The organism is Massilibacteroides sp. (assembly GCF_028705895.1).
Lineage (GTDB): Bacteria > Bacteroidota > Bacteroidia > Bacteroidales > Tannerellaceae > Massilibacteroides.
Genome location: NZ_JAQWCQ010000017.1, coordinates 1 through 57,671, shown reverse-complemented (window position 1 = coordinate 57,671; position 57,671 = coordinate 1). Strand labels below are relative to the sequence as shown.

50 protein-coding genes and 2 tRNA genes (1 of these 52 running past the window's edge) are annotated in these 57,671 nt (G+C 39.6%); 29 read left to right on the top strand and 23 right to left on the bottom strand.

Annotated features, from left to right (window positions below):
- The 3 genes from PHT93_RS06345 to PHT93_RS06335 all read left to right on the top strand — a co-directional run.
- Window positions 1-253: the end of a HAMP domain-containing sensor histidine kinase gene (locus tag PHT93_RS06345; RefSeq protein ID WP_300240810.1), read on the top strand. 722 nt of this gene lie to the left of the window's left edge; 253 of the gene's 975 nt are visible here — the last part of the coding sequence; its start codon lies off the left edge, out of view; its stop codon occupies window positions 251-253.
- A gap of 234 nt (window positions 254-487) precedes the next feature.
- Window positions 488-6,028, top strand: a complete 5,541-nt coding sequence (locus tag PHT93_RS06340; RefSeq protein WP_300240807.1) for an MG2 domain-containing protein — start codon at window positions 488-490, stop codon at window positions 6,026-6,028.
- A gap of 66 nt (window positions 6,029-6,094) precedes the next feature.
- Entirely contained in the window at window positions 6,095-6,529 is a 435-nt protein-coding gene (locus PHT93_RS06335) for a thioesterase family protein (protein WP_300240805.1), read from the top strand.
- Window positions 6,530-6,657: 128 nt separating this feature from the next.
- On the opposite strand, the gene sucD is transcribed toward PHT93_RS06335, so the two are convergent.
- Window positions 6,658-7,512: a succinate--CoA ligase subunit alpha gene (gene sucD, locus PHT93_RS06330; protein WP_300240803.1), complete on the bottom strand. Its 855-nt coding sequence runs from the start codon at window positions 7,510-7,512 to the stop codon at window positions 6,658-6,660.
- Window positions 7,513-7,517: 5 nt separating this feature from the next.
- Window positions 7,518-8,666, bottom strand: coding sequence for an ADP-forming succinate--CoA ligase subunit beta (sucC, locus tag PHT93_RS06325; RefSeq protein WP_300240801.1), 1,149 nt, complete (start codon window positions 8,664-8,666; stop codon window positions 7,518-7,520).
- 747 nt (window positions 8,667-9,413) lie between these two features.
- Here sucC and PHT93_RS06320 point away from each other — a divergent pair.
- Entirely contained in the window at window positions 9,414-9,617 is a 204-nt protein-coding gene (locus PHT93_RS06320; RefSeq protein WP_300240799.1) for a hypothetical protein, read from the top strand.
- Between the two features lie 813 nt (window positions 9,618-10,430).
- Here PHT93_RS06320 and PHT93_RS06315 read toward each other — a convergent pair.
- Window positions 10,431-10,507 (bottom strand) — tRNA-Asp (locus tag PHT93_RS06315).
- A gap of 109 nt (window positions 10,508-10,616) precedes the next feature.
- A complete protein-coding gene (locus PHT93_RS06310) occupies window positions 10,617-11,507 on the bottom strand; it encodes an aldo/keto reductase (RefSeq protein ID WP_300240797.1) in 891 nt (296 codons plus the stop codon).
- An 871-nt stretch (window positions 11,508-12,378) separates the two neighbouring features.
- On the opposite strand from PHT93_RS06310, the gene PHT93_RS06305 reads away from it, so the two are divergent.
- Genes PHT93_RS06305 through PHT93_RS06295 form a run of 3 tightly spaced genes read left to right on the top strand, consistent with a single transcriptional unit; the run spans window position 12,379 to window position 17,849 of the window.
- Window positions 12,379-13,479, top strand: coding sequence for an efflux RND transporter periplasmic adaptor subunit (locus tag PHT93_RS06305; RefSeq protein ID WP_300240795.1), 1,101 nt, complete (start codon window positions 12,379-12,381; stop codon window positions 13,477-13,479).
- A 4-nt stretch (window positions 13,480-13,483) separates the two neighbouring features.
- Complete coding sequence (locus PHT93_RS06300; protein WP_300240792.1) at window positions 13,484-16,558, top strand: CusA/CzcA family heavy metal efflux RND transporter; 3,075 nt, start codon at window positions 13,484-13,486, stop codon at window positions 16,556-16,558.
- A gap of 4 nt (window positions 16,559-16,562) precedes the next feature.
- Window positions 16,563-17,849, top strand: a complete 1,287-nt coding sequence (locus PHT93_RS06295; RefSeq protein WP_300240790.1) for a TolC family protein — start codon at window positions 16,563-16,565, stop codon at window positions 17,847-17,849.
- A 76-nt stretch (window positions 17,850-17,925) separates the two neighbouring features.
- Here the strand turns inward: PHT93_RS06295 and galE are convergent, their stop codons facing one another.
- The 9 genes from galE to PHT93_RS06250 form a co-directional block, all read right to left on the bottom strand.
- Complete coding sequence (galE, locus tag PHT93_RS06290; RefSeq protein ID WP_300240787.1) at window positions 17,926-18,960, bottom strand: UDP-glucose 4-epimerase GalE; 1,035 nt, start codon at window positions 18,958-18,960, stop codon at window positions 17,926-17,928.
- Window positions 18,961-18,981: 21 nt separating this feature from the next.
- Window positions 18,982-19,554 carry an electron transport complex subunit RsxA gene (gene rsxA / locus PHT93_RS06285; protein ID WP_300240785.1) on the bottom strand — a complete coding sequence of 191 codons (573 nt, stop codon included), beginning with the start codon at window positions 19,552-19,554 and terminating at the stop codon, window positions 18,982-18,984.
- Between the two features lie 36 nt (window positions 19,555-19,590).
- Window positions 19,591-20,214, bottom strand: coding sequence for an RnfABCDGE type electron transport complex subunit G (locus PHT93_RS06280; RefSeq protein ID WP_300240783.1), 624 nt, complete (start codon window positions 20,212-20,214; stop codon window positions 19,591-19,593).
- Window position 20,215: 1 nt separating this feature from the next.
- Window positions 20,216-21,175, bottom strand: coding sequence for an RnfABCDGE type electron transport complex subunit D (locus PHT93_RS06275; protein WP_300240781.1), 960 nt, complete (start codon window positions 21,173-21,175; stop codon window positions 20,216-20,218).
- Between the two features lie 13 nt (window positions 21,176-21,188).
- Entirely contained in the window at window positions 21,189-22,520 is a 1,332-nt protein-coding gene (gene rsxC, locus PHT93_RS06270; RefSeq protein WP_300240778.1) for an electron transport complex subunit RsxC, read from the bottom strand.
- A gap of 28 nt (window positions 22,521-22,548) precedes the next feature.
- Window positions 22,549-23,445, bottom strand: coding sequence for a Fe-S cluster domain-containing protein (locus PHT93_RS06265; RefSeq protein WP_300240776.1), 897 nt, complete (start codon window positions 23,443-23,445; stop codon window positions 22,549-22,551).
- 7 nt (window positions 23,446-23,452) lie between these two features.
- On the bottom strand, window positions 23,453-23,869 hold the full coding sequence (locus tag PHT93_RS06260; protein WP_300240774.1) for a SoxR reducing system RseC family protein: 417 nt from the start codon (window positions 23,867-23,869) through the stop codon (window positions 23,453-23,455).
- A gap of 98 nt (window positions 23,870-23,967) precedes the next feature.
- The gene (locus PHT93_RS06255) at window positions 23,968-25,524 is read right to left on the bottom strand and encodes a DUF3078 domain-containing protein (RefSeq protein WP_300240772.1); all 1,557 of its coding nucleotides are present in this window, start codon (window positions 25,522-25,524) and stop codon (window positions 23,968-23,970) included.
- Between the two features lie 388 nt (window positions 25,525-25,912).
- On the bottom strand, window positions 25,913-26,422 hold the full coding sequence (locus PHT93_RS06250; protein WP_300240769.1) for an RNA polymerase sigma factor: 510 nt from the start codon (window positions 26,420-26,422) through the stop codon (window positions 25,913-25,915).
- A gap of 268 nt (window positions 26,423-26,690) precedes the next feature.
- On the opposite strand from PHT93_RS06250, the gene PHT93_RS06245 reads away from it, so the two are divergent.
- Complete coding sequence (locus PHT93_RS06245) at window positions 26,691-28,067, top strand: NfeD family protein (RefSeq protein ID WP_300240821.1); 1,377 nt, start codon at window positions 26,691-26,693, stop codon at window positions 28,065-28,067.
- On the opposite strand, the gene PHT93_RS06240 is transcribed toward PHT93_RS06245, so the two are convergent.
- The gene (locus PHT93_RS06240) at window positions 28,049-28,681 is read right to left on the bottom strand and encodes an ATP-binding protein (RefSeq protein ID WP_300240768.1); all 633 of its coding nucleotides are present in this window, start codon (window positions 28,679-28,681) and stop codon (window positions 28,049-28,051) included. The two genes, PHT93_RS06245 and PHT93_RS06240, sit on opposite strands and share 19 nt — an antisense overlap.
- 91 nt (window positions 28,682-28,772) lie before the next feature.
- Between PHT93_RS06240 and kdsB the strand changes: the two genes are divergently transcribed.
- On the top strand, window positions 28,773-29,528 hold the full coding sequence (gene kdsB / locus PHT93_RS06235) for a 3-deoxy-manno-octulosonate cytidylyltransferase (protein ID WP_300240819.1): 756 nt from the start codon (window positions 28,773-28,775) through the stop codon (window positions 29,526-29,528).
- 20 nt (window positions 29,529-29,548) lie between these two features.
- Window positions 29,549-30,814, top strand: a complete 1,266-nt coding sequence (locus PHT93_RS06230) for an acetylxylan esterase (RefSeq protein WP_300240767.1) — start codon at window positions 29,549-29,551, stop codon at window positions 30,812-30,814.
- A gap of 854 nt (window positions 30,815-31,668) precedes the next feature.
- Here the strand turns inward: PHT93_RS06230 and PHT93_RS06225 are convergent.
- Window positions 31,669-31,854, bottom strand: coding sequence for a hypothetical protein (locus PHT93_RS06225; RefSeq protein WP_300239239.1), 186 nt, complete (start codon window positions 31,852-31,854; stop codon window positions 31,669-31,671).
- Between the two features lie 312 nt (window positions 31,855-32,166).
- On the opposite strand from PHT93_RS06225, the gene ftsY reads away from it, so the two are divergent.
- From ftsY to PHT93_RS06150, 15 genes are all read left to right on the top strand, one after another.
- Entirely contained in the window at window positions 32,167-33,120 is a 954-nt protein-coding gene (gene ftsY / locus PHT93_RS06220; protein WP_300240766.1) for a signal recognition particle-docking protein FtsY, read from the top strand.
- 9 nt (window positions 33,121-33,129) lie between these two features.
- Window positions 33,130-34,425: a 30S ribosomal protein S12 methylthiotransferase RimO gene (gene rimO, locus PHT93_RS06215; protein WP_300240765.1), complete on the top strand. Its 1,296-nt coding sequence runs from the start codon at window positions 33,130-33,132 to the stop codon at window positions 34,423-34,425.
- Between the two features lie 79 nt (window positions 34,426-34,504).
- On the top strand, window positions 34,505-34,792 hold the full coding sequence (locus PHT93_RS06210) for an HU family DNA-binding protein (protein ID WP_300240764.1): 288 nt from the start codon (window positions 34,505-34,507) through the stop codon (window positions 34,790-34,792).
- A complete protein-coding gene (locus PHT93_RS06205) occupies window positions 34,789-35,847 on the top strand; it encodes an HU family DNA-binding protein (RefSeq protein WP_300240763.1) in 1,059 nt (352 codons plus the stop codon). Before PHT93_RS06210 ends, PHT93_RS06205 begins: the two co-directional genes overlap by 4 nt.
- Window positions 35,848-36,025: 178 nt before the next feature.
- Complete coding sequence (locus PHT93_RS06200) at window positions 36,026-37,021, top strand: MoxR family ATPase (RefSeq protein ID WP_300240762.1); 996 nt, start codon at window positions 36,026-36,028, stop codon at window positions 37,019-37,021.
- A gap of 52 nt (window positions 37,022-37,073) precedes the next feature.
- Window positions 37,074-37,943: a DUF58 domain-containing protein gene (locus PHT93_RS06195; RefSeq protein ID WP_300240761.1), complete on the top strand. Its 870-nt coding sequence runs from the start codon at window positions 37,074-37,076 to the stop codon at window positions 37,941-37,943.
- Between the two features lie 2 nt (window positions 37,944-37,945).
- The gene (locus PHT93_RS06190; protein WP_300240760.1) at window positions 37,946-38,947 is read left to right on the top strand and encodes a hypothetical protein; all 1,002 of its coding nucleotides are present in this window, start codon (window positions 37,946-37,948) and stop codon (window positions 38,945-38,947) included.
- Window positions 38,944-39,930 (top strand): VWA domain-containing protein, encoded by a 987-nt coding sequence (locus PHT93_RS06185; protein WP_300240759.1) that lies wholly within the window; start codon window positions 38,944-38,946, stop codon window positions 39,928-39,930. Before PHT93_RS06190 ends, PHT93_RS06185 begins: the two co-directional genes overlap by 4 nt.
- A 13-nt stretch (window positions 39,931-39,943) precedes the next feature.
- Window positions 39,944-40,963 carry a VWA domain-containing protein gene (locus tag PHT93_RS06180; RefSeq protein ID WP_300240758.1) on the top strand — a complete coding sequence of 340 codons (1,020 nt, stop codon included), beginning with the start codon at window positions 39,944-39,946 and terminating at the stop codon, window positions 40,961-40,963.
- A gap of 11 nt (window positions 40,964-40,974) precedes the next feature.
- Complete coding sequence (locus PHT93_RS06175; protein ID WP_300240756.1) at window positions 40,975-41,721, top strand: tetratricopeptide repeat protein; 747 nt, start codon at window positions 40,975-40,977, stop codon at window positions 41,719-41,721.
- Between the two features lie 31 nt (window positions 41,722-41,752).
- A complete protein-coding gene (locus tag PHT93_RS06170; RefSeq protein WP_300240754.1) occupies window positions 41,753-43,561 on the top strand; it encodes a BatD family protein in 1,809 nt (602 codons plus the stop codon).
- A gap of 16 nt (window positions 43,562-43,577) precedes the next feature.
- A complete protein-coding gene (locus tag PHT93_RS06165; RefSeq protein ID WP_300240752.1) occupies window positions 43,578-44,327 on the top strand; it encodes a tetratricopeptide repeat protein in 750 nt (249 codons plus the stop codon).
- A 1-nt stretch (window position 44,328) separates the two neighbouring features.
- Window positions 44,329-45,027: a phosphatase PAP2 family protein gene (locus PHT93_RS06160; protein ID WP_300240750.1), complete on the top strand. Its 699-nt coding sequence runs from the start codon at window positions 44,329-44,331 to the stop codon at window positions 45,025-45,027.
- Window positions 45,028-45,160: 133 nt separating this feature from the next.
- Window positions 45,161-45,433: a DNA-binding protein gene (locus PHT93_RS06155; RefSeq protein WP_300240748.1), complete on the top strand. Its 273-nt coding sequence runs from the start codon at window positions 45,161-45,163 to the stop codon at window positions 45,431-45,433.
- A gap of 84 nt (window positions 45,434-45,517) precedes the next feature.
- Window positions 45,518-46,630 (top strand): universal stress protein, encoded by a 1,113-nt coding sequence (locus PHT93_RS06150; RefSeq protein WP_300240746.1) that lies wholly within the window; start codon window positions 45,518-45,520, stop codon window positions 46,628-46,630.
- A gap of 224 nt (window positions 46,631-46,854) precedes the next feature.
- On the opposite strand, the gene PHT93_RS06145 is transcribed toward PHT93_RS06150, so the two are convergent.
- From PHT93_RS06145 to PHT93_RS06135, 3 genes are read right to left on the bottom strand one after another with little or no spacing between them, the layout of a single operon-like run.
- Entirely contained in the window at window positions 46,855-47,436 is a 582-nt protein-coding gene (locus tag PHT93_RS06145; protein ID WP_300240744.1) for a Maf-like protein, read from the bottom strand.
- Window positions 47,437-47,448: 12 nt separating this feature from the next.
- A complete protein-coding gene (locus PHT93_RS06140; RefSeq protein WP_300240742.1) occupies window positions 47,449-47,970 on the bottom strand; it encodes an HAD-IIIA family hydrolase in 522 nt (173 codons plus the stop codon).
- Complete coding sequence (locus PHT93_RS06135) at window positions 47,967-48,731, bottom strand: Rossmann-like and DUF2520 domain-containing protein (protein WP_300240740.1); 765 nt, start codon at window positions 48,729-48,731, stop codon at window positions 47,967-47,969. The genes PHT93_RS06140 and PHT93_RS06135 overlap by 4 nt, the downstream gene beginning before the upstream one ends.
- A 100-nt stretch (window positions 48,732-48,831) precedes the next feature.
- Here PHT93_RS06135 and PHT93_RS06130 point away from each other — a divergent pair, with 100 nt between their 5' ends.
- Window positions 48,832-49,647, top strand: coding sequence for an alpha/beta hydrolase (locus PHT93_RS06130; RefSeq protein WP_300240739.1), 816 nt, complete (start codon window positions 48,832-48,834; stop codon window positions 49,645-49,647).
- 1 nt (window position 49,648) lies between these two features.
- The gene (locus PHT93_RS06125) at window positions 49,649-50,122 is read left to right on the top strand and encodes a cytidine deaminase (protein ID WP_300240737.1); all 474 of its coding nucleotides are present in this window, start codon (window positions 49,649-49,651) and stop codon (window positions 50,120-50,122) included.
- 261 nt (window positions 50,123-50,383) lie between these two features.
- On the opposite strand, the gene PHT93_RS06120 is transcribed toward PHT93_RS06125, so the two are convergent.
- From PHT93_RS06120 to mltG, 5 genes are all read right to left on the bottom strand, one after another.
- The gene (locus PHT93_RS06120; protein ID WP_300240735.1) at window positions 50,384-51,286 is read right to left on the bottom strand and encodes a nucleotidyltransferase; all 903 of its coding nucleotides are present in this window, start codon (window positions 51,284-51,286) and stop codon (window positions 50,384-50,386) included.
- A gap of 78 nt (window positions 51,287-51,364) precedes the next feature.
- Complete coding sequence (locus tag PHT93_RS06115) at window positions 51,365-53,764, bottom strand: alpha-L-rhamnosidase C-terminal domain-containing protein (RefSeq protein WP_300240733.1); 2,400 nt, start codon at window positions 53,762-53,764, stop codon at window positions 51,365-51,367.
- Between the two features lie 32 nt (window positions 53,765-53,796).
- Window positions 53,797-54,384 carry an indolepyruvate oxidoreductase subunit beta gene (locus tag PHT93_RS06110; protein WP_300240731.1) on the bottom strand — a complete coding sequence of 196 codons (588 nt, stop codon included), beginning with the start codon at window positions 54,382-54,384 and terminating at the stop codon, window positions 53,797-53,799.
- Window positions 54,381-55,979, bottom strand: coding sequence for a thiamine pyrophosphate-dependent enzyme (locus tag PHT93_RS06105; RefSeq protein WP_300240729.1), 1,599 nt, complete (start codon window positions 55,977-55,979; stop codon window positions 54,381-54,383). The genes PHT93_RS06110 and PHT93_RS06105 overlap by 4 nt, the downstream gene beginning before the upstream one ends.
- Before the next feature lie 83 nt (window positions 55,980-56,062).
- Window positions 56,063-57,091, bottom strand: coding sequence for an endolytic transglycosylase MltG (gene mltG / locus PHT93_RS06100; protein WP_300240727.1), 1,029 nt, complete (start codon window positions 57,089-57,091; stop codon window positions 56,063-56,065).
- Window positions 57,092-57,228: 137 nt separating this feature from the next.
- On the opposite strand from mltG, the gene PHT93_RS06095 reads away from it, so the two are divergent.
- Together PHT93_RS06095 and PHT93_RS06090 are read left to right on the top strand one after the other, a co-directional pair.
- Window positions 57,229-57,315 (top strand) — tRNA-Ser (locus PHT93_RS06095).
- 98 nt (window positions 57,316-57,413) lie between these two features.
- Window positions 57,414-57,566, top strand: a complete 153-nt coding sequence (locus PHT93_RS06090; RefSeq protein ID WP_300240725.1) for a hypothetical protein — start codon at window positions 57,414-57,416, stop codon at window positions 57,564-57,566.
- Window positions 57,567-57,671: the final 105 nt, after the last annotated feature.

Genomic DNA, 57,671 nt, shown 5'->3' with positions numbered 1-57,671 from the left:
CATAGATAATGGCGTGGTGACAGTAAGAATAACAAATGATAAACCTTATAGTGTTGATATAGAAGATAATGGAAAAGGTATTCCGGAAAACCTACAGTCTTCTGTTTTTAGCCCGTTCTTTTCTACAAAAAATACAGGAAGCGGCATTGGCTTAAGTATAGCACACCGCATCATGCAATTACATGGCGGAAAACTAGTTTTTACTTCCCTGCCCGGGAAAACAATATTTACTTTTCAGTTTAGATATTCCTGAAAATAGCCGTTTGTAAAATTTCGAAACGTTCCGTATTTAGATAACCTTTCTTCATAGTAGGGGTGTGGTATAATAGTGACATAATATGATTTTTTGATTGAAAGAGGTCACGGGGAAATTTCCCTGTGGCTTTTTTCTTTGGAGAAAACTCCTTTTTACCAATTGTATTTCCCTTTTTATTATTACTTTGCATATTCTTTAAAGAAGCTAAGTTTTAAATAAAAAGATTTGGATATGAATAGTTTGAGGTGTTTATTCTCGATGTTATCGATTTGTCTGTTGTTTGCTTGCGGTTCAAAAAAAGAAACGGATAAGTCTATCCCTTATAATTCAAATATTGGAGCTTTTACTACAGGGAAAGTGTCTCGTTTTTCTCCTGTTTACTTAGTTTTTAATAAAGATGTGGACTCTGCACGGATGACGACGGATGTGTTGAAGAAACATTTTAAACTGATACCGGAAACGGAAGGAGCATTTACTTTTGAGAATAGTCGTACTGTGGTTTTTCGTCCTGCCAAAGAATTTAAACGGGATACGGAGTATCAGGTTCGGGCGGATTTGTCCGGCTTGTTTGATGTATATCCCGAAGAAAAAGAATTTCATTTCTCGTTCACAACGCATCGATTAGCCCTTTGGGGTAATTTGAAGACTTTGGATGTGAACAAAGAGAATGAGAACGGATACGATCTTTCTATCACTATTTTTACTTCAGATGTTGAAGAACGGACTACTATTGAGTCTTTATTGCATTTTTCTGAAAAAGTAACGACTGTGTGGCAGTCAAGTTCAGATGAGAGAAGACATGAGTTACTTATTTCTAATGTTCCGCTTGGAACGGAGACGGGACGGAATCTTGTTGTCTCTGTGGGGAAAAATAAATATGGAATAGAAGAGAAAGACTTGTTATCTGTGCCTATTCCGGGCATGAATGATTTTTCTGTTTATGATGTGAATTTAATTACAGACCCGGAACGCTATATAGAGGTGGTTTTTACAGAATTATTGGACGAAAATCAGGCGATGGAAGGTTTGGCTTATATTGAAGGGAATAATTCGGAACTTGTACACGTTTCGGGTAATAAAATACGTCTTTATCCCGATGCTAATTTAAAAGGGAATGTGAATGTTCATCTGAGTACGGGTATTCGTTCGAAAAAAGGACTTCTCTTGAAACAACCTGTGGTCAGACAAATCTCTCTTCTAAAAGCTAAACCGAGTGTTCGCTTTATCGGAGAAGGGGTGATCATTCCGCAATCTACAGAATTAACTGTGCCGTTTGAAGCTGTTTATCTGCGTGGAGTGGTAGCCCGTATAATCCGCATTAATGAACAGAATATCGGACAATTCCTTCAGACAAACGATTTGTCCGGTTCGTCTGAATTAGTGCGTGTAGGGCGTATCGTAGCGCGTAAAACAATTTTCTTGGATGAAGACGGAATTGATATTACTCAATGGAATACGTTTGCTATTGATCTGAAAGAATTTATTGAACCTGAACCGGGTGCTATTTATCGCGTGGAACTTTCCTTTGATCGTAATCTGTCTGCTTACCCTTGTGATGATGATCAGGTAAAATTATCTAAAGAGGAATTGCTTGCCAAAGATGAAATTGAGTTCAGGGAAGAATCGAGCCGTTTTGATCAGGGATGGTATAGTTACTACAATGAAAATTTCAATTGGTATGATTACGATTATGATCAAACAGATAATCCTTGTTCCAATTCATTCTATTACAATAAACGTGTAGGAAAGAATGTGCTTGTTTCTAATCTTGGCGTGATTGCTAAGGGGGGTGAGGGTAATGAAATGCTTGTTCTGGTAAATAATCTGCTTAATGCGATGCCTCAAAAAGGAGTTGATGTCGCGGTTTATAATTATCAACACCAGCTTATTACAAAAGGGGGTACGGATGAGAAAGGTCTGGTTCGTCTTATGCTTGAACATAGGAAACCGCATTATCTGGTCGCTTCTCAAGGTAATCAACGCTCTTATTTGCGTATTGATGCTGGACAAGCCTTGTCTTTGAGTACATTTGATATTGACGGTGAAGTGGTTCAGAAAGGCATTAAAGGTTTTATTTATGGTGAACGTGGCGTGTGGCGTCCGGGGGATACGCTTCATCTGGGCTTTATGCTGAATGATCGTGAAAAGAATCTGCCGGAGCAACACCCGGTAGTGATGGAACTGCGAAATCCATTAGGGCAAATATATTTGCGTAAGACGCAAACACATGGTGAACTGGGACTTTATGCGTTTAATCTGCCTACGGATCCAGATGTACCTACAGGAGCATGGACGGCTACGGTACATGTTGGCGGTTTAACTTTTGATAAACGTATTCGTATCGAAGCGATTAAACCAAATCGTCTGAAGATTAACCTGCCTGTTCCAGAGAAACCTTTGTTGATCGGTGAAGATTTTAATGTGGATATGCACGTGGAATGGTTGCAAGGGGCAACAGCTCGCAATCTGAAATACGATATTAAGGGTACGTTTATTTCTACGGCAACCGCATTTAAAGGTTATAAAGACTATATATTCGATGATCCGGCTAAGAAATTCAATAGCGAAGAAAGTAATCTGATTTCGGGTAGTACGAATGAAAAAGGAGACGCGGTAGTAAAGCTCCGCTTTGATCTGGGCAGTTCGGCTCCGGGTATGTTATTGGCTAATTTAGTGACTCGTGTTTTTGAAGAATCCGGTGATTTCAGTATTGACGGAGCGCGTTTGTTTTATTCACCTTATAAACGTTATGTAGGGCTTCGTTCTCCGCAATCGGGCAGGGAACAGTTAAATACGGGAACAAACTATTCTTACGATGTGGCGACAGTTAATTACGATGGTACTGTTGCTGCCAATCAGGATGTGGACGTAACTGTTTACAAGGTATATTGGTATTGGTGGTGGAGCTCGGATAATAATCGGTTAGCAAATTATGTGTCTGATTCTTATAATAAACCGATAAAAGAATTTTCTGTTCGAACGGATGGTAATGGGAAAGTGAAGTTTAATCTTTCTTTCTCGGATGAGGAATGGGGTACCTATTTTATTCGGGTGACTGATCGTTCGGGGAAACATTCTACGGGAGTGATGAGTTATTTTGACTGGCCGTACTATGAAGGTAAACGGGATGCTTCGGGTGGTCAATCCCCTTATGCGCTTACTTTTAAAACAGATAAAGAGAGTTATACCGTTGGCGAAGAGATGGTGATTACATTCCCGTCAACGCAATCCAATCGTGCTATTCTTACCGTTGAGAACGGAACAAAGGTGTTGTCTGTCAGTCATTATGAATGTAAGGACAAGGAAACTACGGTGAAGGTTAAGGTAACAGAAGATATGCAGCCGAATTCATATGTTTATATAACCTTGTTGCAACCTCATGGTGAAACACAGAATGATTTACCAATTCGTTTGTATGGTGTTGTGCCTGTTTCTGTAGTGTCGTCTGATAGTTATTTACATCCGGAAATTCGAATGAAGGACGAATTGAAGCCTGAAAAGTCATACGATGTGATTGTGTCCGAAAAAAACGGTCGTGAGATGGCTTATACATTGGCTATTGTAGATGAAGGATTGTTAGACCTGACTCGCTTTGCTACTCCTGATCCATGGAAGGTGTTTAATGCGCGCGAAGCGTTAGGCGTGAGTACATGGGACTTGTATAACTTTGTAGTTGGTGCTTATGGCGGACGTATAGAGAAATTATTTAGTATAGGTGGTGATGATGCGCTCAATAAAGGACCGAAAGCAATCGTTAACAGGTTTAAACCGGTAGTCCAATTTGAAGGGCCGTTTGTTTTGAAAAAAGGAGAAAAGAAACAGCATACTTATACGATGCCGAATTATAACGGACGTGTTCGTGTAATGGTAATTTCGGGAGATGGAAAAGCATACGGACATACGGATAAGAGTGTCCTTGTTCGTAAACCGGTGATGCTTCTCGGAACGCTTCCGCGTGTAATTGGTGTAGGAGAGGAGATGGTTGTTCCAGCTACGGTGTTTGCTACGGAAAAAGGTGTCGGACAGGTGAAGGTTAGTATCCAGTGTTCAGACAATATGGAGGTGATCGGTAATACAGCGAATGATCTTCACTTTGATGAACCGGGGGATAAACAGGCGACTTTCCGTATTCGTGTGAAAGAAAAACCCGGAGCCGGACATGTTAAATTGATAGCGTCCGGTAAAGGAGAACAGTCAACGTATGAAACAGATATTGAGATTCGCTCAGTAAGACGTCCGCAAACCCAAGTAGTTTCCGCTACACTTGAACGCGGAAAAAGTTGGAAAGAAACAATCAGGATGCCGGGAGCCGATGGTACAAATAAATTAGCGTTGGAAGTTTCGGATATTCCGCCTCTTAATCTGTCTAAACACATTAAATATTTATTGGGTTATCCGCATGGTTGTCTGGAACAGATTACATCAAAAGCATTCCCGCAACTTTATCTCAAAGAATTGGCTTCACTAACCGAGTCACAATCTACTTCTGCGGATGTGGCGGTTAAGTCTGTCATTTCACGTGTTCGTTCTTATCAAACGGCTGAAGGGGCTTTTGCTTATTGGCCGGGAGGAACATCCACGAATAGTTGGGGAACTGTTTATGTAGCTCATTTCCTTCTTGAAGCAGAATCGAAAGGCTACTTAGTGCCTTCTTCCTTAAAGCAAACAGTGATGAATAATCTGCGATTGGTGGCTCGTAAATGGCAACCGAACACCACCTATTCTTATTATTCAACATCCGAAGAATTGACACAGGCATATAGACTGTATGTGCTTGCTTTGGGAAATGCTGCAGAGATTGGGGCAATGAACCGCCTGAAAGAGCAAAAAAGAAATAATGGTATATCTACATCTTTATTAGCCTCCGCGTATGCATTGGCCGGTCGAAAAGACGTGGCAACTGAATTGCTCACTAAGACAACTGAGATGAAGACCAAGTACGACGAATATGACCTGACTTTCGGAAGTGATCTGCGTGATCAGGCTATTCGTTTGCAGACTTATTGTCTGTTAGATAAAACGCAGGATGCAGCCACATTGGCTAAACTTATTTCTACAAAATTGAGTACGGCTGATTGGTTAAGTACGCAGGAAACAGCTAATGCCTTAATGGGTATGTCTGCCTATCTGAAAAAGTACCATACCGATGAAAGTATGGATTTTTCATATTCCGTTGCCGGAAAATCGGACAAAGTTAAAACAACAAAAAATATATGGACGGCTGATTTATTAGATCAGGCTACTGCAACAACTTCCGCTGAAGTAACGAACAACGGTAAATCTACGTTGTTTATTCGGGCTATCTCGGAAGGTATTCCGTTACAAGGTGAAGAGGTTGCTTATAGTAGTGGATTGACGCTTGCCGTATCCTATACCGATGCCACAGGAAAGTCTGTTAATGTGGATCAATTAGAACAAGGAACTAATTTTGCGGCAGTTGTAACAGTCCGTAATCCTTCATCGCAAGGGATACGTAATGTTGTTCTGACGGAAATTTTCCCGGCAGGGTGGGAGATATTGAATACCCGCTTCCTGCATCAGGATTCACCGGGCGCCAATGAACCTCCAAGCAGTATCAGTTATCAGGATATCCGTGACGATCGTGTATATACGCATATAGATTACTTACCGTCAGGCCGTCAGGTAACCGTACGGATTAACCTTTGTGCCGTATATCCCGGAAAATTCTACCTGCCTCCGGTTTACAGCGAAGCGATGTACGATAATTTAACCCGTGCGAATACAGAAGGAAGAATGGTTGAAGTAGAATAGAAAGATAGCGAAGGGATAAACAAATAGCAGGTTGTATTGTTTTACTTTTGATAAATATTGAAAACAATGACAGAAGTAGCATTCAAACACACTATACCCCTTCAATTACGATTTAATGACGTAGATAAATTCGGACATATTAATAACGCAGTTTATCTCACGTATTATGATCTGGGAAAGACAAATTATTTTGAATCGGTATGTCCCAATGTAAATTGGGATACCGATGCAATAGTGGTAGTCCATATTGATGTGGATTTTATGGTACAAATATTTAGCACCGACCACGTTTCCGTTCAAACGTCTGTTACAAAAATAGGCACGAAAAGTTTCGAGTTGACGCAACGCATCGTCGATTCAAAAACGGCAGAAGTAAAATGTCTTTGCCGTTCGGTTATGGTTACTTACGATTTAGTAAAACACCAAACTATACCAATGCGCAAAGAATGGATAGATGCCATTTGTGCTTATGAAGGACGGGATTTGAGAACGCAGAAGTGATTGTTACTGTTGAACCTTTCCCACTTTCATCCCTGATTAATGTTCCTATATTGTCTAATCTATCGCTCATTCTTATACTTATCTTTTTTATAAAGAAAAATAAAAGTTTCCCATTTGGGAAACTTTTATTATAATAACCTTGGTATTTCCCCCGGTTCTTTGGCTACTTTTACGCCGGCAGCTTCTAAGGCTGCTATTTTTTCTGCTGCTGTGCCTGAGCCGCTTGAGATGATTGCGCCGGCATGTCCCATTTGTTTTCCCGGAGGAGCAGATTGTCCAGCGATGAATGCAACAACCGATTTGGTGACATGCTGACGAATATATTCAGCTGCCAGTTCTTCTGCATTACCACCGATTTCTCCAATCATAACAATGGCATGTGTGTCGGGGTCTTTTTCAAAACGTTCTAATATATCACGAAAATAGAGTCCGACAACCGGATCACCTCCCATCCCTACTGCGGTAGATTGTCCCATGCCTGCGGCTGTGAGATGATAGACCACTTCATAGGTTAATGTACCGCTTCTACTCAGTACACCTACATGACCTTTCTTAAAGATATGTCCGGGCAAAATTCCGACGAGGCTTTCATCGGGGGTTACCAATCCGGGACAATTAGGTCCGATAAGAGTGGCTCCGCGTTCTTTTACAAAACGATGTGCTTTGACGACATCTACGGTTGGGATACCTTCCGTGATACAGATTATCTGCTGAATGCCTGCGTCTGCTGCTTCCATGATTGAATCCGCTGCAAAGCGAGCGGGAACGAAAATGACAGACGTGTTGGCGCGGGTTGTCTCTACTGCTTCATAAACCGTATTAAAAACCGGAAGACCGTGTACTGTCGTACCTCCTTTGCCCGGAGATGTACCGCCTACAACGTTTGTTCCGTATGCTTTCATTTTTTCTGTGTGAAAACCACCGTCTCGTCCGGTGATTCCCTGTACAATAAGTCGGGTGTCTTTATTGATTAATATGCTCATGATTATTACACTTTAAGGGGTTGTTGGGTAATTTTTACAGCTAATTGTGTGGCTTCGCTCATTGTTTCAGCCGAAAGGAGTAGGGTTCCTTTTAACATCTCACGACCTTCTTTCTCGTTAGTTCCCGTTAGTCTTACAACTACAGGTACTGTCGTGTTCAGTTCTTCAAAAGCGGTGATCAATCCTTTTGCAACGTCATCACAACGTGTGATACCCCCGAAAATATTGATAAGAACTACTTTTACTTGCTTGTCATTGAGCAATAATTTCATGGCATTGATTACCTTTTGGGGATTGGAACTTCCCCCGATATCTAAGAAATTAGCCGGACTACCACCATAGAGTTTAATCATGTCCATTGTTGCCATAGCCAATCCGGCACCGTTAACCATACAGCCTATTTCACCACCCAGATGAACATAACTAAACCCCTTTTCCTTTGCTTCCGTTTCAACCTTTTCTTCGGCCGTCGGTTCAAATAATGCAACGACATCCGGATGCCTGAAAAGAGCATTATCATCAAACGTCATTTTTGCATCAATAGCAATCAGATTTCCTTCGGTAGTCCGAACCAACGGGTTAATCTCTGTGAGTGAAGCATCTTTCTCAATGAAAAGACGATATAAGTTCTGTAAAATAGCAGCGAATTGATTGACCTGTCCGATTTCAGAAAACATGGAGAAAGCATATTTACGCGCTAAATAATCAGGTAGCCCAATCAACGGATCAATACTGAATTTATAAATCCTGTCCGGCGTATACTTGGCTACCGCCTCAATATCCATACCACCATCCGGACTCATCATCAACAAAACAGATTTAGTATTACGATCAATTACAAAACTGACGTAATACTCCGATTCAATATTAACGGCTTCGCTGACGATTACCTTTTCTACCGTGTAACCTTTGATATCCATTCCCAGAATAGACTGAGCGTAAGCTTTCACTTCAGCTTCGCTTTTCGCTAATTTAACTCCACCAGCCTTTCCACGACCACCCGTTAGCACCTGCGCTTTCACGACTACTTTTTCTTTCTGGAACTCATTCCAGGCATTTACGGCCTCAGAAGAACTCATGCAGAGTTTGTACTTTTCTACCGGTATTCCGAAATCAGAAAAGAATTTCTTTGCTTGATACTCGTGTATTTTCATTTGAAATAAACTTATGTAAGAATTAAGGGTTGTTCATAAAACAACACGTGATTTCAATAAAAACACTTCTACTCTGTCAGATGTTTTTGTTCAAACTATGTTATTCAACCATATTTCTGAAATTTTAGCCGCAGTTACTGGTAGGTCTAAATTTTGAGGTAGGTCTAAATTCATTTAGAGGTAGGTTAAAATCAATTTAGAGGTAGGTGGAAAATCCATTGTTCGTTGACCCCTTACGCCAAAACAAAATTGACCCCAGAAAATTATTTAATTTTGCCTCCCGAGTATCCTGACAAGTGGGGTCATTTTTATTTTAGGAAACCATCATCAAGCGATAAACCATTATTTTTTCTTTTTTAATTGATATACATTTCATTCATGGAAACGATAGATAAGCCAACACTTTCTAGAAATTTACTCTTTCGCTGGCGAAAGGAAGAAATTTCTAGAAACCGCTTGCGGCTTGGTGTTGGCGTTCTATCGTTGGAATGTACCTTTGTATATCTCTTAAAAAAGAACTTTGACTACCCTTTATCTAGTTCATTCAGTTTTATTTTCCTTTCCTACAAGCTGTACTTTCTTGAAAGTATAAAATCTATGTTGGTTTACATTTCAATGGGGTCATTTTTATTTTGGATAGAGGGGGCAACCTTATTTTAGAGCAAGGGGGCAATTTCATTTGGTTTACGGGGTCAATCTGGACTGGATTTTCCATCGGATGCCGACAACGTTTCACGTGAGGAACTTTTGAGAGAGCTTTCCATCAGTTTTCGAAGCGTAACCGAACCGAAACTAAAGTCTGAAATAGGTCTGAAAATAGCTGAATTACAGAGATTTAAGCAACAGACTGATAGCGAAGCAAAGGTACAGGTTTACAGGCAATTAGAATGTTCGGAATGTCCTCTGTATTTAGAGAAACAGAAACAATTAGCCGAAAGCAAGGCGGAATAAGAACGTTTAAGCCACTTTCTTTATTTGATGGACAGATTATCCGCTTTGATAACGTAATTCCGTTATGATATGCAGAATCTTGCGTGTTTAAGCAGGTGGAATCTGTCTTATTTTGCATAGGTAGAAATCCGCCTATGTAAACAAGGGGAATTCCCCCTATTTATAATATCGGATATTCCGACATTATCAAAGGTGATTTGCGGTCACTATTAAAACCCCCATTTTCGTGTGTATTTGAAGCAAAGGGCGTGATAATCCCTTTGGTTGAAGTGCGAAAATAACACTACTGGGAAATATCGTCAAAAACGACATTATAAATCCCCAGAATTATGGGTATTTGCAAAGGTAGGAGTTTCGTACGTTATGAATTGGGGAATTGTGGGTAAATAGGGGGGGGTAGAAACCCGTCCGAGCCGACAAACACAAATATTCTGCTTTATCCTTAACCCGACACGCTTCTTTTAAAATTAACTCACGGTATTAACTTTCGATATTAACTTTCGACCTTGATTCAGACCTCTATTTTTTGACCTGTTTTCTCATAACACGATTCTTACAGATTTACAGTCAACCTTAACTCAGTTCAAAGTGCTATTTTCGAACTTTGCCCGGTTTGTTTTAGAAGTGGGCTAAAACCACTTTTAGGAGAAAGGTATGACGGTTATGACGAGAATGACGACGAAATAATAACTTTATTTTACTTTTGATGAGGGTATAAACAGGGTGTTTTACAGCAAGTGGGGACAAATGTGGGGACATCGTTGTAAAAGAAAAACGCTAACAGCTTTATTTATAGGCTATTAGCGTTATTGGTGGCGGTATGGACGGGACTCGAACCCGCGACCCCCTGCGTGACAGGCAGGTATTCTAACCAGCTGAACTACCACACCTTTTAGATAATGCTCCGATTGGGGAGCAGCATTTTCTCTCAAATGCGATGCAAAGATAGGGGGTTTATTTTAAATTTGCAATATGTGTTGAGAGATTTTTTGTTTTTTCTCAGGCTTGATTTATCCGTGTTACGCGACTTACAAGGTCATCTATCTGATCTTCAGATTCAAGGCCAATTGTCATGCAGTGAATGTTTGCTTCTTTTAGGGAGTAATTTAGTGAGTGTTCTCTTTCTTCTTCTGTTACTTTTTTGCCTTCTCCGAAGATTTTCATGCCAATTATGCCTTTGCCGTTCTGTTTGGCTTTGCCTAAAAGTTCGTTTACGGCTTCTGGGGTTCCGTCCATATTTGCCTGGAATGGGTTGATGCGTGCTAAGATGACATCTACCCAGGGGCTGTCAACGGCCTCTGCCATAGCATCCCAGTTGTGGCAGGAAACTCCGACTGTTTTGATAATACCTTCTTGTTTTGCTTTGGAGAGTGCTTCCATATAATATGAACGGGATTCTGTCCAATTGGGTTCCATAAGACAGTGCATCAGAACAATGTCGAGATAGTCTGTGTTTATTTCTTTTCTGAAACGGTTTATTGTTTCTTCTACTGCAACAATTTTGTCTGAACCGTTTGGGTGTGTCCATATCTTACTGCATAGTTGTACTTTTTCTCTATCCATGTGTTTAAGCGCATTGGCTATATATGAATGGGATCCGTACGAATCGGCCAAATCAAAGTATGTTAATCCTCTATCATATGCGTGTTGTGCCAGCCTGAGAAAATTATCCATACCAAGTCGGGTTTGGTTGGAGGACTTATCATAAGCTACCGTACCTGTACCAAGTCCGACCTGAGAAATCTCCAAGCCTGTATTTCCTAATAAAACACTTGATATCTTATTTTTGACAGTTGTTTTTGACAAGGCTGAAAGTGCGTCCTGACCTGATATTGCCAACCCGGCAAATCCTATGGCACTCGTTTTGATGAATTTTCTTCTATTAATCATATGCATTAAAAGATTTAAGGTGTTGTAAGATAGAGACTTTATTTTAATTAAAGCAGAAAAATACGTTTTTATGTTGGATATAAGAAAATTTTAAGGCGCCTGGAAACGAATGTTGAGGCGCTTCAACTTTCGTTTCCAGGCGCCTCAGCAAACAAGTTGAAGAGCCTCAAAATTTTCAGAACTACTATTTGCTGAATATCGCTTTTGAAGTTCTCGACTTTTTATAGTGGACTCATCCTTTATATTTCCGATATATTTCCGAAAATATCCTACCTGTTTGTTTTATATGTTTGAATCTAACTTTTTGTCGGTTGTTTTTTTGTAAATGGGGTGAGATGATTTTAAACATTAAGAAGATGTTGAATAATAGAAGAATGGTGATGTCTTTTCGATAAAAAAGCGTAATATTGCAAATAAAATAATATTACGGATGTGTTTGAGATCTAAACAGATAGTAGGATGGTTGTTAATTGTCATTTTTGCATTATTCTATGCAAATATCTGTTTTTCGTTTCATGGACATGTCATTAATGGAGTCACTATCGTTCATTCTCACTTTCATGATAAGTCGCATACGGATACGTATAAACATAGTCCAAATGAACTGACTCTAATTTTTACATTATCTTTATTTCACTCTCTTCAAGCAAATTTTGGCTTTTCTGAACTGGTATTGTTTCTTATTTTACAGACAATAATCTTGTCTGGATTGCTTTTAAACGTTTGTTGTAATTACTCTTCTTTTATTTCCCTGCGAGGACCTCCTGCTTGTCCATTTTCTTATTGAAATTTCATTCTTTAATAAAGACGCCAATAGTGTATATCTACGTGAGCAGGTGTCAATACTAATATTTAAAATAATAATTTACCAATGAAGAGTTTTTTCATGTTGGCAAGTTTGTGTCTGTTGGTGAGTGCCTGTGGGCAAAAAGAATCAACACAAGAGGGATCTCGTATTCAACATAATGGTGACACAATCACCGTACCCGATAATTCTTCTGTATTAGGACAGATTGTTGTTCAAAAAACTCAATTACGTGAGTTTTCGTCCGAATTCAGAACTGTAGGAACTGTTCGTCCGGTCTCCGGAAAATTAGCAGAAATAGTACCTCCTTTTGCCGGACGTATTGTTAAGTCTTTTGTCCGGTTAGGACAGAAAATCAATGCGGGAACGCCTGTTTTTGAACTGGGTTCATCGGAGTTTTATGAAGCAACTAAAAGTTATTTTTCTGCTCAATCGGCAAACGGTATTGCTCAGATAAATTATAACCGCCAGAAAGAGTTGGCTGCTAATGGGGTAGCATCTCAAAAAGAATTAGAACAGGCTAAGAACGAAGCGTTAATTGCTAATCAGGAATTTGAACAGGCGCAGGCAACGCTGAATATCTTTAATATCGACGTTTCATCGCTTCAGATGGGACAACCCTTAAAAGTGATTTCTCCTATCTCAGGTGAAGTAGTGCAAAACAATATCACGATAGGAAGTTACGTGAAAGAAGATTCAGAAGCTTTGGCGGTAGTTGCTGATTTATCTGAGGTTTGGGTTGTGGCACGTGTCAAGGAAAAGTATTTCGGAGCTATCAAACAAGGTGATCAGGTGGAGGTTTTTGTAGATGCTCAACCGAATAAAACGATTTGGGGAACCATCTACTATATAGGAGAGATGTTAGATGAAGAAACGCGTTCCTTAGATGTGATAGTCAGATGTAATAATACAGACAAGGACCTGAAACTGGGTATGTTCTGCGTAGTTCATTTTCTAAGTTCACCGAAGGAGTCGATTATTTTACCGTCAACCGTTATTATGAAGGAAGAAGACAGAGATTATGTTTTGATTGAATTATCTAAAGGGAAATATCTACGTAGATACATTGAATCTGAGTCTGTTAATGTTGAAGAAACACGTATTCTGAGTGGTCTTCGTGAAGGCGAGACGGTTGTTGTTAAAGGTGGAATTTACCTAAACCTGTAAGTCGATGGAGAAATTAATGACCACCTTGATCCGGCGTCGTTGGTTGATGTTGACCATATTTGTGTTACTCTCAGGTATTGGTATTTATGCTTGGAAGCAACTTGCTATAGATGCTTATCCGGATATTGCCGACGTAACGGTTGGTGTTGCAACACAGGTTCCGGGACTTGCTGTTGCCGAAATTGAACAACAGATCACGATTCCCCTTGAACGGGAGCTGAATGGCATTCCGGGCTTGAAGATTATGCGAAGTAAAAACTTCTTCGGTATCTCAAAAATTACACTGGTTTTTGAAGATGGCGTTGATGATTATTGGGCGAGACAGCGCGTATTGGAGCGGATAAATGATGTAGAACTTCCTTTTGATGCTAAGCCCGGATTGGATCCGTTGACATCTCCTACGGGTGAAATATTCCGTTATATTATTACCGGTAGTAAAAATCTTCGTGAATTGACAGACCTTAACCATTGGGTGATTATTCCACGATTGAGGCAGATTCATGGAATTGCCGACGTGTCGAATTTCGGAGGTATTACAACTCAATTTCAGATAGAAATAGACCCCAATAAACTGTCAAAGTATAATATTTCACTACAAGAAGTAACAGAATCCATAGAGAATAACAACTCGAATGCAGGTGGTAGTACGATTATCCGCGGCGATCTGAGTTATGTAGTGCGTGGACTCGGGCTTGTGCGTGATTTGCAGGATTTGGGCAATATCGTGGTCAAGACAGTTGGTGGAGCTCCTGTTTATATAAAGGATTTGGGCGAGTTGAAGTATGGAAATCTGGAACGGAAAGGTATATTTGGTTATGTAGATGATGAGGTGGATTATACCGATGGGGTAGAAGGGATGGTACAGTTGTTACGTTATGAAAATCCCTCCCGGGTTCTTGAAGAGATAAATAAAACGATTGCTGAATTAAACGAAAACGGTCTTCCGGAAGGAGTAAAAATACATTCTTTTTATGACAGAACCGAATTGGTCGATGCCACGTTAAATACGATTTCGCATACCCTCTCATTTGGTATCTTATTAGTTGTCGGAGTGCTGATTATCTTCCTCGGCAGCCCAAGAGGGGCTTTGCTGGCTACGATTACTATTCCTGTGTCTTTATTGATTGCCTTTATTCTGATGTGGTTGACTGATATTCCTGCCAACCTGCTATCTCTCGGCGCAATAGATTTCGGGATCATAGTTGACGGCACCATCGTTATGATGGAAACGATTTTGAAGAAGCGTGAGAATGATCCTGATGCTCCGCTGGATGAGTCAAATATTGCCAAACGGGCAGCAGAGGTTGCAAAACCGGTCTTTTTTGCAACGTTAATCATCATCATTGCATATATGCCTTTGTTTGCCTTTGACAGAGTAGAACAGAAACTGTTTACTCCGATGGCATTTACTTTGAGTTTTGCGTTGCTGGGTGCTTTAGCTTCCGCTTTGATTCTGATTCCAGGTCTGGCATTTGTTATTTACCGCAAACCACAAAAGGTTTACCATAATCGCTGGCTGGAACGTTTGACCGATATGTATAAAAGACAGACGGAAAAGTTGATTGCCGCGCCCAAAAAGATTATTGCTCCGATTGTTGCGGTTCTGGTGGCAGTTGTCGTACTTTCTGCTTATGTGGGGAAAGATTTTCTACCTCCGCTTGACGAAGGAAGCGTTTGGTTGCAAGTACAATTTCCTCCGGGAATCTCACTTGAAAAATCGTCCGAGATGGCAACCGTATTAAGGGATAAACTTATGAATTTTGATGAGGTCACCTATGTAATGACGCAAACTGGGCGTGACGATGAAGGCGGATGTCCTTTCTCTTTCTCGCATACAGAAGTTATGATAGGTCTGAAACCCTATAATACATGGAAAGACGGACGCAGAAAAGAAGACTTAGTTGCAGATATGGCAAAACTGATAGCTACCATGCCGGGTTATAATGTTGGTTTTTCTCAGCCTATCATTGATATGGTTATGGATCAGATTGCAGGAGCACATAGTGATTTAGCGATAAAAATATACGGCGAAGATCTGACAGAGAGCCGCCGCATTGCTGAAGAAGTGGTGACGGTTGTAGAGAATGTAGAAGGGTCTGCAGATGTAAGTATTGCAGAAGAACCTTTTCTTCCTCAGTTACAGATTGTGGCTGATCGTGACAAAATTGCTCAATATGGTCTGAATGTTGCAGATGTTGCAGAATTGATAGAGGTAGCGATCGGAGGTAAAGCAGTCTCTCAGGTGTTCATCGACAGTCGTGTTTATGATGTAATCTGTCGTTACAATGATCTGTCGCGCGATACTCCGGAAAAGATAGGAGCTTTATTGCTAACATCCGGCTCGGGGGCGATGATTCCCCTTTCAGCCGTAGCCCAAGTAAAGATGACAACAGGAGCGAGTATGATTTCGCGTGAGAAAAATCAGCGCTTTAGTACCGTTCAGTTGAATTTGCGTGGAAGGGATTTAACATCGTTTGTAAGCGAAGCTCGTTCAAAAATTGAAAAACAGGTAGAATACGATCATTCTAAATTCCAGTTTCATTGGGCCGGACAGTTGGAGAATCAACACCGGGCTTTTGGGCGACTCGCTGTGGTTGTTCCTATAACGTTGGCGGTTATGTTTCTCTTGTTGTTTTTTAGTTTTGGCAAATTCCGTCAGGCCGGATTACTTATTGGAATGCTGCCATTGGCTGTTTTCGGAGGAATGCTTGCGTTAGTTTTACGAGGGATGACCTTCAACGTATCGTCTGCAGTCGGGTTTATCGCTCTTTTTGGCGTTTTCATACAGAATGGTGTTATCATGATTTCGCATATCAATAATTTGCGTGCACGTGGTTTGAATCTGAAAGAAGCCGTCCTTTCCGGAGCATCACATCGTTTGCGTCCTGTAATGATGACTGCTACGGTGGCTGTATTAGGATTGTTGCCCGCTTCCATATCTACCGGAATCGGATCCGACATACAACGTCCGTTGGCTACGGTTATCGTTTACGGACTCTTGTGCGGAACTATCCTGACGCTTTATGTACTGCCAACTCTCTACTATATGTTGGAAAGAAGAAATCTGAAAAATGAATAATCCGATGAAATATATAAAAGAAATACTGATCTGTTTTTTCTGTGTTATAATTACTACAGGTCATGCGCAGGAAAAACGAGTGTTGACATTTAACGACTATCTGAATAACGTTAAGCAGTCTAATATCGACTATTTGGTTGAAAAATATAATGTTGATATTGCTGAAGCAAATGTGAAAGCCGCGAAGGTATTTCCTGACCCTGAATTATCCGTGAGTTATGCTAATAATCAGAACTGGGATTTACAAATGGGATACGGCGTTGATGCGGAATTAAACTATACGTTGGAATTAGGAGGTAAGCGTAAAGCCAGAATAAATGTGGCAAAAAGTGAGAAAGAAATGACCGATGCTTTGTTGGAAGATTATTTTCGAAACTTACGGGCTGATGCTACGATTGCCTATTTGGCCGCGGTAAAACAAAACCGGCTTTATGAAATACAAAAAGAATCCTATCGGCAAATGTTTATGTTAGCACAAGCAGACAGTGTACGTCTGAGTGTAGGCGAGATAAAAGAAATTGATGCCCGTCAATCAAAGTTGGAAGCTGCTACTATGCTGAACGATGTTTATACGAGTGAAAACGATCTTAAAGAAGTTCTTCTTCAATTAGCTTTATTTCAGGGAGATAAAAACATCGAATTGTCGGATTCTATTGCGGGAGATTTGAATGATTATAAAAGAGTGTTCGATTTAGCCTCTCTGATAACCGCCGCACAAAATAACCGCGCAGATTTGCAGGTGGCACTAAAATCAAGAGAGTTATCACATAATAATTTACGATTGGCTAAAGCAAACAGGGCTATTGATGTTGGGATTAGTCTTGGGGGAACTTATTCCTCCATTGTCAAGAATGAAATAGCACCTGCACCTGCGTTTAAAGGCTTTTCTGTCGGATTTAGTATTCCGTTGAAGCTGTCGAATACAAACAAAGGCGAGTTGCGTGCTGCTGAATTTGCTGCCGCTCAAAGTAAAAGTCAGTACGAAGGGGTAGAGTTACAGATTACTTCCGAAGTAATGCAGGCGTATAATAAATACACTACCGCATGCCGTAAGATGGAACAGTTCAACTCAGGGCTCTTACATGAAGCGGAAACGATTTTTCATAAACAGGTGTACAGCTATGAACGTGGTGAGAGCAGCATACTTGAAGTGCTGAATGCACAAAGAACTTATAATGAGATATTAGTCAGCTATAATGAAACTCTTTTCGACTGTGCTACTACCTTGGTTGAGTTGGAACGTGCCTCCGGTATATGGGATATACGTATTGACTCCACAGAAGAAAATTGATAGTAAGAACAAAAAAAATATCCGTGGACTCTTTGATAAGTAAAGAGCACACGGATATTTTTTATTATACGCTTAATTATTGAATTCCGCGTTCACGAAGACGTTTTTGCCAGTTCCAGGCAGTAACAAGCGTGTCTTCAACGCTTTCTTTAGCTGTCCAACCCAGCACCTTGTTGGCATGTTCCGGATTTGCCCATACCTTTTCGATATCTCCTTCGCGGCGTCCTACAATTTTGTGAGGAACTTTTACGCCTGTTCCTTTTTCAAATTCAGAGATAAGCTCGAGTACACTCACTCCACGACCTGTTCCTAAGTTAAAGATTTCGAGTTTTTCGTCTGATTTATTTTCCAACATACGATCCATTGCAATAACATGAGCTTTGGCAAGATCAACAACATTGATATAGTCTCGTATGCAAGAGCCGTCAGGCGTATCGTAATCATCTCCGAATACACTCAGTTCTTTACGAATGCCCATGGCTGTTTGTGTCAGGTACGGGATAAGATTCTGAGGAACTCCGTTTGGCAATTCTCCGATCTCTGCACTGGGATGTGCACCAATCGGGTTGAAATAACGAAGAATAATACTCTTGAAAGGAACACCCGCATATATCGTATCACGGATAATTTCTTCATTGATCTGTTTCGTGTTTCCATAAGGAGACAAAGCCGGTTTGATCGGGGCATCTTCTGTAACAGGAAGTATGTCCGGTTGTCCATATACCGTACAAGATGAAGAGAATACTATTCCTTCGATACCTGCTTCAGGCATCAACTCCAGCAAATTGATCAGGGTTACAATATTGTTTCTGTAATAGAGTAGGGGTTTGTGAACAGATTCACCTACAGCTTTGCTTGCGGCAAAGTGAATAATCCCCTTGATTCCGGAATGTTCCTTGATTAGCGCTTTAAGTCCTTCTTTGTCATTACAATCCAACTCCTTAAAGTAAGGACGGATACCGGATATTTTTTCAATCCCGTCAAGCACTTCTACATTAGAATTGGAGAGATTATCAATGATCACGACATCGTAACCTGCATTTTGTAACTCTACTACCGTGTGCGAACCGATATATCCTGTTCCTCCGGTAACTAATATTTTCTTCTTCATCTTAATTAGATTTTAGTGTTTTTATACGATACCAGAAAAACCCATGAAAGCCATAGCTAATAAACCTGCAGTTATAAGGGCAATAGGGGTGCCTTTCATTCCATCCGGAATACGCGTCATGGCTAATTGTTCCCTGATGCCTGCAAAGATAACTAAAGCTAAGGCAAATCCTATCGCTGTAGAGATTGCATATACAATAGATTGTAATAAATTAAATTCTTTCTGAATAACCAATATGGCTACTCCAAGGATACAGCAGTTGGTCGTTATCAAAGGAAGAAATACTCCTAAAGCCTGATATAAAGCCGGAGAGACCTTTTTCAAGATAATTTCTACAAGTTGCACTAAGGAAGCTATAACTAAAATATAGCTTACTGTTTGCATAAAGCCTAACCCTAAGGGATTCAGCAGGTAGTTCTGCATTAAAAAAGTAAACAACGTTGATACTGTAAGGACAAAAACAACTGCAAGTCCCATTCCAATTGCGGTGTCAATCTTTTTGGATACTCCTAAAAACGGACAAATACCTAAAAATTGAGTCAATACTACGTTGTTGACAAACACTGCCGCTATAAACATTAATACGTATTCCATAAATTCTCGTTATTAATTGTTGTACATTGGTTTCTATTAATTCTTATCCTCATCACTCTGAGAAGTAGCGCCTGTTGCTGCATCCAGACCAATATAAGCATTGTAGGCTCTGTTCACAGCTTCAAGAAAAGCACGACTCGTAATAGTTGACGCGGTAATCGCATCAACATCTCCTCCGTCTTTGCTTACCGAAAGGCTTCCTTTTGAAAGAGATCGGCCTATAATACATTGGTTATTCTTTTCAGTTCTGAACCATTCGTTCATTTTAGCTCCAAGTCCTGGCGTTTCCGCATGTTGTAAAACCGAATAATTAAGGATTTTTCCTTCGTTGTCAAAACCTACAATAATCCTGATTAAACCACTGAATCCGTTTTTAGAACTACTTTCAACCGCAGCTCCCACCATTTTACCGTCTTTCTGAGCTGGATAGATCAGAAGCTCATACCCATCGGGAGTTTCTACTTTAAATGATTCGGAAACCGGATTGTTATCAAATTCAGGAGAAACATCTTTGATTGCTGTCTCTAAAGCTTTCGCTTCAGTTTCGGCTATAGGTCCTGCTGTGTATTTATAAGTTGTTGCTAATAGCCCACTGGTTATGATACAAATCAGGGTCAATGACAAAAACATATTTGGTAGTGTTGATTTTAACTTTGCCATATTATTTTCCTCCGAAATGTTTAGGTTTGAAATATAGGTTGATTAACGGAGTTAGTGCATTCATAATAAGTATTGCGAACGACATTCCTTCGGGATAAGCGCCAAACAAACGAATTAACGAGGTTAAGAGGCCTATTCCTATACCGAAAACAAGCATACCGCTTTTACTCATTGGTGAAGTAACATAATCTGTTGCCATGAAGATTGCACCTAAAAGCAAACCTCCGGAAAGAATATGAATTATCGGGTGAGCATATTCTGCGGGATTGACTAAATGCATAATGCCTGTAAATATAAAAGAGGTCAGAATAATAGAAATTGGTATATGCCAGGTAATTATTTTGCGTACAAGCAAAAATATTAATCCGAGCACTAAAGCGATAGCACTCACTTCACCAAGACTTCCTCCCATATTCCCTAATAACATGTCTGTGTAAGTTGGCAACTGTGTTACCCCTTCATTCATTAATGAAAGAACTGTTGCACCCGTTTGTCCATCCATATAAGACATCGGAAATGTTCCCGGAACCGGCCAGGTTGTCATCTGCGCCGGAAACGAAATCAGTAAAAATACGCGTCCCACTAATGCCGGATTGAAGATGTTGTTTCCTAATCCTCCAAAAGACATTTTGCCAATACCTATAGCGGCTAACGCACCAATCAGAATAATCCAGACCGGCAGGTTAGAGGGTAAATTAAACGCGAGTAATAGGCCTGTTAATATTGCCGAACCATCTGTAATTGTAGCTGGTTGTTTGAAGAAAAACTTCTGAATCAAGTATTCGAACAGTACACAAGCAGCAACAGAAACAAGTGTTACAATCAATGAACCTAATCCGAAATAATATAACGATACCAATAGAGCCGGCATAAGGGCTATCAGTACGCCATACATATTCTTACTGACACTATCGCCACTGTGAATATGCGGCGAAGGAGATATAATTATTTTATTTTCCATAACAAATCCTTAATTACGCCTTTCTGGCACGAATGATACCCATTACTTTTCCTTTTCCCAAACGTATATAATCCAGCAACGGACGATTAGCGGGACAGGTATAACTACATGAACCGCACTCAATACAGTCCACAATATAGTTTGCTTCAGCCATATCCCAGTTTGTGAATTCCGTAGCATTCATTAATAGGGTTGGGTTTAACCCCATTGGACATACATTCACACATTTGGCACAACGGATACAATTCTGCATCGGTTTGCGGACAGATTCTTCTTTTGTGAGGAGCAAGATTCCCGAACTTCCTTTAGTGACCGGAACGTCAGGGCTAACTAATGCTTTCCCCATCATCGGGCCTCCTCCGATTATCTTTCCTGTATTTTCAGGTACTCCGCCGGCTTCTTCGATCAAGGCATTAATAGGAGTTCCTATACGAGTTAATAAATTAGTGGGGTTGGTAAGTTTCTTTCCGGTTACGGTTACCACACGCTCAATCAGCGGTTTGTTTTTTTGCACAGCCTCATATACAGCAAAAGATGTTCCTACGTTTTGTACAACTGCACCCGCAGAGATAGGCAATGCACCACTTTTTACCTGCTTGCGAATTACGGCGTCAATCAGTTGCTTTTCGCCTCCCTGAGGATACTGAACCTTTAGCGGCATAATTTCAATGCCAGGATATGCAGAGGCTAAATTCGTAAGATGCTTAATAGCGTCCGGTTTATTGTTCTCAATCCCTATAACCGCTCTCTTTACATCAATAGCTTTCATTAATAAGGTGACACCAATTAAAACTTCTTCTCCCTTTTCCATCATTAAAATGTGATCGGAAGTCAGATACGGTTCACACTCTACGGCGTTTATGATTAGTATTTCTGCTTTATTTCCCGGAGGAGGGGTTAATTTAATCTGAGTAGGGAAAGTTGCTCCCCCTAAACCAACAATTCCTGCAGCAGCTATTTTGTCTATAATTTCTTTACCGGATAATTTACAGTCTTTGATCAGGTTGTCACTTCTGTCAATTGCGTCCTCCCATTCATCTCCATCAACATCAATAAATATGGCGGTTCGTTTATATCCGCTTGCATCAATGGCAGAGTCTATCTTGTTTATTTTACCCGAAACGGAAGAGTGTATATTGGCTGATACAAAACCTCCGGGTTTGGCGATCAGGGTACCTGTCTTCACCATATCCCCTTTTTTTACAATTGCCTGTGCGGGCGCTCCGATATGTTGGCTTAAAGGTATAATTACCTGTTTTGGAACAGCAAGTCGGACTATCTTTTTCCCGGCAGACAATTTGTTTTCGGGTGGGTGGATACCTCCGATTCTAAATGTCCTAAGCATACTATTAGATTTTATTTTGTATTGTTTTTTATTTGTTTTCCGGCGTTACTGTTGCTGCCGTTTCTGGTTGTATTTTTTGTGGCTTTACAGTAGAATCTGCTTCTTTCTCCTTGCGTGGAGGAAAATTAAGTTCGTGAATAGCCATTGTTGGACATACAACAACACATTTGCGGCAGAGGCGACATTTAACAGGATCAATATAGGCCAGATTGTTTTCTACTTTTATTGCATCGAATGCACATTCCTTTTCACATTTGCTGCAACCTATACAAGCATTGGTGCATGCCTTACGTGCCACTCCACCTTTATCCTGATTTACACAGCTAACATATATACGCCGCGATTTTGGCCCCTTTTTTCTAAGCTCGATAATATTTTTAGGGCAAGCTTTGACACAAGCTCCGCAAGAAGTACATTTATCTTCTATAACTTCCGGTAATCTGGTGACTGGGTTAATATGTATAGCATCAAAATTACAAGACGCTTCACAGTCTCCCATTCCGAGACATCCGAAAGAACAACCGGTTTCTCCTCCATATAAGGCGGCAGCAATAGCGCAGTTAGATACTCCGTCGTATTGATTTAACTGAGGACGAGCATCACAATCTCCGTTGCAGCGAACAACGGCAACAGTTGGTTCTGTTTTCAATGCCTCTTTTCCTAAAATAGCCGATACTTTTTCCATTACTGAAGCTCCTCCTACAGGACAGTTCAGGTTATCTAAGTTATCAGCCTTAACACAAGCTGCCGCAAATCCGGCACATCCTGCAAATCCGCAACCTCCGCAATTCGCAGCAGGAAGTACCTCCTGTACCTGCGAAACCCTGGGGTCTTCGTAAACCTCGAACTTTTTAGATGTAGCGTAAAGAAGAGCAGCGCCGGCAGCGCCGATTCCTCCTAACGAAATAATGGCGATTAAAATCATAGTATAATCAATTAAGTTTTCTCATGGCAAAAACAAATCGTTTTTTTAACTTGTCTTTAAAAAAGTATAACACACTATAATAAACGGGTAAAACCGCAAGACCTGCCAAAGCGCTGACAGCTTCACTCCGATTAGATTCTAAGCAAAAAATAACTACCGCTAATAAAATAATAAGAGGGAGGACAAATGCATATAAAACGGCCAAATATCCCAAAGAACTTCGGCCGTATAAATCAACCACTTCATTTACCTGAAAGGAATTGAATATGCCATCGATTTCGACAAGACGGTCTTTGCTTTCCGATGCGTTGCACATGGATTTTGCATGGCATCCCGCACAAGCCGACTGCTGAATAATTTTCACATATACCTTGTCACGGTCTATGCGTTCGATAATTCCTGTGTGATGTATTGTATCGTCCATATTTGTAAACTCCACATAGCAAAACACGGCAAAAGTACGTAATATTTGGGAGAATAAGTACGATTAACAAAGTTTATTACATCAATATAATGTACTTCTTACCATTTATAATTAAACCCGAAACTCAACAGTTCATTAACCTGGAAATAGCTGAAATCTGTGTCTTTGGTAGTCGCAGTGTCATCATATCGTACATTAAGATATATGCGGGTAGAGAAAAAGCGACTAATTGCCATCGTTAACGTGTTTTCAAATTCCATTTTGACATTGTCGTATGACGTAAAATAGTTTAATCTTGACTGCCAGGTAACGTTTCTGTTAAAGTTAAAAGTAAGACTCGAGTTGATGCTTGATCCTAAACGGGTAAATGAATTTTTGTATAAATTAGTTGTAGTATCTAACTCAAAACCATGTCGGCCGAGGTCTATCTCCTCAGGGTCTTTAAGGGTACTATACATATAGGTAAGACTTAACGGTGCTAAGTTTACTGCCATAACTAATTTTTTGTGTTTTTGTTTGAACTGCTTAGTCAGGTCGTACTTCATACCAATACCGAATGTCGCTGTGACAGGTGCTAAAAGAGCCGCTTGTTTCTGTTCGGTGTTTTCTTTATAGTTCTGAAACACCTGCGTTTTGATTTCGGTATCGAATGTGTAGCTCCACTTATTGAAAGCCTTATACCCAATGTTGTTACTCAAACGGAGTACATCATCACCTACTTTGTAAGCGTGAATAGTGTCTTTTGGAGCCGTATAGATACTTGTTCTGTATTCAACCTGATTTGTGATATTTACTTTGTCTTTAGTATAATTGTAGCTTAACACATTTTTTGTATAAAGATTCAGGTTGCTGCTTCCTCCTTTATGCCAGTTTTTGGAAATATAATTCTGAGAAAACTGCACAGCACTTTCAAAGCCTGAAGTCCAATAACGTCTTTCGGGAATAAACTTTACGGGCGTAACATCGCTGAAATCCGCGTCATTCTCTACTTTCAATTGTATATTTTCATATGTATCCCGTTTGATAACTGAGGCCTTTACGAGTTCGCTGGGCATATCTCTTTCCGTATAATGTATATATGACGGATGTTTTTCCTCTACGAAGCGTAGAGCTATCTCTTCACTCTTTTTCTTATCGATATAATCCTTGAATATGGGTGCGGGCGTGTATAAATCCGGTCTTTTGAATTTAGGGTTTGTAAAATCCATAGAATAGAATGTCAGTTCCTTTTTCGTGAAAGGATGCCCCTTAAATACGATCGGCAAGAAGATGGGATCAACAATAATCGTGTCTTTGAATGTTTGATGTTCATCAACATAGTAAGAAGCATCTCTTATCAAGCGTGCCCAATACATGGCTTCATTTGAAATCTGAAGTTCATCTTTCTTTAAAAAACGCAAAAGATTTTCTCCAAGAGCTTTTGGAGTACTATACGTTGCATTCTGTTTTTCAAATATAGATCTGATATCTGTTATTTTATTTAGCTCTACACTGTCAACCGTTAAATAATCAAGGCTGTCAATATTGTTTGTCTTGTCGTAGGAGTTTACGATCAATACGCTATTTAGAGTGTTTATATTCTGCTCTTTAGCATGCAGGGATGATATCAGCACTAATACGAATAGGAGTCCCCAACAGAGCTTTTTTACCTTCATGACTATTTTTTTACTTTTGTATCTCTATATGTTTATTGCAAAAATAGATAAAAATGTAGTATTTACCATGCTTCCTCTTTTGAAAGTACTTGTTAATTCATGATAAAAAAGAGTTTTGCCTATTTAGAGCCTGTTTAAATTTTTATAGGATATTTCTTGAGGGCTTGTTTCGGTCTTCTTTCGTCTTCTTTTTTGCTTATCTGCATCTCCGCATTCAATTACATAGCCCGCTATGCTCATTCATGCGGATATACAACTAAACAAAAAATAAAACGAAATAAGCCACGAATAAAAATTTAAACAGGCTCTTAAAGCATAAAAATAGCTCCGGAAAAAACCGGAGCCAAACTATTATTAACTAATTAATTACTGATTCTGCTATCTTAACTTATTCACTACGAAAGCTTTTTAATGACTTTTGCAGCTCCTGACGGGCAAAGAAAATTCTACTTTTAACCGTGCCAAGAGGTACGTTCAGTTTTTCGGCTATTTCATTGTATTTATATCCGCTCAGGAACATAGAGAATGGTATTCTCAAATCATCATTCAGGTCATTGATTGACTTTGTGATTTCCTGAATCTGATAACTTCCGTCCGGTGAATTAAAACCCGAGTCATTGATTACATCCAAATTGTATAAATCAACACTCTGATCTACAATTGTCTGCGTGCGCACAAGCTTATGGTAGTTATTGATAAAGATATTACGCATAACCGTTAACACCCAACCTTTAAAATTGACATTGTCAACAAATTTTTCCTGATTATCTAATACCTTTAAAGTTGTATCTTGGAGTAAATCTTTTGCGTCATCTTTGTTAGCAGTGAGCATTAAAGCAAAATTCATCATGTTTTCTTGCATGCCCAATAATTTTTTCTGAAATTGCAGCGTATTCATGTCCGTAATTTGTTAAATGGTTTAACCTCTACAAATAAAAGTTGTTTACCTAAATTGTTAGTATCACAAACATACTAAATTCAATTGAGAATAACAAATTTATATGCATGAATCCATAGCCTAAGTTTTTATTTCAATTTTATTCACATACTATATGATTATTAAAGAGTTAAGTGGATTTCGATTTGTTACTGATAAAAACTATCTATCTTACGATTATTTTTGTCAATGCAATGCTAATTTGTTGTGTGTTAGTTTTTTAAGAAAGATGCTCGCTTTTCTTGCTTTTGGGCTTATTCTATTCCTTAACCCGCATCAATCCTTGGCTGTAGAGAAATCTATTATATACAAGATTGATATTAAGAATCAAATTGATAACAGAACGCGAATTTATCTCTCAAAAGGACTATCCGAAGCTCAATTATTAGGGGCAGATGCAGTCCTGATTCATATGAATACGTATGGTGGCTTAGTGGATACTGCCGACTCTATGCGTACGGCTATTCTGTATAGCCCTATTCCTGTTTCTGTGTTTATAGATAATAATGCCGCTTCTGCCGGAGCTTTGATTTCTATTGCAGCTAAGAATATTTATATGCGGAAAGGAGCTAATATCGGTGCGGCTACTGTTGTGAGTCAGACAGGTGAAGCAATGCCGGATAAATATCAATCGTATATGCGTTCAATGATACGATCTACAGCAGAAGCACATGGCAAGGATACGATCATTCAGGGAGGAGATACAATTTATAAGTGGAAGCGTGATCCTTTGATTGCGGAGGCTATGGTGGACGAACGAACGGTTGTGCCGAATTTGTCGGATAGCGGCAAAGTGTTGACATTTACTGCTGAGGAGGCTGTTCTCTGGGGATACTGTGACGGGATTGCCGAGTCGGTTGATGAGGTAATAACAAAATATATGGGATATGATTCTTATGAAATAAAGAGTTACGAACCTTCATGGATAGACAATGTGAAAGGCTTTCTGATGAATCCCGTAGCTCAATCATTGCTTATTATCATTATTCTTGGTGGTATTTATTTTGAAATGCAAACACCGGGGATTGGTTTTCCCTCAGTTGCATCTATTATTGCTGCTATTTTGTATTTTGCTCCGCTTTATATAGAAGGATTAGCGGCTAATTGGGAAATAATTTTGTTTGTGATCGGAATACTTCTCATGCTGGTTGAGATATTTGTTATTCCCGGCTTTGGTGTAGCCGGTATAACCGGGATTGTCTTTATCATCGGAGGTTTGACAATGGCCTTGTTAAGTAATACGAACTTCAATTTTGAGCATGTTACTTCAGCGGAAGCGGGGAGGGCTTCATTAACCGTTTTGATGGGACTTGGAGTTGGTTTCGTTTTGATGATCTGGTTGTCCAGCCGTATAGGGAATCGGGGGATGTTTCGTAAAGTCGCATTGATCACCGATCTGGAAGAGTCTGTCTCTACACCTGCATTGACCAATCTTATCGGAAAAGAAGGGATAGCATCGACAGTGCTACGCCCATCGGGAAAAGTGTTGATTGATGGTGAAATCTATGATGGTGTATCCATGCAGGATTTTATAGAAAAAGGAACACCTGTAAAAGTTATTCGTTTTGAAAATGCTCAGGTTTATGTTCAGGCAATTCGTCGATAGGCAATCCGCTTGTCGATAACGACATATTGCAGACTGTTTATAGCTAATAAATCACTGAGTATGTTTTTTGCCGTATAGTAATTAATCCTTCCTATGCGGCAAAATTGGTTTGTACTAATGTGCGGATGATTGTCGAGGTAATGGAAAAGCCGTTCAACCGGTTTGGTTAATTTCAGTAATGTCCCATTCGTTTGTTTTCGCTTCTCCCAAGCTAATACCAACACCTCATTTGCCAGAATGTTTTCATCCTTTACACGAATGTATGCTTTGTATTCATCTTGTTTGTCGGGTGCGAGATAAGGGACTCCTTCTGCGGGAGGAATATAGACCTCAAGTACTGTTTTACCGTTTATTTCCCATTTCCGGGCAGTGAATTTAACTTCCGGTTTAGTGTACAAGTGGGACGCTGCTTCAATCATATAATATTCTTCTTCACTTCGCACGCCTGCGATTACACCATTGTCTTTTACTCCAATCAGCAAACGTCCTCCGTCCGTATTGGCGAATGCACTCAAGGTTCGGGCTATCTTTTTACTGTCACTTACCTCAAACTTAAAATCAAGTTGTTGGTGCTCACCTTGCTCTATCAATATTTCAATAGGATGCTTCTTCATGTTGAAGATAATTACGCGGACAAAATTAAAATAAATAGCTAACTTTGGCAATACTTCAATTATTACTGTTACAATAACACAGATGAAAGAGATAAGGTTTATTGGAATAATCCCTGCCCGTTATGCATCTACACGCTTTCCGGGTAAGCCTTTGGCGGATATGAATGGCAAGACGATGATACAACGCGTCTATGAACAAGTAGAAAATGTATTGGATACAGTCTGTGTGGCAACAGACGATGAACGTATCGAAGCTGTGGTGAAATCCTTCGGAGGACAAGTTGTTATGACTTCGCCTGACCATAAAAGCGGGACAGATCGTTGCTATGAAGCTTATACCAAGGTCGGTACGGAATTTGACGTTATTGTCAATATTCAGGGCGACGAACCTTTTATTCATCCCTCTCAGATCGAAACGTTGAAAGCCTGTTTTGCTGATGATAAAGTCGATATTGCCACTTTGGTAAAACCCTTTGATGCTGAAGGCGATTTTGAAACTACATTGTTTAACCCTAATTCTCCTAAGGTTGTTTTGAATAAGAATAACGAAGCAATGTATTTCAGTCGCTCGGTAATTCCTTATATGCGAGGGAAAGAACATACCGAATGGCTGCGTAATCATACTTACTACAAACATATCGGTTTGTATGCCTACCGGGCAAACGTGCTGCGCGAAATTACTCAGTTACCCCAATCTTCGTTGGAATTAACAGAAAGTTTAGAACAGCTTCGTTGGTTGGAAAACGGCTATTGTCTCAAGGCCGGAATTACGCATCAGGAAACTATCGGCATAGATACACCGGAAGATATGCAGAAAGCGCTTGCTTTTCTGAATGGTCGGGAATAAAACAAATTAAAAATACCCATATGAAAAAACTACTCTTTCTTGTTTCTCTTCTTCTCCTAACCGGAGGTGTCCGGGCGCAATCGAGAGGTGAAAACTATGATGAATCGAAAGTTCCGGTTTATACGTTGCCTGATCCGCTTATTTGTGAGAACGGTCAACGTGTAACTTCTGTCCGGCAGTGGGAAACTACCCGTCGTCCCGAACTCCTCAATATGTTTTCTTCGCAAATGTATGGGATAACCCCAAAGGAAGATATACCTGTGGAATATCAGATTGTCAGTGAAAAGAAAAATGCGTTTCAAGGCAAGGCAAGCTGTAAACAGATCCGTTTTTGTTTTAAAAAGAACGGAAAAGAGATTGAAGCCATGCTGATCCTTTATACTCCGAATGCCATTAAGGGGAAAGTTCCCGTGTTCCTTTCGTACAATTTCATGGGAAATCAAAGTATTGATGCTGATGAAGATATTCTTGTCTCTCCCGGCCTGAAGTTCGTTAAAAGTCCGGATGACAAGAGCATGGAGCGCGGATATCAGCAAAGCCGATGGCCAATAGAGATGATTCTTGACGCCGGATTCGGATTGGCTACGATGTGCTATCATGATATCTATCCCGATGATAACGCGCTGAAAGATAAAAGTGTATTAGCTCTGTTCGATGATTACGAACAAACGAACGGTCGTCCGGATGCCTGGCAGGCATTAGGTGGATGGGCATGGGGGTTAAGCCGTATTATGGATTGTTTAGAAAAAGACGATCGCGTGAATGAAAAACAGGTAGTAGTAATGGGACATTCGCGACAAGGAAAAGCTACATTGTGGTCAGGAGCCCAAGATAAACGTTTTGCCATTGTCATTTCTAATAACTCCGGATGCGGTGGGGCTGCTTTGTCGAAACGCAGATACGGAGAAACATTTCGGATTATGACTAATTCTTTTCCTCATTGGTTGTGTAAAACGGCCGAACAATACGCGGACAATGAAGATATGCTTCCGTTTGACCAACATGAACTGATTGCGCTTATTGCTCCACGTCCGGTTTATATAGCCAGTGCACAGGAAGATCGCTGGGCTGATCCGAAAGGGGAGTTCCTTTCCGGCGTACATGCAGCTTCAGTTTATGAACTTTATGGCTTAAAAGGATTAGGGGTGACAGAAATGCCGGCGGTAAACCAACCCATCATGAATAATATCGGCTACCATATTCGTCCCGGAAAACACGATGTGATGGATATTGATTGGCAGAATTATATTCGTTTTGCTCAGAAACACTTGGCGGAGTTAAATTAGAGTATATTTCATGCCGGTTCAAAAGCTTGGCAAAAAGCGGATCAGTCCGAAACCCCGGTCGTTATTACACTTGGATTATGTCGTTTTTAATGGGATTACCTCGATAGGTTAAAACAAATCGTGGACAGCGAATATAAAAAAGTGAAATGAAAAAACAAAATAATAGCAAAATTTGTCTTTTTTAGACAAATTGTCGTCGGCTTCAACAGCGTTGTTTTAACGCGCTTTGTTAAATAAAATGACAATATATGTACCCGAAAAACAAACACCGAAAAACCGCACTTAAAACGCGCGATACGGCATGTCCGTTTTTTTTGAATTATCAAAATTGAACAAAAAAAGGCAATGGATAAAATCTCCCTATTCTTTTTGGAAAAAGACTCTATTCTTTTTTTGAAGATAAAGGATATTTTTCAGAAAATAACCTTTATATTTTCGGTAAAAAACGGGCTATTTTAGTCTAAATACAATATTTATTGGTCTAAAACGATGCCATAAATCAAAAAACAAGAATAGATATTTTTTTACGCGTAAGTAAAAGGACGAAAAAAGTATCTATTTGTCAAAATAAAACACAAAAAATCAAAACTATTCGATTGATTTTAATATATTGTAAATCAACAATATGAACGGGATTGATTTTATTGGAAGCCTCTGCTCAGCGTAATCTCTAAACCAATGTCATCAACTTAAGCTATACAGTTTGGTTTTAAGGCTGAAAGCCTGCTATATTATAGCCCAACGCAACGCGTTGGGAAGGATGTAGAACGAGTCTCGCGCCCTGAAGGGGCAACATAGCAGATGTTAGGGTAGGTTTATACTGTCCTTTCAGGCCGCAAAGGAAGGGTGTCCTATTACCCAACACGTTGTGTTGGGCTGATATATACTCGGCTTTCAGCCGGAATTATTCGATGAATAGTAAGACTAAAGTGGAGCAAGAAGTTTGAGTTGATGACATTGGCCTCTAAAATGCCAGTTTGCAGTATAGACGTATCACGATGGGTGATTACCATAACAACCGGATATTTTGCCTGATCCAAAAAAGCTAAAATTTGAGTCAATAGAATAAATAAAAAAATATAAAGGATATAATTGAAAAAATATCCTTTATATTTTTGTGGCTATTTTTGTGTTGAAATTCAGTAACTAAAATAATGGCCAATTTAAGGGCATATATTAGTATATATTTAATCTGTTTTATGGACCTGTTATCCATAATTGTTCTGTTAGTGGTTGAGATTAACAAGATTGATTAAAAATAGAAACAGATGCCAATTCATATGGTTGTATTGATAAAATCGTGTAACTTAGCGCCTCAAATTCGTTAAATAGGTAAAATAAGCAGCATTAATATGGGAATTTTCAGTTTTTTCAGTAAAGAAAAAAAAGAAACGTTAGATAAGGGATTATCCAAAACAAAAGAAAGTGTTTTTTCAAAATTAACCAGAGCTATTGCAGGAAAAAGCAAGGTCGATGATGATGTACTGGATGATCTGGAGGAAGTTTTGATTACTTCGGATGTAGGCGTGGAGACTACATTAAAGATAATTTCCAGGATTGAAAAACGTGCCGAAAAAGATAAATATGTAAACACGCAGGAATTAACTTCTATTTTACGTGACGAAATAGCATCGCTTCTGACAGAAAATAATACAGAAGATGCTGAAGGTTTTGTTTTGCCGGAGGATAAGAAACCGTATGTAATTATGGTGGTTGGCGTAAATGGAGTCGGCAAGACTACTACAATCGGGAAATTAGCCTTTCAGTTCAAAAAAGCCGGACATCGGGTTTATCTCGGTGCGGCAGATACTTTCCGTGCGGCTGCGGTTGAACAGCTTGTTATCTGGGGAGAACGGGTAGATGTGCCGGTTGTTAAACAAAAAATGGGTGCTGATCCCGCGTCGGTTGCTTTTGATACTTTGAGTTCAGCAGTTGCTAATAAGGCGGATGTGGTTATTATTGATACGGCCGGCCGTTTGCATAATAAGATAAACCTGATGAACGAATTGACGAAGATAAAGAACGTCATGAAAAAAGTAGTTCCTGATGCACCGCATGAAATATTGTTGGTTTTAGATGGTTCAACAGGACAAAATGCATTTGAACAGGCAAAACAATTTACGGCTGCAACAGAGGTGAATGCCCTTGCTGTTACTAAATTGGACGGAACGGCAAAAGGGGGTGTGGTGATCGGTATATCAGACCAATTCCGTATTCCTGTCAAATATATAGGACTTGGTGAAGGCATGGAGGATTTGCAAGTCTTTAATAAGAAAGAATTTGTAAATTCCTTATTCGGTGAGTAATCAGTAAACATGAGAAAAAATAAAGTAGATATAATTACACTGGGTTGTTCGAAAAATCTGGTGGATTCCGAACAGCTTATGCGCCAGTTTCAGGCAAATGGCTATAATGTTTCGCATGATCCGGACAAGGTTAATGGCGAAATAGTGGTTGTAAATACCTGTGGCTTTATCGGAGATGCGCAGGAAGAATCAATAAATATGATTCTGGAACTTGGCGAAGCAAAGAAGAAAGGCAGAATAGGGGAACTTTATGTTATGGGATGTCTTTCCGAACGATTCCTGACGGAGATGAAAAAAGAGTTGCCTGAAGTGAATCGTTTTTATGGTAAATTCAACTGGAAAGAACTGATAACGGACTTAGGAAAATCTTATAATAAGGAATTAGCTTCGGAACGTATTCTGACTACTCCGTCGCATTATGGCTATTTGAAAATTTCGGAAGGTTGTGACCGTACCTGCTCTTATTGCTCGATTCCCATTATTACAGGGCGTTATAAATCGCGCCCGATAGAAGAGATTGAGGAGGAGGTAAGAAATTTGGTTGCACAAGGTGTCCGGGAATTTCAGGTGATAGCGCAAGATCTGACTTATTATGGTTTGGATAAGTATAAACGGATGGCTTTACCCGAATTATTGGAGAGGATTTCCGATATACAGGGTGTGAAATGGATCCGTTTACATTATGCCTATCCGGCACATTTTCCTTATGACTTGTTGCGCGTAATGCGTGAAAGAGATACTATCTGTAAGTACTTAGATATTGCGTTACAACATATCAGTGATCCGATGCTTAAACTGATGCGTCGCAATATAACGAAGGCTGAGACGTATGACTTATTGCAGCGTATGCGCGATGAGGTACCCGGTATTCATTTACGGACCACCTTAATGGTGGGGCATCCCGGAGAAACAGAGCAGGATTTTGAAGAATTGATTGATTTTACCCGTAAAATACGCTTTGAACGTATGGGGGCTTTTGCCTATAGTCATGAAACGGGAACATATGCATATAAGAACTATAGGGATGATATACCGCAGGAAGTAAAGCAAGATCGTTTAGACTACCTGATGCGCATACAGGAAGGTATATCCGCGGAAATCAATGAATCAAAGACCGGACAGGAACTCGAAGTTGTTGTTGATCGTGAAGACGAGGACTTTTATATCGGTCGCACGCAATTCGATTCACCAGAGGTTGATCCTGAAGTTCTGATTGAAAAGACTAAACCGCTGAAAATCGGAGGTTTCTATAAAATTAAAATCGAACGTGCCGAAGCATTCGATTTATATGGAAAACCGGTTTAATCACCGGTTTTTCGCTTTCAGATTTGTTTATGTCTGAAAAAATCATTAATATCGCCATTGATTTTAAACGAGTAAGATTGTGAATAACAAAGAGTTGGTAACTAAATTATCCGGTAAACTTAATTCTTCCGCACAGGATACGGAAGCCTTGTTGTCGGCGTTGTCTGATGTTGTAAGTTCAAAACTCGTTGATAATGATACAATTTACCTCCAATCCTTGGGCTTGTTTGAAGTAAAAAAACGTGCCGAGCGTGTTTCGGTAAATCCGGTGAATGGTAAACGCTACTTGGTTCCTCCCAAATTAGTCCCCGTATTTAAGCCGGGAACTACACTCAAGAACAGATTAAAAGAACTTGATGCAGAATGAACGAACGGTTAAATATATCAGATTTGGCTACCCTGCTTGCAGAATATACAGGTAAGGATAAAAAAACTACTGAACTGTTTGTACGAGAATTGATCTCTGTTATTTCAGATGCGTTGTTGGAAGAACGCATAGTGAAGGTAAAGGGATTGGGTACTTTTAAGATTATCCAGGTTGACGAAAGAGAGAGCGTTCATGTAAATACCGGCGAGCGGTTTGTGATTCCGGCTCATTCTAAATTTACGTTTACCCCTGATAAAGAATTAAAAGAACAGGTTAATAAGCCTTTTGCTTCATTTGAAACGACAGAACTGAACGACGGTGTTACGTTCTCTGAAATAAAAAGTGAAGATGCGGAAGATTCCGAAGAAGAGATAGAAGAAGTGAAAGAAGTTGTGAATGAGGAGGAAAAGGAACTCCCGCAGCAAAGCTCTGAAGAACCAGAAGAAATAGCTGCACCTATTGTTGCATTGCAAAAAGAAAAACTTTCCAAAGAGACTCATCATAGTAGAAGATCACATAACTCCCGCAAGCATCATGAACGATCCAAACGAAGTGGTACAGCTATATTTATCAGTTTGTTTGTGTTGGTTTGTCTTGGCGGTGGAATTTACCTATATTATATGAATCGGACTCCTGCTTATCTTGAAGAAAAGGCGATAGTCATAGATGCCCGAAAGCAAACGGTTACTCCTGAGCCGGAGATTTTACCGGATTCTGTAGAAGAGAAAGCGTTGTCAGAAGAAGATCAGCCGGAATCTCTCTCAGAAGAAGCTGTCTTACCAAAAGTTAATGAATCTCAAACAAAAGAGATAATTAAAGTCAAAATTGTACCTGATACGCGGTTAACCCTGATCGCTCAGAAGTATTATGGTCATAAAGTTTTTTGGGTATATATTTATGAATATAATAAAGCGATTATACAGAATCCTAATAATATTCAAATAGGAACAGAATTAATTATTCCGGATGCGAGTTTATATAATATTGATGCGAAAAATCCGGAATCGATAAAGAAGGCAAAAGCGTTACAATCTGAGCTTAATTCAAAGTTTTAAAATAGTCTGTTTTTTTGAAAAATAGTAAAAAACAGCGGTATGTTAGTTAGTATTATTTAACTGCAAAAGTTGAGGATACGAATTTAACATTTCTAATTTTGTGCATTCGTAATTATTGATAGAATAATAGTCGTTTTTGAAGTAAAAAGAATATATAATAAATAAATAGTTGAATCGTATGAATCAGACAGTCGATATTCGTGAGTTAAATGAGCGAATAGAAAGTAAGAGTTCATTTGTGAACATGATTACCGTTGGTATGGATCAGGTAATCGTTGGACAAAAGCATTTGGTTGAAACGCTATTGATTGGTCTGCTTTCTGACGGACATATCCTGTTGGAAGGAGTTCCGGGGTTGGCAAAGACACTTGCAATCAAAACATTATCTTCCCTAATTGATGCGCATTACAGTCGTATTCAGTTTACTCCGGACTTGCTGCCTGCCGATGTTATCGGTACAATGATCTATAGTCAGAAGCGCGAAGAATTTCAGGTAAAACAAGGACCTATCTTCGCGAATTTTGTATTAGCAGATGAAATCAACCGTGCTCCGGCTAAAGTACAGAGTGCTCTGTTGGAAGCGATGCAGGAACGTCAGGTGACTATCAGCGAGAAAACATATAAACTGCCGGAACCTTTCTTAGTGATGGCAACGCAAAACCCGATCGAACAGGAAGGTACTTATCCGCTACCTGAAGCGCAGGTTGACCGTTTTATGCTGAAAGTGGTGATTAACTATCCGAAAAAAGAAGAAGAAAAATTAATCATCCGTCAGAATATCGGAGGAGAAAGACCGGAAATTAAACCGATTCTGACGAAAGAAGAAATTCTGGATGCTCGTAAAGTCGTACGTGAAGTCTATTTAGATGAAAAGATAGAACGTTATATCGTAGATATTGTGTTTGCTACACGATTCCCGCAAGAACACGGATTGTCAAATCTGGGCGGAATGATTTCTTTTGGAGCGTCTCCGCGTGCTTCTATAAATTTAGCTTTAGCCGCCCGTGCTTATGCTTTTATTAAGCGTAGAGGTTATGTGATTCCTGAAGATGTTCGTGCAGTATGTCACGACGTGATGCGCCATCGTATTGGCTTGAGTTATGAAGCGGAAGCAAACAACCTGACTTCAGAAGAAGTTATCAGTGAAATATTGAATAAAGTAGAAGTACCTTGATGAGTAGCGGTATTGCTGCTTGTCTGCTCGGTCTAAATATAATTAGTTGATTATGGAAACCAGTGAGCTGTTAAAGAAGGTACGACGGATAGAGATAAAGACACGTGGTCTTTCACGTAATATTTTCGCCGGACAATACCACTCTGCGTTTAAAGGACGTGGGATGGCTTTTAGCGAAGTGCGTGAATATCAATTCGGCGATGATATCCGGGATATAGATTGGAATGTAACGGCACGATACAATAAACCTTATATAAAGGTGTTTGAAGAAGAGCGTGAACTAACCGTTATGTTATTGATTGATGTGTCTGGTAGCCGTGACTTTGGTACGGTCAATGTGATGAAAAAAGAAATTATCACAGAGATCGCCGCAACGTTGGCATTTTCCGCCATACAAAATAATGATAAGATTGGGGTGATCTTTTTCTCAGATAAGATAGAGAAATTTATTCCACCGCAGAAAGGGAAAAAGCATATCCTCTATATTATTCGGGAATTGATTGACTTCAAACCTGATCAAACGAAGACGGATATTTCGCAGGTTCTTAAATATTTGACCAATGCGATAAAGAAACGTTGTTCTGCTTTTCTTATATCAGACTTTATTGATAAGGGACAATTCAAAGATGCCCTGACGATTGCGAATCGAAAGCATGATGTTGTCGCTATTCAAGTGTATGATCGGAGAGAAGCCGAATTACCGTCTGTCGGCTTGATGAAGATCCGGGATGCAGAAACCGGCATGGAACGTTGGATTGACAGTTCTTCGAAGAATGTTCGCGAGACTTATCATCAATGGTGGGAGAAACGACAGAAAGAAATGTCTGATTCGTTTAAGAAAAGTCGCGTGGACTCCGTTTCTATACGTACAGAAGATGATTATGTGAAGGCATTGATTGCTCTTTTTGAAAAACGTAATTGAGTATGACTAAGATAAAAAGATATAGCTGCTTATTACTTGTATTTGTTCAGTCCATTTTATGTGGACAACTTTTGGCACAAAAGACGTTGATAGATGTATCTGCTGACTCTACGGCTATATTAATTGGTGAACAAACGGTTTTGCATTTGTCTGTAACAACAGCAAAGGCAAGTAACGTTATTTCACTGATTCCGCGTGATACATTGATGAGAGGAGTGGAAGTTCTGAATATTTCGCTTCCGGATACGACCAATATCGACAATGATCGTATTATAGTCAAACAGGATATTCTGGTTACTTCGTTTGATTCCGCCCTCTATTTGTTGCCTCCGTTTAAGGTAATTGATGGTTTGGATACAATAGCCTCCAATCAGATTGCATTAAAAGTTTCAACGATACCTGTAAATGCTGATAAACCGGAAGAATTTTATGATATTAAAACGGTATGGAAGCCTCCTTTTGTTCTGGCAGATTATTATGCTTTGATCTATGGGGTTCTGTTTACTTTATTCCTTATCTGCGTGATAGGCTATATTGTGCAACGTTTGCGGAATAAGAAACCGTTAATCCCACAGAAAGCTCCGGAGCCGTTACTTCCTCCACATGAACAAGCAATTAAAGAATTGGATGAGCTGAAGTTGCAGAAGTTATGGCAACAAGGACGAAATAAAGAATACTATACCTTATTGACGGATACATTAAGGAAATACATTGTTTCACGCTTTGGCATTAATGCACAGGAAATGACTTCCGGAGAGATTCTGGATATAGTCCGTAAGGTTTCCGAAGCGGAGTCTGTTTATTCAAATCTCAGACAGGTTCTTCAGTTAGCTGATTTGGTGAAGTTTGCCAAGCTACACCCGCTACCGGATGAAAATGATCTGAGTTTAGTAAATGCATATTTGTTTGTGAACCAAACAAAAGTGGAGGAGATAATTCCTGCCGATAAAGAGCAGAAAGAAGAGGTAAGTGAAGGTTCAATTGAAAATGATGATGTAAAATGATATTTGCTAATCCTACATATTTATATTTACTGCTACTGCTGATACCTCTGATTGGATGGTATATCTGGAAATTACGTAAATCTCAGGCAAGTTTGCAGGTGTCCTCTTCTCAAGCTTTTGATGTGCCCGGTGCATCATCATATAAGGTTTATCTGAGGCATCTTCCATTTGTTTTACGTATGGCTGCGATAGCCTTTTTAATTATTGTATTAGCCAGGCCGCAATCAACAGATAACTGGCAGAACTCTTCTACCGAAGGGATTGATATTATGATGACGATAGACGTTTCAACAAGTATGCTGGCTGAAGATCTGAAGCCAAATCGTTTGGAAGCGGCTAAAGATGTGGCAGCTTCATTTATTAATGGACGCCCGAATGATAATATCGGATTAGTGGTTTTTGCTTCTGAAAGTTTTACGCAATGCCCTCTTACCACAGATCATACGGTACTGCTGAACCTCTTTAAAGATATTCAAAGTGGTATAATTGAAGATGGTACAGCCATTGGTTTGGGACTGGCAAATGCAGTAAGCCGTATAAAAGATAGTCAGGCAAAATCTAAGGTAATAATACTGTTGACTGACGGTTCTAATAATGCAGGAGAAATAGCTCCTGTAACGGCAGCTGAAATAGCGAAAACTTTTGGTATTCGTGTTTATACGATTGGGGTAGGTACAGAAGGTGAAGCTCCGTATCCATTTCAGACGGCATTTGGTGTACAATATCAGAATGTAAGAGTAGATATTGATGAACAGACGCTAAAGCAAATAGCAACAACTACCGGAGGTCAGTATTTCCGTGCAACGGATAATTCCAGTCTGAAAGAAATATATTCGGAAATCGATCAGATGGAAAAAACAAAGATTCAGGTTCAGGAATTCAGTAAAAAACAAGAAGAATACAAGAACTGGGCTTTGATTGTTCTGGCATTGTTATTGCTTGAGGTGTTATTGAGAAGAACTATATTAAGGAATATACCATAAAATAGAAAGGCTTATGTTTCGTTTTGCAAATCCCGAATTTTTATATTTATTGCTTGCTTTGCCGGCCATCATCGTATTTTATATATACTCTTTGATAGCGCGGAAAAGAGCGATAAAGAAGTACGGGAATCCGGAATTATTATCAGAACTAATGCCGGAAGTTTCAGAAAAAAGGCAGAATATGAAATTCTGGATATTATTTGGTGCAATAGGTGTGATGATTTTTGTTGTGGCAGGACCTCAGTTTGGCTCTAAGCTTGAAACCGTAAAACGGCAAGGAGTTGAGATTATGGTGTGTCTCGATGTCTCAAACTCCATGCTTGCAGAAGACGTTGCCCCTAACCGCTTGGATAAAGCCAAGCAAATGTTGTCCCGATTGACAGAAGGTTTCCGGGATGATAAAGTAGGACTTATCGTTTTTGCCGGGGATGCCTTTACACAATTACCTATTACGTCGGACTATATTTCCGCAAAAATGTTTCTTTCTTCCATAACGCCTGAAATTGTTCCTACGCAAGGGACTGCAATTGGATCTGCTATTAATCTGGCTGTCCGTTCTTTTACCCCCAATGAGTCTTCAGATAAAACGATTATACTTATTACCGATGGTGAGAATCACGAAGACGATGCGATAGGAGCAGCTAAAAAAGCCGCAGAAAAGAATATACATGTGAATATTGTCGGAATGGGGCAGCCAAAAGGAGCACCAATACCTATTGATAGAGGTAATAATTACATGAAAGACCGTGAAGGGAATGTCGTTATCTCTAAGTTGAACGAACAAATGTGTCAGGAGATAGCTGCTGCAGGAAATGGTTTGTATGTGCGTGCTGATAATACGAATTCGGCATTACGCGCATTACAGAAAGAAATAGAAAAAATGAATAAATCTGAACAAGAGAGTAAGATATATTCAGAATATGACGAACAATTTCAATTATTGGCATGGATAGTTCTTGCTTTGTTAGTTGCGGAATTTTTAATTCTGGATCGCAAAAACAGAATTTTCAGAAAAGTAAAGTTGTTCTCTTAATTAGAAAAGCGATGAAAACTGTACACAAAATAGTGATATTCATATTTACTTGTTTATTAGTCCCGACTCTTGTTAATGCGCAAAAGGCGGAACGAAAGAATGTACGTGATGGAAATAAGTTGTTTTCAAAAGAAAAATATACGGAATCAGAAATTGCGTACCGAAAGAGCCTGGACGTAAATCCCCGTTCCATCGAAGGCACATACAATCTGGGTAATGCATTGTATAAACAACAAAAGTATCCCGAAGCAGCAGAACAATATCAAATGCTGGCAGGGCAGGCTGAATATTTATTGTCAGATCAGAAGAACGCATCCCGTCTGGCGGAGGTTTTTCATAATCTTGGTAATATCGGGATGCAAAATAAGGAATATGCCAAGAGTGTCGAGTCATATAAGATGTCTTTAAGATTGAATCCGAAAGATGACGAGACCCGTTATAATCTGGCCTTAGCTCAGAAGTTAATGCAAGATCAACAAAACCAGAACCAGGATGATCAGAACGACCAGAATGATGAAAATAAAGATGAGCAGGAAAATAAGGATAATCAGCAGAATCAGGATCAGCAACAACAGCAACCTGAAGATAAGAAAGACGATAAAACTCAGGAACAACCTCAGCAAAATGAACAGATGAGTCAGGATAATGCTCAGCAAATTCTGGATGCATTCCTGCAAGATGAAAAAGATACGCAGGAAAAGGTAAAGAAAGCGCAAATGCAACAGCAAGAGCGTCGGAAAACTGAGAAAGAATGGTAACTAATAGTAACGATATAAACAGATAAAGATAATGAGGAAATTATTTTTCTTATTCATTTTATTCATCACAATCGGAGGGCATATAAAAGCTCAAAGTGTAAGTTTTAAAGCCTCCGCACCTGAAGCTGTTGTTATGGGGCAGCAATTTAGGTTAAGCTATACCGTAAACGCGGAAGGAAAAGATTTCAGGGCGCAGGAAATGCCCGATTTTGATGTGTTGATGGGGCCTTCTCAATCAAAGGCTCATAGTACTTCTATTATAAACGGAGCTGTTTCAAGTGAAACGACTATTACCTATACATATGTTCTTTCTCCCAAGAAAGAAGGAACGTTTACAATTCCTCCGGCAACGATAAAAGTCAAGAATGCGAATTATACGTCTAACGGATTAACCGTTAAAGTACTTCCGCCTGATCAAGCCAGTCAGGCAGAATCTTCTTCCGGAAATGCCGCCACAGGAATATCCGATAAAGATTATTTTATACGCGTAGAAACTTCCAAACGAAGTGTTTATGAGCAAGAGGGATTATTGGTAAGCTTTAAGTTTTATGCGGCTCAACCATGTCAGTTAAGTCGGTTTAAATTCCCCGAATTCGAAGGCTTTTTAGCGCAAGAAATTGAATTACCGGATAAACAATGGGGACAGGAACATTATAACGGGCGTAATTATTGGATGGTTACGCTAAAGCAAACTGTACTTTATCCACAACGTGCCGGTAAATTAACGATCGAGAGTGGTAGCTTTGATGCCTTGATTCGTGTGCGTGTTCAACGACAAGGGCGTGGCAGTGTGTTTGATGATTTCTTTGATAGCGGCTACCAGAATGTAAATAAGGAATTAAAAACCTCACCTGTTACTATTGATGTGAAATCATTACCGTCTGGTAAACCGGCTTCTTTCTCCGGTGCGGTAGGTAATTATACCATGAATGCTTCGATCAGCACAAATCAACTAAAAGCGAATGAAGCAGTAACCGTTAAAGTAAAGATAGAGGGTAATGGAAATATAAAGTTGCTGAAGAATCCGGACGTGAAGTTCCCGAATGATTTTGAGATTTACGATCCGAAAGTGGAATCCAGTATCCGTACAACGGCTGCAGGTGTTTCCGGTAGTAAAACGATAGAATACATGGCTATCCCGCGTTTTGCCGGTGATTTTGAAATACCTGCCATTCAGTTCTCTTATTTTGATACAAAGACGCAAACATACAAATCACTCTCTTCAGAACCTTTCAAACTTCATGTGGAAAAAGGAGCAGAAGGCGAGGGGACTTCTGCCGTTGTTTCAAACTTCACAAATCGTGAAAGCGTTAAATTCTTAGGAAATGACATTCGATTCCTTAAAATAAAGGGCATTAACTTTGAGCCGGTCGAAGAAATATTCTTCGGAACATTTTTGTATGTCCTTTGCTATCTGATACCCGCCGTTTTGTTTATTGTATTCTTTATTATTTACCGTAAGCAGGTGAAGGAAAACTCTGATTTGGCTTTAGTACGAACAAAGAAGGCAAATAAGATGGCTGTGAGAAGATTGAAGAATGCCGGTAAATTCATGAAAGAGAATAAGAAGGAAGAGTTTTACGACGAGGTTCTTCGTGCTCTGTGGGGCTATCTGAGTGATAAACTGAATATTCCTCAATCGGAATTGACGAAGGACAATATTGAAACTGAATTAACAAAGTACGGTGTGTCGGAAGCCTTAATACAAGAATTCCTTGACATTCTGAATACATGTGAATTTGCCCGTTATGCTCCGTCGCAAGCTTCTGATGCAATGGATAAATTGTATGATCAGACGATCGGTGCAATTGGAAAAATGGAAAACACGATAAAAAAATAAAAGGAGATTGATAAATATGAAAAATATATTTCTGTTGTTATTTACGTTGTTTTTCTCTGTTTCATTGTTTGCGCAGGAGAATGCCATAAAAGAAGCAGAGACTGCCTATACGCAAGACGATTATTCAAAAGCGATAGAACTTTACGAAGGTGTCCTTAAAACACATGGTGCCTCCGCCGAAATTTATTATAATTTGGGTAATTCATACTTTAAGGATGGTCAGGTAGCACCGTCTATTTTAAATTATGAACGTGCGTTATTGTTAGATCCGGGGGACAGAGATATTCGTTTTAATCTGAATGTAGCTAAACAAAAGACAGTTGATCGTATCGAGCCGATTGGCGAATTCCTATTCGTAAAATGGTTTCATGGTGTACAAAACATGCTTAGTGTAAACGCCTGGGGAGCTATTGGTATTATTTGTTTTATTCTTTTGATTGGCTGTCTGATTTTGTTCTTTTTCTCCAAATGGGTTCATTTGAAGAAGATCGGTTTTTATGTAGGTTTGATACTGGTGTTTATAGTCATCCTTGCTAATGTTTTTGCAGCAAATCAGAAACATGATTTGTTAAATAGAAACAGTGCGATAGTGTTTTCACCCACAGTTACTGTGAAAAGTTCTCCAGATGCGAGTGGTACGGATTTGTTTGTTATTCATGAAGGAACAAAAGTGTTTGTAAGAAACATCCTTGGCGAATGGAGCGAAATAGAGTTAGAAGACGGTAACGTTGGGTGGATGCCAAGTAAAGATATCGAAAAAATTTAAAATGTTAGAACAGCTTTTGCATTACGAACGTAATGCTTTCTTCCTCTTAAATGGAAGTGACTCTATATATCTTGACCATTTTATGTGGTTGTTTTCGACCAAGTCTGTCTGGCTTCCTCTTGCTGTTTTTATTCTTATAGTACTTTGTTATAAAAAAAACTGGAAAGAGGTTTTATTTATTTTAATTTCTATTGCATTAGTTACCACTCTCTGCGATCAGTTCGCATCACATTTTTGTAAACCATTCTTTGCTCGTTTCCGACCCACTTCACATCCTGACTTTATGAATGAGGTACAAACGGTTTTCGGTTATAGAAGTGGGCGTTACGGCTTTATATCCAGTCATGCAGCAAATGCTTTTGGATTTGCTATATATCTGTCTATGGTCTTTAGGAATAGATTTTTTGCCTTTACAGTCTTTTTCTGGTCTGCCTTTACAGCCTATACCAGAGTTTATTTAGGTGTACACTTTATTTCGGATGTTGTTTTTGGTGCAATTGCCGGATTAATCTATGGTTTTGCAGTTTTTCATCTTTACAAGTTTGCGCGAAAGAAGATATTAGGAGGAAATCCTATTCCTCCTTCTGAGATTTATACTTCGAAAAGTGTAAATATGATCTCCTATGCTATCTGGATATCGATTGCTTTGATCTTGATATTAAATTATCCGTTAGTAGAATTTATCAGATTGTATTTTTAACTATTCTTTCATGCCGTAAAGCATGTTTATTACAAATCTATTTCATTCATAATAATTTGTTTCTCTTATTTATATTGGCTAAGTTAGTGGCATGTAATTAACTTAATATATAAACCTACAAAATAGAGAGACCATGACAAAAACAATCACTTTTAATGAGCTACGTCGTCTGAAAGATAGCCTTCCTGATGGAAGTACCCATCGTATTGCTGACGAATTGGGCGTTACAGTTGAGACTGTTAGGAATTATTTTGGTGGACAGAACTATAAAGCTGGGACAAGTTGTGGTATCCACATAGAGCCGGGACCAGATGGCGGTATTGTCGTTTTAGATGACACTGCTATTTACGACCGGGCTTTGGAAATATTAGAAGAAAGCGGGGTGTCAGTGACACCGGAATCCTAGCCGAAGCAGAACTTTTTAAATAAAATCCCATAGTCGTTAACAGCTTTGGGATTTTTTTGTTTTACTAAATATACAAATGATTTTATGGAAAATAATTTGATAACATTAGCTATTCATACCTTTGAGAAAGCTCAGATATTGAAGACTATTCTTGAATCAGAAGGTATAGAAGTTTACATTCATAATGTAAACCAGATACAGCCGGTGGTCTCAGCCGGAGTAAGGGTTAGAATAAAAGAGAGCGACTTACCACATGCTTTGCGCATTATTGAGGATATGAAATGGTCGGAAGAACCGGAAAAAGAACTCGAAGAAATGCAAAAAGATAAGAAAGTACTAATACCTGTGGATTTTTCGGATTATTCATTAAGCGCTTGTGAAATAGGAATCAATCATGCTGCAAAGATAGGAGCTGAGGTTTTCTTGTTGCATGCTTATTTTAGTCCGTTCTTTCCTTCTGCAATACCTATGGCTGATTCTCTTGTTTATCAGGCAGGAGAGAGCGAAATGATGATAAATGTAAAAAAGAAGGTGGATGTCGATATTGCCAAACTGATGAAGGACGTGACTGTTAAAATACAAAACGGAGAACTTCCCAACGTAAAAATAACTCCGGTTCTCAGAGAAGGCATACCGGAAGAAGAAATTATTACCTATGCTAAAGAAATACATCCGGCACTTATCGTAATGGGGACACGAGGCAAGAGCCAGAAAGAAGCAGATCTTATAGGTAGTGTAGCAGGTGAAGTGATTGAAATCTCTAAAACACCTGTTTTGGTTATTCCTGAAAAAGTTCCGTTTAATTCAATAGACAATGCCAGGAACATTGCTTTTGCCACTTCTTTTAATCAGGAAGATTTAGTTATGTTTGAACGGTTTATGGATATCTTCAAAGGATATAATGCACATATTCATTTGTTTAATATATCGACGAGTAGAGACGAATGGAATGAGATTCGTTTGACAGGTGTACGTGAATATTTTAAGAAGCAATATCCTGAAATAAATATAACACACACCGTTTTAGATGACGGCGATTTGTTGCTTGCGGTGGAACGTTTCGTACGTGAGAAAAACATTGATATAATTGCTCTAAGTACTTACCGGAGGAATTTGCTGGCACGAATGTTTAATCCAAGTATTGCAAGAAAAATGCTTTTCCATACGGATACGCCGTTGTTGGTGATGCATAGATGAAAAAACGAATTATAAAATTCATTAATGTTTTTTTGTAAATGACAGAAAACTATATTGTATCTATCCTTGTTTAATTAGTACAAAGCGAAAATAGAGTAATTCTATTTTCTGGTAACAGGGATGTTATAGATACTTTGTTAGTAGTATTTGTTTTTTCATATAAGTAGAGTTTGTTATTTGTTTGGTCCGTATGTAACTGTGAAGTTTTATACGGACTCTTTTTTCTAAAAACGTTGTAACTCTTTATATAAACGTTGGACGGGCAATCCCATTACATTATAAAATGAACCGTTTATCGATTCAACCCCTATATAACCGATCCACTCCTGTATGCCGTAAGACCCTGCTTTATCGTACGGACTATATTTCTCTAAATAATAATTTATTTCTTCCGGCTCTAACCGGGCGAAAGATACGGTGGATATAACCGAGAAGCAAGAAGTTTTATCTTTCGCAACAAGGTGTACCCCCGTTATTACCCGATGGTCGCGACCGGAGAGACAGTTTAATATCCGTACGGCATCTGCTTTATCTTTCGGTTTCCCAACTATTTCAGTGTCGGTAACGACAACTGTGTCCGCTGTAATCAGTAGTTCATTACTTTGCAGAGAAGAACGAAAAGCCTCCGCCTTTTTCCCCGCAATAAATAGAGGAACCTCTTCAAAAGGAAGCGAATCCGGATAAGATTCATCAATATCAGCAATAGTTTTAACCTCGAAATCAATATCTAATCCCGCTAATAATGTTTTACGTCGCGGAGAATTGGATCCCAATATGATTTTGTATTTTTTCAGATTGTCTAACATAGCAGAGTACCTTTACCAACCAAATGCTTCTTCACCCATCCACTTTCCCTGCGCTTTCATGGTTTGCTCGATTACGTCCCGGGCAATACCTTCTCCGCCTTCTTTATGAGAAATATACTTCGCTATTTCTTTAATCTCCGGAGCAGCATCAGAGGGAGCGACAGAAAGTCCCACATGTTTCATCACCTCATAATCCGGAATGTCGTCGCCTGCGTAAAGAACTTCATCGGCTTCAAGTCCTGATTTATCCAGAAAATCCTGTAAATCGATTTTTTTAATGGAGCTACCCATATATATATGCTGAACCCCTAATCTGGAAAAACGCAAACGGACAGATTCTGTGTTTCCTCCTGTTATAATACCTACGTGATATCCATGTTTAACAGCTAATTGCATTGCATAACCATCTTTTATGTTTACCGTTCGCATTGGTTCTCCGTTAGGGTGGAGCGAGATAACATCTTTAGATAACACTCCGTCCACATCAAATAAAAATGCCTTAATCTTTTTTAAATCGTAATTTATGCTGCTCATACTTGTTTTGTTTTATATATGCTTTGACTCAACAATCTATAGATCGTTTTCATGTCCTCACTCTCTAACATGTCGAGATGCCTATTAATAACTGTTTTGTCGTAACGGATAGCAGGACCGGTTTGTGCCTGATCCGGCGTTAGTTCCTGTATTTTAGCTGCTGTTTCTTCAATCAGAGGAACTAATATTTCAGGTGGAATCTCTTTTTCCTCCAATAATTTCCAGGCAAGCGTCCACATATGATTCGCAAAGTTGCAGGCAAATACAGCAGCAAGATGTATCTGTTTTCGCTTCTCGGAATCGAGAAAATGTACATTGCCTGTCAATAACTTGCATACCTCATTTAATGCATCCAGATCATGTTCGTTATTAGCCTCAATAATAAAAGGGATATGAGAAAAATCCACGTTTCTTTTTTTACTGAAAGTCTGCAAGGGGTAGATCACTCCATAGCGATCAGTGCGTCCTTCGAAAATAGTAGCCGGCACACTTCCTGCTGTATGCAGCCAAAGTCCGCCGTTCGTTTTTAATTGTGTTGCTAATTCAGGTAGGGCATCATCCTTTACCGAGAAGATATACCAATCCGCATCCGGGATGATTTTATTCATGGACGTTGTCCATGAGCAGTTTAACCTATTTGCTAAAAGAAACGCACTTTCCGGTGTTCTGCTATATACCTGACTAATATGTAATCCGTAGCGAGACATTTCCTTAGCAAGTAATGTGGCTAAATTTCCCGCTCCGATAAATACGATATTCATGTTAAAACCAGCTTTTTTGAATACTACGAAGATAGTCTATTTCTTGCATGTACCGCAAATATGCGTAAATTTGTTTTTAGTACCAACAATATAAATTTCCATGAAGAAAACAACAATTATTTTACTTGTATTCCTGATCACAGGCTTGTGCCCGTTGTTAGCACAAAAGTATAATTTAGTAAGTAACGTTCCGTACGAAGAAAACTCTTCAGATCAATATCGTCGCGAACGTTGTAAAGTAGATATCTACTTGCCTGAAGGAGAAAAAGACTTTCAGACACTCGTTTGGTTTCACGGAGGAGGTTTGACGGGTGGCGATAAAAATGGTGTTCCTGAAGCATTGAAAGGACAGGGTTTTTGTTTTGTAACGGTAGATTATCGTTTAAGCCCTAAGGCTCAACATCCTGCTTATATAGAAGACGCAGCTGCCGCTGTCGCCTGGGTGATTCGTCACATTGCAGAATATGGAGGAGATCCTTCTCAGGTGTATGTAGGAGGTCATTCAGCCGGAGGTTATCTTACGTCTATGATAGGCTTAGACAAAAAATATCTTCAGGCAGAAGGCATTGATGCTAATCAGATTAAAGCGTATTATCCTGTGAGCGGGCAGACAATTACTCATTTCCAGATACGCACGGAAAGAAATCTGTCCACCGATATTCCTTTGATTGATGAATATGCTCCTTTGGCACATGTGAGAAAAGACGCTTCACCGTTTCTTCTTGTGGCCGGACAAACGGAAAAGGAAATGGCCTGTCGAACAGTTGAAAATCGTTTCTTATACGAAGCTTTACGGGCAATAGGAAATAAAACCGTGATGTATCATGAACTTTCCGGATTTGATCATGGAAATGTCGTTGATCCGGCTGTGTTTCTGATTATTCAGGATATGAAAAAACGCAAAAACAAAGAATGAGATGAAAGAGCAAAAACTGAGAATTACTTTAAAGTCCGCCCCACTATCAGAATGGGATGAACAATATCAATTGCTTTATAAAGAGGCTGTTGCGACGACAACAAAAGCGTACGCTCCGTATTCTAAGTTTCATGTCGGAGCGGCTGTCTTATTGGCAAACAACGAAATTGTATCGGCTTCTAATCAGGAAAATGCCGCTTATCCCTCGGGATTATGTGCCGAACGCGTTGCTTTGTTTTATGCCGGAGCAAAATATCCGGATGTTTCCGTTAAAGCGATAGCCATTGCAGCAGAAACAGGGGGGAAACTTGTTGAAGGAATCTCTCCATGCGGAGGATGCCGTCAGGTTATGCTTGAAACAGAAACCCGCGCAGGTACTCCCATGAAAATATTTCTTTGTGGAGCCACTTCCATGAGGTCGGTAGATAGTGCCGCCGCATTACTGCCCGTCGGGTTTGATGGTAGTGATTTATAGGATTTATAATCCGACCTGTAGGTGGAATTAAAATTCAGATAATTTATGGTTTAAAACATTCATTTTCAGAAGATTAAACCTTCGTTGACTTGGCTTCTTAAATCGACTTGTTTTATTCTTTGAAAATCAACGTAAAAATCAATGCAAAAAAATAAAGGATATTTTTGCAAAAATATCCTTTATTTTTCCGAAAATAACCTTTATATTTTTTTTGTGTTACTATGACTTTTCTATTATTCCACAAAAGTGGAAAAGTTTACCTTAGAACAATTTGTTTGGATATTCACCGGCATCGATAAGTGCCTGGATCTTATCTACCACTCCTTGTCTGTCGTCTGCATAGGTTACTCCGAACCATTTTGATGTGGTGTCGAGAACTTTGACTGTTGATTTTCCGGAGGTGATTAATTCGTTAACCGTTAACGGAATGAAAAATTCCGATTTCAGATTTTCTTTATTTGCATTCAGGAAGTTAACAAATGAGGCTTCTGAATGTTTGAAATAATCGGGAGTGAATCCCCACATATTCATTGAAACAGGAGTGTTTTCTTCCAATACAACTTTCTGTCCGTTTTCGTCAACAAACTGAATCTTGCCATCGATACGTTCGATAGCAGTCCGCTCAACTACCCCTGTAAGATAGCCCTCCCCGTTGGTTTCACATACACCACGAGCTACGGAGCCACTTTCGCTTAATGTATTGCCTACACGATAACCTACCATGCAATAGTCGTTTTCCGTGCCTGTCATAGCCGTAAGTTGTTTACCTAATACGGCAAAACTATCTTTTCCATAAAAATCATCCGCATTGATAACAGCAAAAGGCTCGTGAATTACCTCTTTACCCATTAATACGGCATGGTTTGTCCCCCAGGGTTTTTCACGGCCTTCCGGACAAGTGAATCCTTCCGGCAAAGAATCTAAATCCTGAAATACTAATTCAACCTGAATATGGTCTTGGTATTTAGAAATAATTTTCTCACGGAAGTCCTGTTCAAACGATTTACGGATTACAAAGACTAATTTTCCGAATCCGCCGCGGATTGCATCAAAAATAGAGTAATCCATGATTGTCTCTCCGTTGGGGCCTAAACCATCTAATTGTTTCAAGCCTCCGTAGCGACTGCCCATACCGGCAGCAAGTACGAATAAAGTAGGTTTCATATTTTCTTCAATTGTTTTTAATAGTATAGGCAAAAGTACTAAAAACAGTACGCTTATGCCAATATGATCTTGTTAAGTTTAGATTATAATTGTTTGTTTTCCTCCATTCAGCTTGCGAGTCTCGTTTTTCCATACAAATGTTCCTGTTACCGACTCAGGAAGATTAATTTCGGCTGTAAGCACCCCTTTCTTGTCGATTTTGTAGGATACGGAAATCTTTCCTTTCGGATGCGGAATACTTCCCGATGCTTCCTTCAGCTTTCCTAAAGCCGGTGAAATGCAGACTTCACTAAAGCCGGGAGCTGAACTGTCAATTCCCAGCAGTATGCGGTAAAACTCAATATTCGGGCTTGATCCCCATGCATGACAATCGGATCTGGAAGGTTCCGGTTTTTCTGCCCAGGTAGTTAAACCAAGCGCCATCTGATCGTTCCATATTTTTAGATTGTCTAATAACTCGTCTCCCATACCGGCTTTATCAAGTGCCTGGTGCACGTAGTAACGGAAATAAATCGTAGCTTGCGCTAAAGACGTATCGGTTAATGTCTTTCGCATAAGGCCTTTTGCGTCTTCTCCCTCAATAATACCGGCAATAACAGCTAAGGCATTAACGTGCTGCGAATAGCTCCTATGATCATGTGTATCGGCAAAAAGCTGACGTTCTGAATCCCAGTAATACTGCTTAAACGTAGTTCGGATCGCTGACGCAATCGAACGATAATGTGTTGCAATGGAAGGAATACCTATGGCATCTTCCATTTCAGCTGCGGCATCTAAGGTCAATAGATACATTAAATCCTGAAATGACGAATTTCCGTTCTTTTCACGGATAGGTTCTCCGTGAGGGAATCCTTCAGACCAATCAGCAAAGAACCAATGAGGAACAAAATCCAAGCTGTTATTTGGTTTCAGCCACTGTTCATACCAGGCCAATACACCACGAAAAGCAGGAAGTAATGTTTTTACATATGTTTCATCTCCTATGTACATCCAGTAATCGTGCCCCATGTTTATCCACCAGAGCGAGAAAGATGAAATAAACTGATGGAGGTTGGACGGATAGCGGCTCATCGTAATACCGTCTGCCACGATAGACTGACGTCCCTGTTCGATGGCATTCTTCACCATATATTGATCTGTCGAATTATAAAGTGAGATCATCGCCTGTATCCTCGTGTCGCCAAAGTATTGCAACTGTTCATAATACGGACAATCCATATACGTTTCATTAGCGCAAAGGCGGGCTGTACGCCAACCAATTTCCAACATTTTATTCAGCTCTTCATGTCCCGGCACTGAAAAAGCAGTTTCATTCCGGAAAGGATAAGCAGAATAGGTTCCATAAATATCGTGAATTACTAATGGAGAATCTTTTGTTTCTATGGTAACGTTTACATAACGCCAGGTACGCCACCAAAGAGAAGTAGAGAGGCGATGTTCGCCTCCGTCGGCCACAATCTTATCTTCATAACCTATAAACCTTTTATTCTCAACTTCATTTCGGTTACCTTTTGAGTATCCTTTTCGTGTATCCGTTTCCTTTTCATACAATGCTTCCGCATAACCTAAGGTTATTTCTGCAGATTTACCTTTGCTGAATAAAACTGACAGATAACCGGTCATGAGTACTTGGTTATCCAATAAAAGTCTGACTTTACTGTTGGCAGGAACTATAATATCTTTTGCTTTAGCGGGAAATTCAGCAGGTGTTTTTATTCCCTCTTCCATGCGAACGGCAGAGAATCGTTCCGTTTTGTTTTCCATCGGTGGAATAGGAGAGGGAACTAAGAGTCGCCCCGGATAATCCCGAGCACCTTTCATCGCACCTTCTATTCCATTTTGCGCCTTTAACCATGACGTATCATCGAAATCCGGCTTTTCCCATCCCCACGGATAAAGAGCGGCATCTGTTTTCTCGCCCGGACCGGCTACATAGTAACCCGGAACATGAATATTTATAGGGCTATAAGCCTTATTGACATAACAAAGCCAGGTGTTGTCCGTATTTACAATATATTCTTTTTCTGTATTCCCCTGCAGAATGAAACCGGTTTGATTGAAACTGATTTGGGCTACAGGTTTTTTGTCGGCGTAATTCCATACAATTGCTGCAAGCGTGTTCTTACCGCTTTTTAGCCAGGGCGCAATGTCAATCGTCTCAAAATTCCAGTTATAAATATCGCCGCGCGCAGGTCCTGCAGAAACTTCGGTTCCGTTGACATAGAGTTTGTATCTGTTATCAGCCGAAACGTGTACAACAAAAGAATTTGGCTTCTCTTCTAACTCAATATTTTTCCTGAAATGATACACTCCGAATGTATTTGCAGGCTCGTTGGGAACGGCTATCCATCGGGCTTTCCATCTTCCGTCGTATAACGATTTATCAATCGCTTTTTGATTGAATCCTGCCAAACGTATTTGCGCATTGCCTGTCTGAATCCAGAGCAGAAAAGATAAAAGTAAGATAAGAGTTCTCATGGGTGTTGTATGATTTAAGGTTAACCGTGTTTTTATGTTGTCTGAATTTGTTTGGCTACTTCGTATCCTGCTTTTAGTGCATTCAGGTTCATCGTTACGATCTCATCACCTTTCCTTCCGAATATCCTTCGGATACCATCCTCTATTTTGTCGTAGTCAATCCCAATGAATGGAGTCGCTGCTCCCAGCATAACTATGTTGGCAGCCCTGACGGAGCCTAATTCTTTCGCAATAGCTTCAACGTCAAGGATTACTTTATGCGGTAGTTTATCAAGTTCTTCATTCACCTTGTCTAACACCGGATAGTTTGGTATATTAATAAAAGGACGCGAATTGGTTACTAACCATCCGTACTCTTTCAGATAAGGTAAATAACGCAAACTCTCCATCGGCTCAAGTGAGATGATAATATCTGCACTGCCCTTGGGAATAAGATCGGAAGCAACCGGCTTGTCGGATATGCGTAAATTAGACTGAACATCCCCGCCACGTTGACTCATACCATGCACTTCGGCCTGTTTCATATACAGACCTTCTTCCAATGCGGCTTCTCCGATAACAGCGGCAATAGAAAGGATTCCCTGTCCGCCGACTCCTGATAAAATTATATCTGTTTTCATTGTTTTGCTGCTTTTTTCTTGCGGGTTATCGTTTGAATGCATTCACGACAAGGAACCAAAACGGATAATCCTTTGTGTTCGATTTCTTCGCGAATGATTTGTTTCATCTCTTCATAATTTTTCTTCAAAGGCGTCATACTGCGTATATGCGCAGGGTTAACACCAATTCCTGCACAAATAGCTTCTATCTTTCCGGTTCCCGCAGAATCTTGTCCTCCGGTCATAGCCGTTGTCTCATTATCGGAAATAACAATCGTAATCGGACTGTTTTCATTAACACAATCCAACAATCCTGTCATGCCGGAATGCGTAAACGTAGAATCTCCGATAACGGCTACTGCCGGAAATACTCCTGCATCTGCAGCTCCTTTAGCCATCGTGATAGAGGCGCCCATGTCTATACACGAATCGATTGCCCGAAAAGGAGGAAGTGCCCCAAGCGTATAACAACCGATGTCACCAAATACTTTAGCACCTTCGTATTCTTTTAATACATCATTTAGTGCATCATACATATCCCGGTGTGCACAACCTTGGCATAAGGCCGGCGGACGTTGTTCTACGACTTCCGGCACGGAATAAAAGCTTTTTACTTCTTTACCAAGCGCAAGAGCTACAGAGTCGGGTGTTAATTCTCCTTCACGCGGTATAGCTCCATCTAATCTGCCGTGTACTTTTATGCCGATACCCAAATAGCCTTTTAATTGTTCTTCCACAAAAGGAAAACCTTCTTCAAGTACAAGGATTTCGTCGCATTCTTCAACCAATCTGACGACAAGTTTCTTAGGTAACGGATATTGTGTTATCTTCAAAACCGGATTCTCAAAACCATCCGGGTAATTTTCCGAAAGGTAATTAAAGGCTATACCTGTTGTGATAATACCCTTTTTCTTATCCGGAGCATCAAAATATTGATTGTATGGTGATTCTTCGGAAGCTGCAACAAAACCGTCTTGGGCAGCAAGCAAACTCTTGAACCGTTTACGAGCCAGAGCAGGCAGAAGAATGAAGCGCTGACGACCATCTTCCGGACAATTCATTTTGTTTTCTTCTCTCATTGGGCGGGTCACAACACCTGCACGGGAATGTGCCATACGGGTTGTTACGCGTAATAAGACAGGATAACCTAATTTTTCAGATAATTCAAATCCGTCATACACCATATCGTAGGCCTCTTGTTGATTGGATGGCTCCAATATAGGGATCATGGCAAAATTACCATAGAAACGATTGTCCTGTTCATTTTGCGACGAGTGCATCGAAGGATCATCTGCCGTAATGATGATTAGTCCACCGTTAATCCCGCTCATCGCTGCATTCATAAAACAATCTGCTGCAACATTTAAGCCTACGTGTTTCATACAACAAAGAGCACGTTTACCGGCATAACTCATTCCCAAAGCTGTTTCAAGAGCTGTTTTTTCGTTTGTACTCCACTTGCTGTGGATTCCTCTTTCTGTCGCTACAGCAGAATTCTGAATATATTCGGTTATTTCAGTTGAAGGTGTACCGGGATAGGCATAAACACCGGATAATCCGGCATCTATTGCCGCTTGAGCAATGGCCTCATCCCCTAAAAAAAGATGTTTTTCCATGTATGATTATTGTTGTCTTATTGATTATTTCTTGATAATAGGAATCAAAGATAGCTTTTTTGTGATAAAAAGTAACCTTATCGTTACCTAATCTGTCGTCTGTTTAGTTCTGCACGATAACGTTCGGCATTTCTATTGTGTTCCGCTAATGTGATTGCAAAATTATGCCGCCCCGAGAAGTCCTCTTTGGCGCACATATATAAATATTTATGTACGGTATGATTCAGTACAGCATCAATACTCCTGATGGAAGGGGTGCGTAATGGACCCGGAGGTAATCCCGTATGTTTATATGTATTATATGGAGAGTCCACTTCTAAATGTACGTAAAGAATCCGTTGCAGGCTGAAATCCCCTACGGCAAACTTTACCGTTGGGTCTGCCTGCAGCGGAATGTTCCGGTTAAGGCGATTGAGATATAGTCCTGCAACAATTGGATATTCGTCTCTTGCTGCTGTCTCTTCTTCAACGATGGAAGCTAAAATACTTACTTCAACGGGTGTTAATCCGATCTCTTTCGCCTTATTTCTTCGTTTCTCCGTCCAGAAATTGTCGTATTCCCGTTTCATCCGTTGGAATAAACCGTCCGCAGAGATATTCCAATAAACCTCATAGGTGTTAGGTATAAACATGACATTTATAGTTTCTGTACTAAAACCTAACGAATCACAATAAACAGAATCATTTAAACGAGATAAAATAGATTGTTCGTTCACCATTAACTGTTCGGCAAGTCGTTCTGCTAAATCTTTTTTTAAACGAATATTATTGAAGGTCAGGCGAACGGATGTCTGTTGACCTCTTCGGAGCGTATTGATAAGTTGCATCTGACTCATCCCGTTAATAACGGCATATTTCCCTGTTTTCATATTATCCGGATACTCCAGATAATCTGCCAATAAACGAAAATGTTTCAAGTCTTTTTTAGGAACAATACCGGATAGCTGATCACACAATCCATCGAAATTTTTACTTTCATCAATATATAAATAGACGGTCTCTTTGAGTTTATACGTCTGACCATATAATATGGTATATATATAATACGCGCTTCCAGCTCCGATAATAAATAACAAGGAGAAAACCAGAATAATTACATTACGTTTTGACATCCTACAGTGAACTACATTAATAAATAAACTATTGAGTATCAGAATCGGCTGTAAAAGTAGTATCTTTTTTCCTTAAAATATAAGTAAAAGCTTTGTTAATTCAGAAATATACATCTATCTTTGCATCGCATTTCTAAGGAAGTGTGGGTGAGTGGCTGAAACCACCAGTTTGCTAAACTGACGTACGGGTAACTGTACCGGGGGTTCGAATCCCCCCGCTTCCGCTAAACAAGCATTGAAAAGAGTAGCTCAAAAGGCTGCTCTTTTTGTTTTTCCTTGTTTTTTAAGGGCTAACACAACGTGCGCTTCCGTATGTTAATATGTGGTCGATAGTGCTGCAATGTGGCAATATCCACGCCTGTTTCTACCAAAATTGCTTATGGTAGAAAAATGGGTAGAAAATTTCACTACTTTTGACGTAGTAATCTTAAAAAAACAGACGTCTATGGATAGTGGAAAATCCATTGTTCGTTGACCCCTTACGCCAAAACAAAATTGACCCCAGAAAATTATTTAATTTTGCCTCCCGAGTATCCTGACAAGTGGGGTCATTTTTATTTTAGGAAACCATCATCAAGCG

Excerpts from the sequence above, each read along its gene's own strand:
- PHT93_RS06200 (WP_300240762.1), top strand. The coding sequence starts at position 36,026 with ATGAATCAGACAGTCGATATTCGTGAGTTAAATGAGCGAATAGAAAGT.
- PHT93_RS06190 (WP_300240760.1), top strand. The coding sequence starts at position 37,946 with ATGACTAAGATAAAAAGATATAGCTGCTTATTACTTGTATTTGTTCAG.
- PHT93_RS06260 (WP_300240774.1), bottom strand. The coding sequence starts at position 23,869 with ATGGACGATACAATACATCACACAGGAATTATCGAACGCATAGACCGT.
- PHT93_RS06115 (WP_300240733.1), bottom strand. The coding sequence starts at position 53,764 with ATGAGAACTCTTATCTTACTTTTATCTTTTCTGCTCTGGATTCAGACA.
- PHT93_RS06205 (WP_300240763.1), top strand. The coding sequence starts at position 34,789 with ATGAACGAACGGTTAAATATATCAGATTTGGCTACCCTGCTTGCAGAA.
- PHT93_RS06150 (WP_300240746.1), top strand. The coding sequence starts at position 45,518 with ATGGAAAATAATTTGATAACATTAGCTATTCATACCTTTGAGAAAGCT.
- PHT93_RS06105 (WP_300240729.1), bottom strand. The coding sequence starts at position 55,979 with ATGGAAAAACATCTTTTTTTAGGGGATGAGGCCATTGCTCAAGCGGCA.
- PHT93_RS06160 (WP_300240750.1), top strand. The coding sequence starts at position 44,329 with ATGTTAGAACAGCTTTTGCATTACGAACGTAATGCTTTCTTCCTCTTA.
- PHT93_RS06310 (WP_300240797.1), bottom strand. The coding sequence starts at position 11,507 with ATGATTAATAGAAGAAAATTCATCAAAACGAGTGCCATAGGATTTGCC.
- PHT93_RS06185 (WP_300240759.1), top strand. The coding sequence starts at position 38,944 with ATGATATTTGCTAATCCTACATATTTATATTTACTGCTACTGCTGATA.
- PHT93_RS06180 (WP_300240758.1), top strand. The coding sequence starts at position 39,944 with ATGTTTCGTTTTGCAAATCCCGAATTTTTATATTTATTGCTTGCTTTG.
- PHT93_RS06195 (WP_300240761.1), top strand. The coding sequence starts at position 37,074 with ATGGAAACCAGTGAGCTGTTAAAGAAGGTACGACGGATAGAGATAAAG.
- sucD (WP_300240803.1), bottom strand. The coding sequence starts at position 7,512 with ATGAGCATATTAATCAATAAAGACACCCGACTTATTGTACAGGGAATC.
- rsxC (WP_300240778.1), bottom strand. The coding sequence starts at position 22,520 with ATGCTTAGGACATTTAGAATCGGAGGTATCCACCCACCCGAAAACAAA.
- PHT93_RS06240 (WP_300240768.1), bottom strand. The coding sequence starts at position 28,681 with ATGAAGAAGCATCCTATTGAAATATTGATAGAGCAAGGTGAGCACCAA.
- mltG (WP_300240727.1), bottom strand. The coding sequence starts at position 57,091 with ATGTCAAAACGTAATGTAATTATTCTGGTTTTCTCCTTGTTATTTATT.
- galE (WP_300240787.1), bottom strand. The coding sequence starts at position 18,960 with ATGAAGAAGAAAATATTAGTTACCGGAGGAACAGGATATATCGGTTCG.
- PHT93_RS06140 (WP_300240742.1), bottom strand. The coding sequence starts at position 47,970 with ATGAGCAGCATAAATTACGATTTAAAAAAGATTAAGGCATTTTTATTT.
- PHT93_RS06155 (WP_300240748.1), top strand. The coding sequence starts at position 45,161 with ATGACAAAAACAATCACTTTTAATGAGCTACGTCGTCTGAAAGATAGC.
- PHT93_RS06280 (WP_300240783.1), bottom strand. The coding sequence starts at position 20,214 with ATGGCAAAGTTAAAATCAACACTACCAAATATGTTTTTGTCATTGACC.
- PHT93_RS06255 (WP_300240772.1), bottom strand. The coding sequence starts at position 25,524 with ATGAAGGTAAAAAAGCTCTGTTGGGGACTCCTATTCGTATTAGTGCTG.
- PHT93_RS06175 (WP_300240756.1), top strand. The coding sequence starts at position 40,975 with ATGAAAACTGTACACAAAATAGTGATATTCATATTTACTTGTTTATTA.
- PHT93_RS06245 (WP_300240821.1), top strand. The coding sequence starts at position 26,691 with ATGCTCGCTTTTCTTGCTTTTGGGCTTATTCTATTCCTTAACCCGCAT.
- PHT93_RS06300 (WP_300240792.1), top strand. The coding sequence starts at position 13,484 with ATGGAGAAATTAATGACCACCTTGATCCGGCGTCGTTGGTTGATGTTG.
- PHT93_RS06275 (WP_300240781.1), bottom strand. The coding sequence starts at position 21,175 with ATGGAAAATAAAATAATTATATCTCCTTCGCCGCATATTCACAGTGGC.
- PHT93_RS06120 (WP_300240735.1), bottom strand. The coding sequence starts at position 51,286 with ATGAAACCTACTTTATTCGTACTTGCTGCCGGTATGGGCAGTCGCTAC.
- ftsY (WP_300240766.1), top strand. The coding sequence starts at position 32,167 with ATGGGAATTTTCAGTTTTTTCAGTAAAGAAAAAAAAGAAACGTTAGAT.
- PHT93_RS06305 (WP_300240795.1), top strand. The coding sequence starts at position 12,379 with ATGAAGAGTTTTTTCATGTTGGCAAGTTTGTGTCTGTTGGTGAGTGCC.
- PHT93_RS06165 (WP_300240752.1), top strand. The coding sequence starts at position 43,578 with ATGAAAAATATATTTCTGTTGTTATTTACGTTGTTTTTCTCTGTTTCA.
- PHT93_RS06340 (WP_300240807.1), top strand. The coding sequence starts at position 488 with ATGAATAGTTTGAGGTGTTTATTCTCGATGTTATCGATTTGTCTGTTG.
- PHT93_RS06335 (WP_300240805.1), top strand. The coding sequence starts at position 6,095 with ATGACAGAAGTAGCATTCAAACACACTATACCCCTTCAATTACGATTT.
- PHT93_RS06125 (WP_300240737.1), top strand. The coding sequence starts at position 49,649 with ATGAAAGAGCAAAAACTGAGAATTACTTTAAAGTCCGCCCCACTATCA.
- PHT93_RS06130 (WP_300240739.1), top strand. The coding sequence starts at position 48,832 with ATGAAGAAAACAACAATTATTTTACTTGTATTCCTGATCACAGGCTTG.
- PHT93_RS06295 (WP_300240790.1), top strand. The coding sequence starts at position 16,563 with ATGAAATATATAAAAGAAATACTGATCTGTTTTTTCTGTGTTATAATT.
- PHT93_RS06265 (WP_300240776.1), bottom strand. The coding sequence starts at position 23,445 with ATGATTTTAATCGCCATTATTTCGTTAGGAGGAATCGGCGCTGCCGGC.
- PHT93_RS06110 (WP_300240731.1), bottom strand. The coding sequence starts at position 54,384 with ATGAAAACAGATATAATTTTATCAGGAGTCGGCGGACAGGGAATCCTT.
- rimO (WP_300240765.1), top strand. The coding sequence starts at position 33,130 with ATGAGAAAAAATAAAGTAGATATAATTACACTGGGTTGTTCGAAAAAT.
- PHT93_RS06170 (WP_300240754.1), top strand. The coding sequence starts at position 41,753 with ATGAGGAAATTATTTTTCTTATTCATTTTATTCATCACAATCGGAGGG.
- rsxA (WP_300240785.1), bottom strand. The coding sequence starts at position 19,554 with ATGGAATACGTATTAATGTTTATAGCGGCAGTGTTTGTCAACAACGTA.
- sucC (WP_300240801.1), bottom strand. The coding sequence starts at position 8,666 with ATGAAAATACACGAGTATCAAGCAAAGAAATTCTTTTCTGATTTCGGA.
- PHT93_RS06135 (WP_300240740.1), bottom strand. The coding sequence starts at position 48,731 with ATGAATATCGTATTTATCGGAGCGGGAAATTTAGCCACATTACTTGCT.
- PHT93_RS06230 (WP_300240767.1), top strand. The coding sequence starts at position 29,549 with ATGAAAAAACTACTCTTTCTTGTTTCTCTTCTTCTCCTAACCGGAGGT.
- PHT93_RS06250 (WP_300240769.1), bottom strand. The coding sequence starts at position 26,422 with ATGAATACGCTGCAATTTCAGAAAAAATTATTGGGCATGCAAGAAAAC.
- PHT93_RS06145 (WP_300240744.1), bottom strand. The coding sequence starts at position 47,436 with ATGTTAGACAATCTGAAAAAATACAAAATCATATTGGGATCCAATTCT.